This window comes from Pseudomonas sp. RW3S2, from assembly GCF_014268955.1.
Lineage (GTDB): Bacteria > Pseudomonadota > Gammaproteobacteria > Pseudomonadales > Pseudomonadaceae > Aquipseudomonas > Aquipseudomonas wayambapalatensis.
The window spans coordinates 512,234-557,225 of sequence record NZ_JABWRM010000002.1; the positions used below are offsets into that span (position 1 = coordinate 512,234).

45 protein-coding genes and 1 pseudogene (1 of these 46 only partly in view) are annotated in these 44,992 nt (G+C 62.0%); 28 read left to right on the forward strand and 18 right to left on the reverse strand.

Translation table 11 applies throughout. The features are described from left to right. Positions 1 to 99: the 3' end of a methyl-accepting chemotaxis protein gene (locus HU748_RS05085; RefSeq protein WP_186719497.1), read on the forward strand. Its footprint begins 2,046 nt before the window's first position; only the last 99 of its 2,145 coding nucleotides appear in the window; its start codon lies beyond the left edge, outside the window; it ends in the stop codon at positions 97 to 99. A 38-nt stretch (positions 100 to 137) separates the two neighbouring features. Here the strand turns inward: HU748_RS05085 and HU748_RS05090 are convergent, their stop codons facing one another. After that, complete coding sequence (locus tag HU748_RS05090; protein WP_186719498.1) at positions 138 to 2,033, reverse strand: S8 family serine peptidase; 1,896 nt, start codon at positions 2,031 to 2,033, stop codon at positions 138 to 140. 177 nt (positions 2,034 to 2,210) lie between these two features. Here HU748_RS05090 and HU748_RS05095 point away from each other — a divergent pair, with 177 nt between their 5' ends. Beyond that, positions 2,211 to 3,236, forward strand: a complete 1,026-nt coding sequence (locus HU748_RS05095; protein ID WP_186665417.1) for an ABC transporter substrate-binding protein — start codon at positions 2,211 to 2,213, stop codon at positions 3,234 to 3,236. Between the two features lie 149 nt (positions 3,237 to 3,385). Further along, positions 3,386 to 4,471: a TerC family protein gene (locus tag HU748_RS05100; protein WP_186664432.1), complete on the forward strand. Its 1,086-nt coding sequence runs from the start codon at positions 3,386 to 3,388 to the stop codon at positions 4,469 to 4,471. 23 nt (positions 4,472 to 4,494) lie between these two features. Here HU748_RS05100 and HU748_RS05105 read toward each other — a convergent pair whose 3' ends face one another. Further along, complete coding sequence (locus HU748_RS05105) at positions 4,495 to 5,724, reverse strand: acyl-CoA dehydrogenase (RefSeq protein ID WP_186719502.1); 1,230 nt, start codon at positions 5,722 to 5,724, stop codon at positions 4,495 to 4,497. A gap of 141 nt (positions 5,725 to 5,865) precedes the next feature. On the opposite strand from HU748_RS05105, the gene HU748_RS05110 reads away from it, so the two are divergent. The 4 genes from HU748_RS05110 to HU748_RS05125 all read left to right on the forward strand — a co-directional run bounded on the left by HU748_RS05110 (position 5,866) and on the right by HU748_RS05125 (position 9,991). Next, complete coding sequence (locus HU748_RS05110; RefSeq protein WP_186708326.1) at positions 5,866 to 6,804, forward strand: LysR family transcriptional regulator; 939 nt, start codon at positions 5,866 to 5,868, stop codon at positions 6,802 to 6,804. A gap of 94 nt (positions 6,805 to 6,898) precedes the next feature. Then, positions 6,899 to 7,942: a hypothetical protein gene (locus tag HU748_RS05115; protein ID WP_186719505.1), complete on the forward strand. Its 1,044-nt coding sequence runs from the start codon at positions 6,899 to 6,901 to the stop codon at positions 7,940 to 7,942. Positions 7,943 to 8,098: 156 nt separating this feature from the next. Further along, complete coding sequence (locus tag HU748_RS05120) at positions 8,099 to 9,253, forward strand: aminotransferase class V-fold PLP-dependent enzyme (protein ID WP_186719508.1); 1,155 nt, start codon at positions 8,099 to 8,101, stop codon at positions 9,251 to 9,253. 105 nt (positions 9,254 to 9,358) lie between these two features. Further along, positions 9,359 to 9,991: a LysE family translocator gene (locus tag HU748_RS05125; RefSeq protein ID WP_186664422.1), complete on the forward strand. Its 633-nt coding sequence runs from the start codon at positions 9,359 to 9,361 to the stop codon at positions 9,989 to 9,991. Positions 9,992 to 9,997: 6 nt separating this feature from the next. Here the strand turns inward: HU748_RS05125 and HU748_RS05130 are convergent, their stop codons facing one another. Genes HU748_RS05130 through HU748_RS05150 form a run of 5 tightly spaced genes read right to left on the reverse strand, consistent with a single transcriptional unit; the run spans position 9,998 to position 16,497 of the window. Next, positions 9,998 to 10,375 carry a response regulator gene (locus tag HU748_RS05130; protein ID WP_186708328.1) on the reverse strand — a complete coding sequence of 126 codons (378 nt, stop codon included), beginning with the start codon at positions 10,373 to 10,375 and terminating at the stop codon, positions 9,998 to 10,000. A 44-nt stretch (positions 10,376 to 10,419) separates the two neighbouring features. Beyond that, positions 10,420 to 11,646: a hybrid sensor histidine kinase/response regulator gene (locus tag HU748_RS05135; RefSeq protein WP_186664418.1), complete on the reverse strand. Its 1,227-nt coding sequence runs from the start codon at positions 11,644 to 11,646 to the stop codon at positions 10,420 to 10,422. Beyond that, complete coding sequence (locus tag HU748_RS05140) at positions 11,640 to 12,215, reverse strand: chemotaxis protein CheB (protein WP_186664416.1); 576 nt, start codon at positions 12,213 to 12,215, stop codon at positions 11,640 to 11,642. Before HU748_RS05140 ends, HU748_RS05135 begins: the two co-directional genes overlap by 7 nt. Next, positions 12,212 to 13,033 carry a protein-glutamate O-methyltransferase CheR gene (locus HU748_RS05145; protein WP_065862793.1) on the reverse strand — a complete coding sequence of 274 codons (822 nt, stop codon included), beginning with the start codon at positions 13,031 to 13,033 and terminating at the stop codon, positions 12,212 to 12,214. Before HU748_RS05145 ends, HU748_RS05140 begins: the two co-directional genes overlap by 4 nt. Continuing rightward, a complete protein-coding gene (locus tag HU748_RS05150; protein ID WP_186719512.1) occupies positions 13,030 to 16,497 on the reverse strand; it encodes a response regulator in 3,468 nt (1,155 codons plus the stop codon). Before HU748_RS05150 ends, HU748_RS05145 begins: the two co-directional genes overlap by 4 nt. A gap of 260 nt (positions 16,498 to 16,757) precedes the next feature. On the opposite strand from HU748_RS05150, the gene HU748_RS05155 reads away from it, so the two are divergent. Next, positions 16,758 to 17,108: a response regulator gene (locus HU748_RS05155; protein WP_186719515.1), complete on the forward strand. Its 351-nt coding sequence runs from the start codon at positions 16,758 to 16,760 to the stop codon at positions 17,106 to 17,108. A gap of 8 nt (positions 17,109 to 17,116) precedes the next feature. Here HU748_RS05155 and cobF read toward each other — a convergent pair whose 3' ends face one another. Together cobF and HU748_RS05165 are read right to left on the reverse strand one after the other, a co-directional pair. Then, positions 17,117 to 17,866 (reverse strand): precorrin-6A synthase (deacetylating), encoded by a 750-nt coding sequence (gene cobF, locus HU748_RS05160; protein ID WP_186664410.1) that lies wholly within the window; start codon positions 17,864 to 17,866, stop codon positions 17,117 to 17,119. A gap of 65 nt (positions 17,867 to 17,931) precedes the next feature. Beyond that, complete coding sequence (locus HU748_RS05165; RefSeq protein ID WP_186719517.1) at positions 17,932 to 19,221, reverse strand: OprD family porin; 1,290 nt, start codon at positions 19,219 to 19,221, stop codon at positions 17,932 to 17,934. 354 nt (positions 19,222 to 19,575) lie between these two features. On the opposite strand from HU748_RS05165, the gene HU748_RS05170 reads away from it, so the two are divergent. The 3 genes from HU748_RS05170 (at position 19,576) to HU748_RS05180 (ending at position 21,039) form a co-directional block, all read left to right on the forward strand. Further along, positions 19,576 to 19,944, forward strand: coding sequence for a histone-like nucleoid-structuring protein, MvaT/MvaU family (locus HU748_RS05170; RefSeq protein WP_186719519.1), 369 nt, complete (start codon positions 19,576 to 19,578; stop codon positions 19,942 to 19,944). Positions 19,945 to 20,170: 226 nt separating this feature from the next. Next, complete coding sequence (gene gloA / locus HU748_RS05175; RefSeq protein ID WP_186719521.1) at positions 20,171 to 20,698, forward strand: lactoylglutathione lyase; 528 nt, start codon at positions 20,171 to 20,173, stop codon at positions 20,696 to 20,698. 98 nt (positions 20,699 to 20,796) lie between these two features. After that, complete coding sequence (locus HU748_RS05180) at positions 20,797 to 21,039, forward strand: hypothetical protein (RefSeq protein ID WP_186719523.1); 243 nt, start codon at positions 20,797 to 20,799, stop codon at positions 21,037 to 21,039. Between the two features lie 41 nt (positions 21,040 to 21,080). Here the strand turns inward: HU748_RS05180 and HU748_RS05185 are convergent, their stop codons facing one another. Continuing rightward, entirely contained in the window at positions 21,081 to 21,902 is an 822-nt protein-coding gene (locus HU748_RS05185; RefSeq protein ID WP_186719526.1) for a shikimate 5-dehydrogenase, read from the reverse strand. A gap of 161 nt (positions 21,903 to 22,063) precedes the next feature. Here HU748_RS05185 and HU748_RS05190 point away from each other — a divergent pair, with 161 nt between their 5' ends. The 3 genes from HU748_RS05190 to pbpG all read left to right on the forward strand — a co-directional run bounded on the left by HU748_RS05190 (position 22,064) and on the right by pbpG (position 23,889). After that, positions 22,064 to 22,402, forward strand: coding sequence for a hypothetical protein (locus tag HU748_RS05190; protein WP_054891267.1), 339 nt, complete (start codon positions 22,064 to 22,066; stop codon positions 22,400 to 22,402). A gap of 105 nt (positions 22,403 to 22,507) precedes the next feature. Further along, entirely contained in the window at positions 22,508 to 22,690 is a 183-nt protein-coding gene (locus tag HU748_RS05195) for a hypothetical protein (RefSeq protein ID WP_054891266.1), read from the forward strand. A 272-nt stretch (positions 22,691 to 22,962) separates the two neighbouring features. Next, a complete protein-coding gene (pbpG, locus tag HU748_RS05200; protein ID WP_346655284.1) occupies positions 22,963 to 23,889 on the forward strand; it encodes a D-alanyl-D-alanine endopeptidase in 927 nt (308 codons plus the stop codon). Positions 23,890 to 23,936: 47 nt separating this feature from the next. Here pbpG and HU748_RS05205 read toward each other — a convergent pair whose 3' ends face one another. Then, positions 23,937 to 24,368, reverse strand: a complete 432-nt coding sequence (locus tag HU748_RS05205; RefSeq protein WP_186719528.1) for a hypothetical protein — start codon at positions 24,366 to 24,368, stop codon at positions 23,937 to 23,939. 359 nt (positions 24,369 to 24,727) lie between these two features. Between HU748_RS05205 and HU748_RS05210 the strand changes: the two genes are divergently transcribed. The 7 genes from HU748_RS05210 (at position 24,728) to HU748_RS05240 (ending at position 32,262) form a co-directional block, all read left to right on the forward strand. Further along, positions 24,728 to 25,357 carry a gamma-glutamyl-gamma-aminobutyrate hydrolase family protein gene (locus HU748_RS05210; protein ID WP_186719529.1) on the forward strand — a complete coding sequence of 210 codons (630 nt, stop codon included), beginning with the start codon at positions 24,728 to 24,730 and terminating at the stop codon, positions 25,355 to 25,357. A 126-nt stretch (positions 25,358 to 25,483) separates the two neighbouring features. Continuing rightward, positions 25,484 to 26,338 (forward strand): ABC transporter substrate-binding protein, encoded by an 855-nt coding sequence (locus HU748_RS05215; RefSeq protein ID WP_186719530.1) that lies wholly within the window; start codon positions 25,484 to 25,486, stop codon positions 26,336 to 26,338. 21 nt (positions 26,339 to 26,359) lie between these two features. Further along, positions 26,360 to 27,424 (forward strand): amino acid ABC transporter permease, encoded by a 1,065-nt coding sequence (locus HU748_RS05220; protein ID WP_202885224.1) that lies wholly within the window; start codon positions 26,360 to 26,362, stop codon positions 27,422 to 27,424. Between the two features lie 4 nt (positions 27,425 to 27,428). Continuing rightward, positions 27,429 to 28,172 (forward strand): amino acid ABC transporter ATP-binding protein, encoded by a 744-nt coding sequence (locus HU748_RS05225; RefSeq protein WP_186719531.1) that lies wholly within the window; start codon positions 27,429 to 27,431, stop codon positions 28,170 to 28,172. A gap of 138 nt (positions 28,173 to 28,310) precedes the next feature. Further along, the gene (locus tag HU748_RS05230) at positions 28,311 to 29,564 is read left to right on the forward strand and encodes an OprD family porin (protein WP_186719532.1); all 1,254 of its coding nucleotides are present in this window, start codon (positions 28,311 to 28,313) and stop codon (positions 29,562 to 29,564) included. A 451-nt stretch (positions 29,565 to 30,015) separates the two neighbouring features. Then, positions 30,016 to 31,389 carry a nucleotide 5'-monophosphate nucleosidase PpnN gene (gene ppnN, locus HU748_RS05235; protein WP_186664394.1) on the forward strand — a complete coding sequence of 458 codons (1,374 nt, stop codon included), beginning with the start codon at positions 30,016 to 30,018 and terminating at the stop codon, positions 31,387 to 31,389. A gap of 246 nt (positions 31,390 to 31,635) precedes the next feature. Then, on the forward strand, positions 31,636 to 32,262 hold the full coding sequence (locus tag HU748_RS05240; protein WP_186719533.1) for a TIGR04211 family SH3 domain-containing protein: 627 nt from the start codon (positions 31,636 to 31,638) through the stop codon (positions 32,260 to 32,262). Between the two features lie 5 nt (positions 32,263 to 32,267). Here the strand turns inward: HU748_RS05240 and HU748_RS05245 are convergent, their stop codons facing one another. Beyond that, positions 32,268 to 33,188, reverse strand: a complete 921-nt coding sequence (locus tag HU748_RS05245; protein ID WP_186719534.1) for a LysR family transcriptional regulator — start codon at positions 33,186 to 33,188, stop codon at positions 32,268 to 32,270. A 124-nt stretch (positions 33,189 to 33,312) separates the two neighbouring features. On the opposite strand from HU748_RS05245, the gene HU748_RS05250 reads away from it, so the two are divergent. Then, positions 33,313 to 34,047, forward strand: a complete 735-nt coding sequence (locus HU748_RS05250) for an SDR family oxidoreductase (protein ID WP_186719536.1) — start codon at positions 33,313 to 33,315, stop codon at positions 34,045 to 34,047. 18 nt (positions 34,048 to 34,065) lie between these two features. After that, positions 34,066 to 34,272 (forward strand): 4-oxalocrotonate tautomerase family protein, encoded by a 207-nt coding sequence (locus HU748_RS05255; protein WP_186664387.1) that lies wholly within the window; start codon positions 34,066 to 34,068, stop codon positions 34,270 to 34,272. 87 nt (positions 34,273 to 34,359) lie between these two features. Here HU748_RS05255 and HU748_RS05260 read toward each other — a convergent pair whose 3' ends face one another. Next, a complete protein-coding gene (locus HU748_RS05260; RefSeq protein ID WP_186719560.1) occupies positions 34,360 to 35,241 on the reverse strand; it encodes a LysR family transcriptional regulator in 882 nt (293 codons plus the stop codon). Between the two features lie 130 nt (positions 35,242 to 35,371). Here HU748_RS05260 and argC point away from each other — a divergent pair, with 130 nt between their 5' ends. Both argC and HU748_RS05270 read left to right on the forward strand, forming a co-directional pair. After that, positions 35,372 to 36,307 (forward strand): N-acetyl-gamma-glutamyl-phosphate reductase, encoded by a 936-nt coding sequence (argC, locus tag HU748_RS05265; RefSeq protein WP_186708346.1) that lies wholly within the window; start codon positions 35,372 to 35,374, stop codon positions 36,305 to 36,307. Positions 36,308 to 36,391: 84 nt separating this feature from the next. Further along, complete coding sequence (locus HU748_RS05270) at positions 36,392 to 37,078, forward strand: GNAT family N-acetyltransferase (RefSeq protein ID WP_186664383.1); 687 nt, start codon at positions 36,392 to 36,394, stop codon at positions 37,076 to 37,078. Positions 37,079 to 37,138: 60 nt separating this feature from the next. Here HU748_RS05270 and HU748_RS05275 read toward each other — a convergent pair whose 3' ends face one another. The 3 genes and pseudogenes from HU748_RS05275 to HU748_RS05285 all read right to left on the reverse strand — a co-directional run. Then, complete coding sequence (locus HU748_RS05275; RefSeq protein WP_186719538.1) at positions 37,139 to 38,458, reverse strand: LLM class flavin-dependent oxidoreductase; 1,320 nt, start codon at positions 38,456 to 38,458, stop codon at positions 37,139 to 37,141. Between the two features lie 9 nt (positions 38,459 to 38,467). Further along, positions 38,468 to 39,421: an aliphatic sulfonate ABC transporter substrate-binding protein gene (locus HU748_RS05280; RefSeq protein ID WP_186719539.1), complete on the reverse strand. Its 954-nt coding sequence runs from the start codon at positions 39,419 to 39,421 to the stop codon at positions 38,468 to 38,470. 75 nt (positions 39,422 to 39,496) lie between these two features. After that, positions 39,497 to 39,598 (reverse strand): annotated as a pseudogene (locus tag HU748_RS05285) (hypothetical protein); the annotation flags it as partial. A gap of 308 nt (positions 39,599 to 39,906) precedes the next feature. Between HU748_RS05285 and HU748_RS05290 the strand changes: the two are divergent. Further along, on the forward strand, positions 39,907 to 40,515 hold the full coding sequence (locus HU748_RS05290) for a cysteine dioxygenase (protein WP_186719540.1): 609 nt from the start codon (positions 39,907 to 39,909) through the stop codon (positions 40,513 to 40,515). Next, entirely contained in the window at positions 40,512 to 42,095 is a 1,584-nt protein-coding gene (locus tag HU748_RS05295) for a rhodanese-related sulfurtransferase (RefSeq protein ID WP_186719542.1), read from the forward strand. Before HU748_RS05290 ends, HU748_RS05295 begins: the two co-directional genes overlap by 4 nt. On the opposite strand, the gene HU748_RS05300 is transcribed toward HU748_RS05295, so the two are convergent. Then, positions 42,082 to 43,035 (reverse strand): LysR family transcriptional regulator, encoded by a 954-nt coding sequence (locus HU748_RS05300; protein WP_186719544.1) that lies wholly within the window; start codon positions 43,033 to 43,035, stop codon positions 42,082 to 42,084. The two genes, HU748_RS05295 and HU748_RS05300, sit on opposite strands and share 14 nt — an antisense overlap. Beyond that, positions 43,032 to 43,997: a GlxA family transcriptional regulator gene (locus HU748_RS05305; protein ID WP_186719545.1), complete on the reverse strand. Its 966-nt coding sequence runs from the start codon at positions 43,995 to 43,997 to the stop codon at positions 43,032 to 43,034. The genes HU748_RS05300 and HU748_RS05305 overlap by 4 nt, the downstream gene beginning before the upstream one ends. Positions 43,998 to 44,099: 102 nt before the next feature. Between HU748_RS05305 and HU748_RS05310 the strand changes: the two genes are divergently transcribed. Next, positions 44,100 to 44,885, forward strand: a complete 786-nt coding sequence (locus HU748_RS05310) for an SDR family oxidoreductase (RefSeq protein WP_186664376.1) — start codon at positions 44,100 to 44,102, stop codon at positions 44,883 to 44,885. The last annotated feature ends 107 nt before the right edge of the window (positions 44,886 to 44,992 follow it).

Here is a 44,992-nt window from a genome sequence, read left to right on the forward strand (position 1 = left end):
TCGCTGTCAGGTCAGGCCAACGAATCGGCGCGGGTGAGCCAGTCGCTCAATAGCCTTGCCAACCAGCAGCAGGGGCTTATGGACCAGTTCCGGGTCTGAACAGAAAGCCTGCGGCGCAATTGCCGCCGCAGGCGCGCTCAGCCTTCGTTTTTCTGGGGCGAGTAGAACCGGCCGCCATCAAGAATCCTGTCAAGCCGCCTCAACGCGGCGTACACGTTTGGCCGAACGCCCATCGGCGGCTGGGATTCATGGGGGAACATCGCGTCGGTGTAGCCTGTCTGCATCAGCAACATATGCATCTCGTAGGCGTTCAGGTAGAGATGGTGCTGTTCCATGGCGTAGGACTGGATCAGCGTCAGCGCGCCACCTATCATCGCTGTCGCAGACGAGGTGCCGCCATAGATGTTGGTGTAGTCCCTGTCATTGCCGTCCTTGTCCTGCAAGAACCCAGTGGGTGACAAACCAAGTGTCACCACCGAGTCTCCCCAGGCGTTGAGCATGCGATAGGGGTAGTTGTAGTTGGATTTTCTGTGGGGATGGCCAGACCATGACTCACACGCCCCTACTACGATGGCACCAATGTCTTTCGTGGCATCGAAGTAACGCCATCGCGACAGGTTCACCCCAGTCCCTGCCACTGCCCCGATATCGCTGTTGTCCTGGTTGAACCCATTACCCGCTGCACATACGACCACAGCCCCACGGTCAACCAATCGTTCGATTACGCTCGACCACATCGCGGAGTGCAACGTCGGCAGGTACGCCTCCGGCCTTTTAGCATCGTGGACCTGACGGACTATGGTGACCACATCGCCGGGCATGACCCGGATCAGCAGTTGATCGAGCGTGCGCCTTCCTGCCTCGGAGTTGTAGAAGAACACTTCCGACTGATGGCTGATGCCTGTAACCCCGGTACCGTTGGCAGAGGCGATTATCACCCCTGCCGATGAGCTGCCGTGATCAGGGCTACCGTTTGGCTCCAGGACAATGACCTTGATAGCGCTGTTGCCGCGCAGCTCTTCATGATTTGGGTAAAGGCCACCATCAACCAGATGCACGCGTGCCCCTCGCCCCTTGACCTCCTTTTCCCAGGCCTTGCGGATGTTAAGACCCTTGATCAACGCATCCGGCTCGTCAAGGTAGCGCTGAAGCGCTTCGAAATCGGGGGTGGGCTGCGACTCGTTATATGCCTTGTTACCGTAGTGAACGGCGACCCCGGTCAGCACCGTCGCCAAGGCACCAGCGAGAAGCAATGGCCCTGCGGCCGACTGTTCGCCCACGGGGGGCAGGTGCACATGCTCCACATAGTCCAGTTGCGCCACATGTTTGCCGAGCACGATGAACGTGTCGTTGTTCATGCTGGCGGGCTGTTCGATCTGCCAATAATCGCGCAATGCCTGCAAGCTTTCGATATCGCGTTGCTCGGGCTCAAGGTACTGGCGCCATTGCAAAAGATGCTCCAGCCCCGGCCAGCGCCGCATCAGCAGGGAGTTCGAATCCGCTTGCATGTCTGCGGCGAAGCGCTCGGCACCACCCTCGGCAAACTTCACCAGCAAAGGGCCGACCGCAGGTTTGAAGTTGATAGGGTCGTGTTGCTGCAGCATGTCGTCGACCAGCTCGAACGACTGCGGCATCTTGCGCGCCGCCGGATCAGACGTGGCGTCGCGCCTGCTGCGGCCCGAGCCAAGAAAGGTACGCGTCGATTCCCCGGGCTGAATGTCGAACTCCAGTGGCGCAAATGTACGCGTAGCGCCACCCGCCTTTTGAATCCAGGTCACGGTAGGCGTGATGGCGAAACGACCGTAAGGCGCATCGACCTTGAACGTAATGGGGCAGCCATAGTCGGTCAACTCACCACTGGAGGCATGTGAAGGTGCCGTCTCGGTCTGCAGCAAGCTGACGCTATTCCCGTCTTTCCTGTGCAACTGGTAGGTGATGCGCTTGATGTTCTCAAGATCACTTCCGGTACAGCGAACGAGCAGTAGCCCATCGAAGCGGTAGCTGCGGTAATGGACAAATTTCAGGTCAGTCATCACAAGCCCTCGGGGCAAGAAAGTAGAAGTGGGGGCCGGCAAGCAACCATCCGCCGGTGGGACGATGATTGGGCAGGTCAGGGTTTGCTTGCAGAGGGAAGCAGCATCGCGAGCCCGGCCCTACCATGCCCTGGTCTACACTGCCCAGTTGGCAAGCCCACAAACGAAGAGGTCATGATGAAAAAGATTCCCACGCTGCTGGCCGGGCTGCTGCTCGCGCTGGGCCTGGCCAGTACCGACAGCGCAGCACGCGCCGAGTCAGCCAAGCCTATCCAGTTCGGCGCCATCGGCTGGGAAAGCGGCGCCCTGACCACCGAAATCCTGCGCCTGATCGTCGAGAAGGGTTACGGATACCCCACTGACACCCTCCCCGGCAGTACCGTCAGCATGGAAGTGGCACTGGCGAAAAACGACCTGCAAGTGATCGCCGAAGAATGGGCCGGCCGCAGCCCCGCTTGGGTCGACGCCGAGAAAAAAGGCCTGGTGTTCGCCTTGGGCGATACCGTGAAGAACGCCGTGGAAGGCTGGTATGTGCCGGCATACGTGATCAAGGGCGACCCGGCGCGCAACCTGAAGCCGCTGGCGCCAGAACTCAAGAGCGTCGCCGACCTCAAGCGCTACCCGCAGGTATTCAAAGACCCCGAGGCGCCGACCAAAGGCCGCTTCCTCAACAGCCCCAGCGGCTGGACGTCGGAAATCGTCAACACCCAGAAGCTCAAGGCTTACGCACTAGAGGGGCTATACACCAATTTTCGCACCGGCTCCGGCGCCGCCCTCGATGCCGAGGTCAGCTCGGCGATTCGGCGCGGCCAGCCCGTGCTGTTCTATTACTGGAGCCCCACGCCCCTGATGGGCCGCTTCGACCTCGTACGCCTGGAAGAGCCGCCTTACGATGCCCAGGCCTGGGCCACCTTGACCGACCCGGCCAACCCCGCCCCACGCGGCAGCAGTTCGCTGCCCGCCAAACTGTCGATTGGCGTATCGCGGGCTTTCAAGACGCAGTACCCGGACCTGGTGGCCCTGTTCGAAAAAGTCGACTTGCCAATCGACACCCTCAATCAGGCCTTGGCCATCATGAGCGAGAAACGCCAGGACCCGCGGGAGGCGGCCAAGGTATTTCTGCGCGAGCATCCGCAGGTCTGGGAAGCCTGGATGCCGTCCGAAGTGGCGCGCAAAGTCGTCGACGCGCTCGGGAAACCCTAATCAGGCAAAGAAATGTAACACCCCTCCCCTTGGCCCCGGCACTCCATGGACTAGGCTTACACCCATGTGATGCCGGGCCCCTCTGACGGTTTGCGCCGCCATGTCGGAATCACTGTTGCCATGCAACGTCGACAATCAAGGAGGGGCTCATGACAGCTCTGCAGACATTCCTCACAACACCCCTGCTCGGCACCAGCACTTGGTTATGGCTGGTCTTCGTCACCATCGTCATCGCCCTGCTGGTCCTCGACCTGGGCGTGCTGCACCGCCAGGAACGTGAAATCGAAATGCGTGAAAGCCTGCTGCTGTACTCGGGCTATTTCAGCGTGGGCGTGCTGTTCGGGGTATGGGTGTGGTACGAGCTCGGCGCCCAGTCGGCACTGGAGTTCTACACGGGCTTCCTAGTCGAGCAGTCGCTGTCGATGGACAACGTGTTCGTCATGGCGATGATCTTCAGCTTCTTCGCCATCCCTCGCCGTTACCAGCACCGCGTGCTGTTCTGGGGCATCCTAGGCGTGGTAGTCCTGCGTGCGATCATGATTGGCGTGGGCGCTGCGCTGGTACAGAACTTCGCCTGGGTGCTCTACCTGTTCGGTGCGTTCCTGCTGTTCACCGGGGTGAAGATGGCGCTTTCCAGAGAAGACAGCCGTCCGGATCTGGCCAACAACCCGGTGCTGCGCTTCGTGCGCAGGCACATGCGGGTCACTGACCAGATCCATGGCAAGCACTTCTTCGTCCGTCTCACGCCACCCGGCCAGAGCAAGGCGTTGCGTTACGCCACTCCACTGTTTCTCGCCCTGGTGCTGATCGAACTGGCCGACCTGGTGTTTGCCGTCGACAGCGTGCCGGCGATCTTCGCCATCACCCAGGATCCGTTCATCGTCTACACCTCGAACATCTTCGCCATCCTTGGCCTGCGCTCGCTGTACTTCGCCCTGTCAGCGTTGATGCACCGCTTCGTCTACCTCAAGTACGCCCTGGCGATGGTGCTGATCTTCATCGGTTGCAAGATCTTCTACCACGGGTTGGTGGGCAAGGTGCCGGCGCTGCTGTCGCTGGGCGTGACATTCGGGTTGCTGCTGGGCGGCGTGGTGCTGTCGCTGTTCAAGACCCGAGCCAGCGAAAGGCAAGAACCTGCCTTGGCCCAAGAGAGCCCGAGCAAGGCCGAAGCGCCCCCTGGCGACGCCGCGCCAGGATCATCCACGGCCCCTGCCACGAACCACACCGGCCCTTGACGGCAAGTACATGCCCAGCGGGCTTACTGCCCGCTGCGCAGCATCTCCCTGGGCACATACTTGCCGATCTCGTACTTGCCGATCGCCGCCCGGTGCACTTCATCGGGCCCGTCGGCCAGGCGCAAGGTGCGCTGCATGGCATACATGTAGGCCAGCGGGAAGTCGCCGCTCACACCCGCACCACCATGAATCTGGATCGCCCGGTCGATCACCTTGAGCGCGACATTCGGCGCCACCACCTTGATCTGGGCAATCTCGCTACGCGCCACCTTGTTGCCGGCGGTGTCCATCATGTACGCCGCCTTGAGGGTCAGCAGGCGCGCCATATCGATTTCCATCCGCGAGTCGGCGATCTTGTCGACATTGCCGCCCAGCCGGGCCAGCGGGCGACCGAACGCGGTGCGGCTTACCGCACGCTTGCACATCAGCTCCAGGGCACGTTCAGCCATGCCGATCGACCGCATGCAATGGTGGATACGGCCTGGCCCCAGGCGCCCCTGGGCAATCTCGAAACCACGCCCTTCGCCGAGGATGACGTTGTCGTAAGGCACGCGCACGTTGTCGAACAGCACCTCGGCATGACCATGGGGCGCGTCGTCGTAACCGAACACCGGCAGCGGGCGAACGATCTTCACCCCGGGAGCATCGGTGGGCACCAGCACCATCGAGTGCTGCTGGTGGCGCGGGCCATCGGGGTTCGACAGCCCCATGAAGATCATCACCTTGCAGCGCGGGTCGCAGGCGCCGGAGGTCCACCACTTGCGCCCGTTGATCACCCACTCGTCACCATCACGCACGGCGGTGGCAGCCATGTTGGTGGCATCGGACGAGGCCACGTCAGGTTCGGTCATGGCAAACGCCGAGCGGATTTCGCCGCGCAGCAGTGGTTCCAGCCACTGCTGTTTCTGCGCCTCGCTGCCATAACGCACCAGGACCTCCATGTTGCCGGTATCCGGCGCCGAGCAGTTGAACGGCTCCGGCCCCAGCAGCGAACGGCCCATGATCTCGGCCAACGGTGCGTATTCCAGGTTGGTCAGCCCCGCGCCGTACTCGGACTCGGGCAAGAACAGGTTCCACAGCCCTTCGGCCCGGGCCTTGGCCTTGAGCTCTTCCATGATCGCAGTGGGCTGCCAGCGATCACCTTCGGCAACCTGACGCTCGAACACGGCTTCGGCGGGATAGACATGGGTGTCCATGAACGCGGTGACGCGCTCGCGCAGAGCCTGGACCTTGGGCGTATAGGCGAAATCCATCTGGGCTACCTTTGCGGAATGAAGAACATGCACAGAGCCTAGAGCAGCCCAGGTCAATCCACCTAGTCTATTTTCCGCGTGTATTAACATTCATAACCGATATATGATCGACGAATAACATCAACAACGCGTGGCGCCCCTATGAACCTCAGCAAGGTCGATCTCAACCTGTTCATCGTCTTCGACGCCATCTACACCGAAGCCAACCTGACCCGTGCCGGGCAGATCGTCGGCATCACTCAACCTGCCGTTTCCAACGCCCTGTCGCGCCTGCGCGAAACCTTCAACGACCCACTGTTCGTGCGCACCGCCCAAGGCATGGTGCCGACACCGATGGCGCAGAACATCATCGGGCCGGTGCGTAACGCCCTGGCCCTGCTGCGCACTTCGGTGCAGGAAAGCCGAATCTTCAATCCGCAGCAGGCCAGCAAGACCTTCCGCATCAGCATGACCGACCTCACCGAGGCGGTGGTCCTGCCTCTGCTGTTCCAGCGCTTGCGCCGCCTGGCGCCGGGTGTGGTGATCGAGAGCTTCCTGTGCAAGCGCCGCGAGACCACCAAGGAGCTGGCCGCAGGCCGCCTGGACTTCGCCGTCGATGCTCCGCTGAACACCGACCCCCAGGTGCGCCACGTCAAGCTGATGCAGGATCGCTATGTCTGCGCCCTGCGCCAGGGCCACCCGCTGGGCGAGGCCAAGCTGACGCTCGATAGCTACCTGGGCATGACCCATATCCATATTTCCAGTCGTCGCAACGGCCTGGGCTACGTCGATCTGGCGCTGGGCAAGATGGGCGTGCAGCGCAAGATCGCGCTGCGCTCGCAACACTACCTGATGGCCTCGCAGGTGCTGCAGCAGACCGACATGGTGATGACCGTACCCGAGCGCTTCGCACGCCGCCATCAGTTGCGCTACCTGACGCTGCCGGTAGAAGTCCCGCCACTGGAAACGCACTTGTACTGGCATGAAAGCACTGATCAGGACCCGGCCAACCGCTGGATGCGCGAACAGATCATCGAGCTGTGCCAGCAGGTGGTGGCACAGGATGAGCGGGAGATTGCCGCGCAGGCCGCTGTCGACTGAAGCCCAGGCGGCGCAGTCGATGATGGCACACTGGACGAACTGTGCCATCACCTCTAGCATCTGCACCGCCCTCACCCAACGCTCAAGGACGATAATGCTCGCCACCGCAGCACGCTCCATCACTCTGGTTGCCGCCTGCACACTGCTCGGCGCCTGCAGCTTCAACGGCACCTACCAGGACAGCAGCCGCACTGACGCGTCGAAACTGCGCTACGTCGCCAACACCTCCAACTCGACGCTGGATGTCTACCGAGGTCCCCGGTGCGAGGGCAGCACCACCGGCCTGCTCAACAATTTCCTGGCCAGAGACACTCGACGCCGCGCCGACATGCGCGTGCCGCCCACCGCCGACACCCGTGGCTACCTGGAGATCCGCCTGGAGCCCGACCAGCCACTCTATCTATTTGCCAACACCTTGAGCACCGGTGGCGCGCCTTGCTCGATCGGGGTCACCTTCACCCCCGCCGCCGGTTCCGAATACGAAGTGAGCGTCGATCGCAGCGACGGTTACTGCATGCTTCAACTCACCCGCCTGCAACGCATCGACGGCAAGGATGTTCGCATCCCCTACCCACTGAGCGATGAGCCCCTGGCAAGCTGTAGCGGCACCTCCCCGCTGTTCCCGCTACCGCCCACTCCACTGCCCGCCTCCGTGCAACGCAGCGCAATGATCGAAGGCCTTATCAATGACAGCCTGACCTCGTCCGGCGCAGTGATCGACATACTGCAAGCCAGCAACCTGCAGCAACCTCCGGCCGATCGGCAGATCGCCGAACGTCGCCAGGCCTTGGGCAATGCCACGCTGCCCGATGCCTACTGGGACCAGTACCGCGCCAATCTGCAGCATTTCGAGCAAGCCCTTGGCCAGGTCAAGGCCCTCACCCAGGCCAGATTCCGCGACAATAACCGCCAATACCTCAACAGCGTGCAGGATCAGCAGTTGCAGATCTGGGCGGGCCTGGAACCGGGAAATCGCTACAACGGCCGCGAGGTACGCATGCGCGACATGGGCCGTTACTACGTGCGGGTCTACCGCCAGGTCACCGCTGAAACGAAGCTCGAACACCTGCGGGCCATGGCGCAGCTTGACCGGCAATATGGCGTTTGCGAACGCTTCGAAGGATGCTGGAGGCTTTGATGCAAGGCCGGCCAGAATAGTTTTCTCCTGACCGGCCTTGCGACGAAAAATATTTCCATCAACCGCTGAAAAAGGCGAAAACAAGGAAAACTCATTCCCCCGCGGTTCCCCTAGCATGCTGACATTCCTCAGCCTCTGCCCGCACGGACCCGCCTGATGCACAACTTGCCGCTGTACCTCGACTACGCCGCCACCACCCCGGTCGATGACCGGGTCATCGAAAGCATGCTTGCCTGCATGGGCCGCCAGGCTCATTTCGGCAATCCTGCGTCCAGCGGTCACGCCTATGGCCAGGCCGCCCGCGAGCTGGTGGAACAGGCCCGCCGCCAGGTCGCCGAGCAGGTCGGCGCGGCGACCGAATCGCTGGTATGGACCTCCGGTGCCACCGAGTCGAACAACCTCGCCCTCAAGGGCATCGCCCAGGGCGCCGGCCAGCCAGGCCACTTGATCACCAGCCAGTTGGAACACAAGGCCGTGCTCGACACTGTCGCCGAACTGGAGCGTCAGGGCTGGGCGGTCACAAGGCTGGTGCCGGATGCACAGGGGCTGATACAGCCAGAGGTCGTCCAGGCCGCCCTGCGTGGCGACACTCGTCTGGTGTCGTTGATGGCGGTCAACAACGAGCTGGGCACCATCACCGACTTCACCCGGATCGGCGAATGCGTCCGCGAACACGGCGCACTGCTGCATGTGGATGCCGCCCAGGCCGTGGGCAAGGTCAACATCGATCTGGCGCGACAAGCCGTCGACCTGATGTCATTTTCCGCACACAAGGTCTACGGCCCCAAGGGCATTGGCGCGCTGTACGTCGGCAGCAGTGCTCGCCCCTGCCTGCATGCGCAGATGCATGGGGGCGGCCACGAAGGCGGGCTGCGCTCCGGCACGCTGCCGGGGCATCAGATCGTCGGCATGGGGAGTGCCTTCGCCCTGGCCGGTTCCCTGGCCGCAAGCGAGCACCAACGGATCCAGGCACTGTCGCAACGCCTGCGTGGCGGCCTGCTGGCCTTGCCGGGTGTGAGCCTCAACGGGTGCGCCGAGCAACGTATCCCGCACACCTTGAACCTGTGCATCGAGGCCAAGGGCTTCAGCAGTGCGGCACTGGCGAGCGAACTGGCCATCTCCACGACCTCGGCGTGCAACTCGGCCAGCAACGCCGCGTCCCATGTGCTGCTGGCCCTGGGGCTGAGCGAGCAGCAGGCACGCAGCAGCGTACGCATCAGCCTGGGGCGCTACAGCACCGAAGCTGATGTGGACAAGGCGCTCGAAGTATTTGGACGGGTCATTGCAGCGGGCGCCGTGGCGCTCTGGTAGCGACGCCTTCTGTCAGGTACGGACAGTGCAGAAATACCCATTGCCATGGCATCCGGCGCCGATTGCTGGCATCTTGACGCTTTCCCCTGCGAAGGACCGCGCTCCATGGCACTGCACCTCTGGCTGACGTTTTCACTGGCCTACCTGATCACCTCGCTCACCCCTGGCCCCAACGTCCTGCTGACCGTACGCAACGCCCTGCGTTACGGCCCGTCCGGCATGGGCATGACGCTGCTGGGCAACCTCAGTGCGCAGTTGCTGCTGATCAGCGGTGTGGCGATGGGTGTCGGTGCGCTGTTGATCTCGCTGCCAGCGGCATTTCTGGCGTTGAAGCTGGTGGGCGCCGGGTATCTGATCTACCTTGGCCTGCGGCAACTGCTGTCACGGGACAAGCCCAAGCTGCCTGCAGGCGAAATCACACCGGTCGCCCCTCGAGCGAAATGGCGGATCGGCGTCGAGGCCTTTCTGGTGTCGGCGAGCAATCCCAAGACCCTGGTGTTCTTCTGCGCCTTCCTGCCGCAATTCCTCGAACCTGGCCGGCCGATCTTCGGCCAGTTCGCGGCAATGTTCATCAGTATCGCGGCCATCGTCGGGCTGGTGCATTCGTTCTACTGCTTCACCGCCTACCGCTTCGGTCAACGCCTGAAGGCGTCGCGCCTGGCAGCCTGGTTCAAACGCGCCACGGGCGCGCTGTTCATCGGGCTGGGTGTGCGGTTGCTCAACACCAAGGCGGTATAAGCCCCATTATCTGAGCAATGCCTGGATCTGTTGATGCAGGGTGTCGAGGTCGAACGGTTTGGCCAGGATCGGCGCCTTGCGCGCGATCGGGCTGCCCGACTCGAGGATCTCTGCGGGATAGCCGCTGATGAAGATCACCTTGAGATCCGGTCGCAGCTTGACCGCGGGTTCGGCGATCTCCACCCCGGAAATCCCGCCTGGCAGGCGAAAGTCCGTGACCATCAGGTCCAGGTGCGGCTTGCTCGCCAGAATCGCGAACGCCTGCTCACCGTCTTCGGCGACCAACACGTGGTAGCCCTCGCCTGCCAGGTAGTCGCGCAGGATCATCCGAATGACCGGTTCGTCCTCGACCACCAGCACCACATCTTGTGCATCTTCGCTCATCACAACGCCTTGAATTTCAAATAGTTGGCCATCTGACCACCAGGTCACACAGAGGTTGCCTGTGCCTGGTCACTTTGTTGATCGGCCGTCGCCAGCGGCAGCAGGATGCTGAAGGTCGCACCTTGCCCCTCTTCGCTCTCGACCTGGATTCGTCCACCGTGGGCCTGCACGATCTGCTCGGAGATATACAATCCCAGCCCCAGCCCACCACTGGCCTGATGCGCCGCAACTCGCTCGAACTGCTGGAAGATCCGCTGCTGGTTGGCGGTACTGATGCCAATGCCGTGATCCTGAACCTGCACACAGGCCATGCCGCTTTGCTCGAACACCCGCACCTGGACCGGGCGTCGCTCACCATAGCGCAAGGCATTGGACAGCAGGTTGGCCAGCACCTGCTCGATACGGAACTCGTCCCACTCCCCCTGCAGCACCTCGCAGCGTTGCAGTTCGATGTGGGTATCCAGCGCCGTTGCCTGGGCCGCGAAGTTCTCCACCAGGCCGCGCGCCAACTGCGACAGATCGAACGGCCGCGGGCGGATCGACAGCTTGCCGGTGCGGATGCGCGACACATCGAGCATGTCCTCGATCAGCCGGATCAAGCTGTTGATCTGCCGTTCGTCGCGCTCGACCATCGCCTTCAGGTGGGTTTCGCTGAACGCCGCGAGGTTGCCACGCGACAAATGCATCTTGCGCAGTTGGGTCTCCAGGATCAGGCCATTGAGCGGCGTGCGTACCTCGTGGGAGACGATCGACATGAAGTCATCGCGCATGCGCACCGCACGCTCCAGTTCGCTGCGCGCCACCTGCAGCTGGGCCAGCAGTTGCTCCTGCTCCTGCCGGCTGCGCTCGAGCGCTTCCAACTGACGACCGAGCACCTGGCGCTGACGATAAAGGTCGACGAACACCGACACCTTGCTCTTGACCGCCTGGGTGTCCAACGGCTTGTGCAGGAAGTCCACCGCGCCGCTCTCGTAGCCCTTGAAGGCGTAGTTCATCTCGCGGCCAGCAGCGCTGACGAAGACGATCGGAATGTTCTTGGTCTTCTCCATGCCGCGCATCAGCTCGGCCAGCTCGAAGCCATTCATGCCCGGCATCTGCACATCGAGGATGGCCAGGGCGAACTCGTGCTCGAGCAGCAGCGACAAGGCCTGCTCGGCCGACTGGGCGCGGTGCACCTCACGGTCCTCACCCTGGATCAGGGCATCGAGGGCCAGCAGGTTTTCCGGCAGATCGTCGACGATCAGCAGTTTGGCGATGATGTGGCTTAGCATGCGCTGGGTTCCAGGGTGGCGAGCAACTGTCCGATACCGCTCAGAGAAAGAATATGGTCGGGGCAATGCAGGGCCAGTGCGGCCTCGGGCATCAGCGCAACCTGTGCGTCGCGGGGGTCCTGGACCACGGTCCGGCCTCCGCACTTCTTGATGTAGGCTAGGCCCTCGGCGCCATCTTCGTTGGCACCGGTGAGCAGCACGCCGAGCAGCCCTTCGCAATAGGCATCGGCAGCCGAGGCGAAGAGGAAGTCGATCGCCGGGCGTGAAAAGTGTACCGGTGCCTCCTGGCTCAGCGACAAACTCAGGTCGCGCTCCACCGACAAGTGATAACCGGGCGCTGCAACATAGATCTGCCCGGCCTCTATCCGTTCCTTGTCACGAGCCTCGCGCACCGGGCGATTCACCCGGCGCTGCAGCACTTCGGCCAGTTGGCTGTGGCGATCATCCGGCAGGTGCAGCACACACAGCACCGGCTGGGCAAAACCTTGAGGCAAGGCGCCAAGCACTTCGAACAAGGCCGCGACGCCGCCGGCCGAGGCGCCGATGACCACTGCGCGCACGCCGTTCATGTCTTGCGGTAGATCCGCTCGGGCCTTACCAAAGGCTCGAAGCGGTCACTATAGGCCGAGAAATCCACCGACTCCTTGCTGCCCAGGAACAGGAAGCCGCGATGGCACAGCGACTCGTGGAACAGCCCCAGGGCGCGGTCCTGCAAGTCCTTGTTGAAATAGATCAGCACATTGCGGCATGACACCAACTGGGTTTCGGAAAACACGCTGTCGGTGGCCAGGCTATGGTCGGCGAAGGTCACGTTGTCGCGCAGGCTGCTGTCCATGATCGCGTTGCCGTAGGCGGCGGTGTAGTACTCGGAAAAGTCGCGCCGCCCTCCGGCCTTGCGGTAGTTCTCCTCGTACTCACGCAGGCTCTGCATCGAATAGATGCCCTGCTTGGCCTTCTCCAGGGAACTTGGGTTGATGTCGGTAGCGTAGATGATGGTGCGCTCCAGCAACCCTTCCTCACGTAGCAGGATGGCCATGGAGTACACCTCCTCCCCCGTGCTGCAACCGGCGATCCAGATCTTCAGTGATGGCCAGGTGCGCAGCAGCGGCACCACCTCCTCGCGCAGGGCGAGGAAGTGGCCTGGGTCGCGGAACATCTCGCTGACCGGGATCGTCAGGTATTGCAGCAACTGCATGAACATGCCTGGGTCGTGCAGTACTCGCTCCTGCAGCGCAGTCACGGTACGGCAGTCGAACTGACGCAGGGCATGGAGGATCCGGCGCTTGATCGAAGCGCCTGAGTAATCACGGAAGTCGTAGCTGTACTTGAGGTAGATCGCCTCGATCAGCAGCCGGATCTCGATATCGGTGTTGCGTTCGCTAGTCAAATTCGCTCCAGTTGCGGCAGCCAGACGCGGATCAGGGAGAACAGGCGGTCCAGGTCGATCGGCTTTGCCAGGTAATCGTTGGCGCCCGCCTGCAGGCAACGCTGCTGGTCATCCTTCATGGCCTTGGCCGTCACGGCGATGATCGGCAGCTTGCGCCAGCGTGCCTGCTGACGGATCAGGCGGGTCGCTTCATAGCCGTCCATTTCCGGCATCATCACGTCCATCAGCACCAGGTCGATATCCTCGTGCTGTTCGAGGCGCTCCAGCGCTTCGCGGCCGTTGCGCCCGATCTCGACGATGGCGCCCTTGTGCTCCAGGGCACTGGTCAGGGCGAAGATGTTACGCACATCGTCGTCCACCAGCAGGATCTTGCGCCCCTCGAACACCTTGTCGCGGCTGCGCGCCGTCTTCAGCATGCGTTGGCGCTCGTGGGACAGTTGCGATTCGACCTTGTGCAGGAACAGCGTCACCTCGTCCAGCAGGCGCTCCGGCGAACGCGCGCCCTTGATGATGATCGAGCGCGAGTACTTGAGCAGGTCGGCCTCTTCCTCGCGGGTCAGGTTACGCCCGGTATAGACGATCACTGGCGGGAAGCTGCGGATGTCTTCGGCGGTCATGCGCTTGAGCAACTCGTTGCCGAGCATGTCGGGCAGCTTGAGGTCGATGATCATGCAGTCGTAGATGTTCTCGCGCAGCAGTTCCAGAGCCTCCTGGGCCAGGGCCACCGCGGTGATCTCGATGTCGTCGTCGCCAATCAGCCGGGCGATGCTCTCGCGCTGCAGGTCGTCGTCCTCCACCAGCAGGATGTGCTTGAGCTTCTGGGTCAGCTTGGCTTCCAGGCGACCGAACACCTCCTTGAGCTCCTCGCGGCTGGCCGGCTTGACCGCGTAGCCTACCGCGCCCATGTGCATGGCGGCCTCGACGCGGTCTTCCACCGAGATGATGTGCACGGGTATGTGCCGGGTGTTGGCCTGTTCCTTGAGGCGCTGCAGCACGGTAAGCCCGGAATGGTCAGGCAGACGCATGTCCAGCAGCACGGCATCAGGCACGTACTGTGCCGCCAGGGCGAAACCTTCATCGGCGCCATGGGCGACCAGGCAGTTATAGTCCAGTTCGTGGGCCAGGTCGTAGAGGATCCGGGCGAAGTTCGGCTCGTCCTCGATCACCAGAATGCAGCGATTGGCGAACGGCGCCTGCTCGCGGTCGTCGGCAAATGCAGGAATCGGCAGCGGTTGCTGGGGTGCAGCCAGCGCGCGTGGTGCCGGCGGCAACTGATCGAGGGTCGGGCGCAGGCTATGGACCTCTTCCTGGTTATCGACCGATTCGTAGCGTTCGGGAATGATCAGGCTGAACACGCTGCCCTGACCGGGACTGCTGTCGACACTGATCTGGCCACCGAGCAAGTGCGCCAGGTCGCGTGAGATCGACAGGCCCAAACCGGTGCCGCCATAGCGGCGGTTGCTGGTGCCGTCGACCTGATGGAAGGCACCGAAGATTGCCTGTTGCTGGTCGGCGGCGATACCGATACCGCTGTCACGCACGGCAAAGACGATGCCGATGCCGACCTGATGACTGATGTTCAGGCTCACCTGGCCACGCTCGGTGAACTTGATGGCGTTGGACAGCAGGTTCTTGAGTATCTGCTCCAGACGCTGTCGGTCGGTAAACAGGGTCGCCGGCACCTGCGACTCCAGCTTCACCTCGAAACTCAGGCCCTTGTCATCGGCCAGCGGCTGGAACATGCCGCGCAGTCCTTCGACCAGGCGCACCACCTGGGTGGTCTCCGGACGTACTTCGAGCTTGCCAGCCTCGACCTTGGCGATATCGAGGATATCGTTGATCAGGTTGAGCAGGTCGTTACCGGCCGAATAGATCGATTCAGCGAACTTGACCTGTTCCTGGCTGAGGTTGCCCTCACCGTTCTCGGCCAGCAACTTGGCCAGGATCAGCGAACTGTTGAGCGGCGTGCGCAGCTCATGGGACATATTGGCGAGGAATTCGGACTTGTACTTGCTGGAACGCTGCAAGTCCTCGGCACGTGCCTGCAGTTCCATTTGCGCAGCATTGAGCTCGCTGTTCTTGCGGTCCAGGGCCACGGTGCGCTCGGCCAGTTGCTCGTTGGTCTGCTCGAGCTCGGCCTGCTGGGTCTCCAGGTGAGCCTGGGACTCCTTGAGCACCCGCGACTGCTCTTCGAGCTCCTCGTTGGCAGTCTTGAGCTCCTCTTGCTGGACCTGCAGTTCTTCATTCAACTGCTGGGTCTCGGCAAGCACTTCCTGCAGGCGCTGGCGATACCGCGCGCTCTCCAGGGAGATGCCGAGGTTGTCGGAGATCCGTTCCAGCAACTCGACATCCCGCTCCTGCAACGGTCGCAGGAAGCCCAGCTCGAGTACGCCATTGACCTGGTTGTTGTCGCTGGCCGGCGCCAGCATAGCGCTGCGCGGCAGCCCGCTGCCCAGGCCGGAGCTCAACCGGTAGTAATCCTGCGGCAGGTCATCCAGGCGCAGCACGCGACGCTCGCGCACCACCTGGGCCAGCAGGCCATCGTGCTCGGCCATCACCTGATCGCGCCCTTGCTGTTCGGCATCGAGCCCGTAGCTGGCCACGCGCACCAGGCGGCCATGGGAATCGCGGATGTAGAGTGCACCGACCACACTGCCAAGGTAGCCGGCAAAAAAGCGCAGGATATTGTCGCCCAGCATGGTCAGCGTCAGTTGCCCTAGGACCTCCTGCGACAACTGGGTCTGTCCGTTGCGTAACCAGGCCTGGTGTTCAAGACGCTCGGCCGAACGCTGCTGGGCCTGCAAATTGCTGACGTAGCTTTCCGACAGCGCCAACAGGTCACGCCGCCCCAGGTAGGCCAGCAGCGCACTGAGGCCGACGATGAACAGCACGAATGCGCTGATCGCGGTGACGGTGACCGTGCTGACCGTCTCGTTGCGCGCCATGCGCAGCTGCTGCTCGGTGGCAACGAAGTCGTCGAATTCCTTGCGGATTTCGTCAGTGATGCGCTTGCCACGACCACTGCCGATCACGCCGCGAAAATCGCCCTGGTCGCGGCGCGCCTTGATCAGTTCGCTACCGAACTCGTTCCAGGCACGCTGAAGCGCCACCAGGCGGTCGATACGTTCGACCTGCGGTGGGTTGTCCAGGACCATGCCACGCAGGCTGTCCAAACTGCTGAAGATTCTCGGCTTGGCCACCTCGTAGGGGTCGAGGAAGCGCTCGTCGCCGGTGATCAGGAAGCCGCGCATGCCGGTTTCCATATCGATCGACAGCTTGACCGTTTCGTTGGCATTGCCGATCACCCGATCGGTGTGCTCGACCCATTGCATGGCCGAGAGCAAATAGTTGATCACCGCGACAAAGGCGACGGCGCCCAGCAGGCCGACACCCAACGGGAGGCCGACGTTACGGCTCAGCAGCTTGCGAAAGCTGCGTTGATCCATGGAGGCTGCTTGAATCATCTGATAACGCCCGAGCGAAATAAGTCCATTGAACAGTGTGTGGCCACTACATTCAGTCATTGTTGTATGCCGCTGCCACCCCCGTACCTGGTACGAGTCTAACCAGCTTTGCCTGATCTGGCAGGGCATTTAGCCAGTATTTGAAGGTATCCGCGGCCAATCGTTCCATCCAATTGCAGGGGCCGCTATCCTGAGGGAACTTCTGCCCGTGCGGCAGGCACAGAGTAAAGACATTTCCCTTACGCGACAGGATTCAAACCATGCACCTTCTGGTAGTCGAAGACGACGACATCGTTCGTATGCTGATGGTCGAAGTGCTCGACGAGTTGGGCTACACCACCATCGAGGCGCAGGACGCCACCGAAGCCTTGAGGATTCTTGAAGATACCGCGCAGCCCCTGGCGCTGCTGATGACCGATGTCGGCCTCCCCGACATGCGCGGCGACGAGCTGGCGGCCAAAGCCCGGGAAATCCGGCCCCTGCTGCCGGTGCTGTTCGCCAGCGGCTACGCCGAGAACGTCAGTGTGTCCGAGGGCATGCATCTGATCGGCAAGCCATTCAGCATCGACCAACTGCGTGACAAGGTCGTGGGGATCCTCGGGGTGCCCTGACCTCGGCCTCACCCTTCCCGGCGCAACAGGTAGGTATCCATGATCCAGCCCTTGCGCCGCCGCGCGTCCTCGCGCACTTGCACGATATGTGTCTTGACCTCCGCCAGCTTGCCCGCCACCAGAATCTCGTCTGCCGTTCCCAGATAAGCCCCCCAGTAGATCGTCAGGCCCGGGTCATCCAGCGCGGTGAACGCGCACTGTCCGTCGAGCATCACCACCACGTTGTCGATCACCGCCTGCTCGGCCAGGCGCCGCCCCGGCAGTACGGTCAGCGGCTCACCAATGCGGTTCAGCGCGATCCGGTGCCGCGCGGCCAAGGCCTGGACACTGCTGATCCCGGGGATGACTTCAAGCTGCAGCGCCACCCCGCGTTCGCGCACCCGGTCAAGAATGCGCAAGGTGCTGTCATACAGGCCCGGCTCGCCCCACAGCAGAAAGGCACCGACATCGTCTTCCCCCAGTTCATCCTCGAACATCCGGGCATACAGGGCTGCGCGCGCACGGTGCCAGTCCTGCACCGCGCCGACATAGTCCTGGGCCTGCCCATCCCGGCGCGGATCCTCCACCTGCACCAGGCGATACTTTCCCTCGGGAACATAGCGCTCAAGAATGAGTTTGCGCAGCCGCAACAGCTCATCCTTGTCGCCGCCCTTGTCGAGCACGAAGAACACCGTTGCACGGCGCAACGCATCGACGGCCTCGAAAGTGACCTGACGGGGGTCGCCCGGGCCTATACCGATCAACAGAAGTTGCTTCATGGCACTGCCTCGCTGCCCTTGCCGCCGATCATTGTTCATCGCCCGGCGGCTTTTGGCAAAGTGCCTCAGAACACCGAGAAGTTGTAACTGACGATGACCCGGGTCTCGTCCATGTCGCGCGCCCATCGTTCATAGTTGCTGCGATACGTGGAGTTACGCAGACGCACGCTGAGGTCTTTGAAGGTGCCGCCCTGGACTTGGTACTTGAGTTCGCTGTCACGCTCCCATTCCTTGCCTTGGGCGCTGCTGCCGGGCACCTGGATATGGTCACCGTTGATATAGCGAGTGAAGAAGCTCAAACCGGGAATACCCAGTGCCTTGAAATCATAGTCATAGCGTAATTGCCAGGAGCGCTCACCGGCCGCAGCGAAATCGTTGACCTGGGCATGGTTGACCAGATACGGGTTGCTGCCATCCAGGTAAGGCATGGCACTGTCGCCATACATGCGTTGCCAGCCGGCACTGACCTTGTGCCCGCCCAGGCTGTAGCCGAGCATGCCGCTGAACGCGCGGTGTTCGATCTCGCCGGCACGGGCGTTGCCGGTATCGTCGCTCTTGATCAAGCGCACATCCGCCGAAACCGCGCCCACCGCCAAGGGCTGCGTGGCGACCAACCCGAGGAAATGCTGGCGATAGATGTTCTCCAGCTTCGACACTTGGTACTGGGCGCTGAGGCGATCATTGACGCGGTAGTCGACGCCCGCCAGATCGAAGTGGTCGGCCTCAATATCGCAGGCGTAACGCTTGTTCTTGCAGTGCACGCGAATATCCTGGCGGTCGCTGAAGTCTCGTGCGGTGTACTTGTCCAGGCGGGCCACGGTGAACTTCAGGTCGCGCACTTCTTCGGAGGTCAGCATCGCACCATGGAACAGGGTGGGCAGCAGGCGACCATCGTTGTACTTGAGCAGCGGCATGTCCGGCATCATCGCACCATAGCGCAGCACCGTCCTGGACACCTTCACCTTTGCCGCCACACCCAGCTTGGCGTACTGATCGGCAGAATGGCGTGGGTCGTGCCCGCTGGAGGGTAGCAGCCCACTGTTGCTGTCGGCGGGGCTGGAATCGAGTTTTAAACCGAGCATGCCCAGCGCATCGACACCGAACCCGACCGTGCCGTCGGTATAGCCCGAACGGGCATCGAGGATAAAGCCCTGCGCCCATTCCTCGCGCTTGGAAGCCCCCTGGCTGGAACTGCTGTGGCCGTCACGAAAGTCCCGATTGAAATAGACATTGCGCGCCTCGAGCTTGGCGTGACTGTCTTCGAAAAAACCACCGGCCTGTGCACCGGCTGCCGCGCACAACAAGGACAGGCCGGCAACACTGCGGCCAGGGGCGAGAGGAAAGGGAGAGAACATGCAGGGGAACATCCAGAAAAGACGAGAAACATGCTGATGCACTATCGGGCACCCGTGCCACGACGTACTCGACATTAAATGAAGACTACGGGCCATTTTCCCTCGGGTGCTCTACCTCGGGCCATTGGACCATGGTATGAGCGTTGTCGCAGACACCCGGAAAACACACTGAGTTTGCGGTGCGCGGTGCGCTGAAAGTTCCTTACTTGCCGCTAAAAGTTTGAGGTTTACCGAACACCGGGCCACGTCTACACTCTTGTTCAGCGAACAGTTTCACCCATCCGCGTGGCCGGCGTTTATTACTGTTGCATGTTCGTCACGCCATGCCACGGCTGACTGACAGGAGTGATGAAAGTGTCCAGACTTGCAGAGTTTCGTGCGGCCGAAAAAGCACTTCAGGAGCAAATCGCGCAACTGGAGACAATGAAAAAGGACGCGAGCCTTAAACGCGAGATCGAGTTCGAGCAGAAATTGCTCGGGCTGATGAAAAGCTACGACAAGGGCTTGCGCGACATTATCGCGATCCTCGACCCCAAGGGCCAGAAAGCCAGCGCGAGAACCTCGGCCAGCCCTGCCAAGCAACAACGCCGCCCGCGCGTGGTGAAGGTCTACGAGAACCCGCACACCGGCGAGCTGATCGAGACCAAGGGTGGCAACCACCGTGGCTTGAAAGCGTGGAAGCAACAGTACGGCGCGGCCACGGTGGAATCCTGGGTACGCTGATGAAACATCCACGCCTGCTTCACAGTTTTTTCACATCGCCTGGGTGAGTATCGAACCAGCTAAAGGACTAGCGACCCCATCACGCGCCCGCACATGCGGGCCTCTAATTCCAGCGCCCTGCCTCGTGCAGGGCGCTTTCATTTGCGCAATCGCTTCACTGCCGTATCATGGCCGTCCTGTTTTCACCGTCGGCGCTGTCTGCGCCGGCCTTGTCTCTGGAGCCCCCATGAGCCTGAACGATCTGCAAACCCTGCCTGGCGTCACTGCCCAACCAGACACCGCCACCGCCCAATTCGTCTTCAACCACACCATGCTGCGGGTCAAGGATATCGAGAAGTCGCTGGACTTCTACACCCGCGTCCTGGGCTTTCGCCTGGTAGACAAGCGCGATTTCCCCGAGGCGGCCTTCAGCCTGTACTTCCTGGCCCTGGTCGACCCGGCACAGATTCCTGCCGATGACGCCGCACGTCACCAGTGGATGAAATCGATTCCGGGTGTGCTGGAGCTGACCCACAACCACGGCACCGAGCACGATGCCGAGTTCGCCTACCACAACGGCAACACCGATCCGCGCGGCTTTGGCCACATCTGCATCTCGGTGCCGGACGTACGCGTGGCCTGTGCACGCTTCGAAGCGCTGGGCGTGCCTTTCCAGAAGCGCCTGCAGGATGGCCGCATGAACCACCTGGCGTTCGTCAAGGACCCGGATGGCTACTGGGTCGAAGTCATCCAGCCGACCGAACTGAAGGGCTGACCGACGCAGGTTACGCTCGTCGGGGCCGGGAACTTCCGGCCCCTCGCTGTGGTACATAGAGGTGAGCGCTTCCAAACCAGCACAGCGAGGTAAGGACGATGCAAACCCTTCACTGTGAGTACCGCAAGCACACCATCACCGCCAGTGTGATGCCCCATCCCGACTCTCCCCTGCCCTATGCCGCCGGCTGTCTGATCACCGATCCCGAAGGCCATACCAGCAGGCGCCTGTCGATGCCGATGAAGTTCTTCTCGGACCTGGAAAACGCCCAGCACGTTTCTCTCGCGCACGGCCGTGCCTTGGTGGACGAGCGACTGGACAACGGGCAAAAGGTTTTCTGAGGTACTCAAGCCATCACGGGGATCCCCGTGATGGCACCCGTTCAGGCGTCGCGCGCGTAAGCGACCGCTTTCTCCACCTGCGCCAACGTCGGCCTGATGCCGGTGTACAGCACGAACTGCTCCAGCGCCTGCAGCGCGATCACATCGAGTCCGGTGATCACCGGCTTGCCCAGCTCCTTGGCGAGAAGAATCAGCGGGGTCATGGCCGGCATGGCCACCACGTCGAACACCCGTTGCGCAGCCTCGACCGCCTCACGAGAGAAGGCAAGCGCCTGCGCCTGTGGGCCGCCAGCCATGCCGATGGGGGTAACGTTGACCAGCATCGGTGGGCACAGGTCGCCCAGCTCGCGCTGCCAGCGATACCCACAGGTGTCCGCCAACTGCCGCCCGGCCTGCTCGTTGCGGGCAATGATGAGACCCTCGCTGAAACCTGCGTCGCGCAGTGCACTGGCCACCGCCTTGGCCATGCCGCCGCTACCGCGCAGGGCAAAGGCCGTGGCCGGATCGACCTCGTGCGACTCCAGCAGTTGGCGCACCGCCAGGTAATCTGTGTTGTAGGCTTTCAGGTGACCGTCGGTGTTGACCAGCGTATTCACTGACTCGATAGCCGCCGCGGAGGGATCGATCTCGTCCACCAGGGCCATGCACGCCTCTTTGTAGGGCATGGACACTCCGCAGCCGCGGATACCCAAGGCGCGGATGCCATTCACTGCCGCAGGCAGGTCCTTGGTGGTCATGGCCTTGTAGTAGTAGTCCAGCCCCAACTGCTGGTAGAGGTGGTTGTGGAAACGCACACCGAAAGTGCCTGGGCGTCCGGCCAGGGAAATGCACAGTGTCGTGTCCCTGCTGGGTGCAATCGCCATATCTGCTCCTGTCGCTGATGACTGAATCGTTTCTGCGAGCGTACCAGACCTGACCGTCAGTCGCCCCTTACACAACCTTTACCTTGCGCCTGTGCTCTCTTTACCAATTTCGCGGTCTTATTGATAAGCCCCAAATGTGGGGTCATCGCGAGGATTCATTCATGAACCGTCTCATCCCCGGAATCGCCCTGCTGGTCGGCGCACTGGCCGTCAGCGGGCAGGCAGCCGCCCATGGCGGCGGTTGGGGCCCAGGCCCTGTACTCGGTGCAGCCGTGGTCGGTGCCGTGGTCGGGGCAGCAGTATCCGGCGGCCATGACCGTACCGTCTATGTCGAACGCCAGCCGGCCTATTATCCGCCGCCTCCGGTCTATGTGCAGGCGCCACCGCCGCCGGTGTATTACCAGCCCTATGTCGTAGAGCGCTATGTACCCGCGCCGCCGCCGGTGTATCGCCGCTACTACGGCCCGCCGCCGGTGTACTACGGCCCGCCGCGCTGGTGACCTGCCCTTGTCGTTGAAAAAAGTAATGACCACTATCGAGCAAGTTGATTTCAAACAGCGTCGGCTGCTGCGTAAGGTAGGGCCATGTTTCACAGGAGGTCCAACATGGCCACTATCCACATCATGTCTGTCGTCGGCAGTGCTGTCCCTGCTCCCTTGCGCGCTCAAGGCCTGCTGGCGTGCTGGTACCTGATGCGCAACGGCGAGCCCGTCAGCGGCCCTCTGGATTCCCGCGCCAAGGCCCAGGCCATGGCCGAACAGCTGCAGGCCGGCACCCTTACCGCCTGACCAGCGTTTTTGTTGACCGTTTCATGTGTTGTGCGTTGCTCCTTACGCTTCTTTCTGCCCGCCTTTGGCGGGCTTTTTTTCGCCTATGCGAAAGCGCGGGGAGCATTTGTCGCAACAGGCGGGAAAAACCGATACAGCATGAAGGTTTTTTCATTTCGACGCTGGGCCTGGACGAGCAATCGACAGCCGCTGAGCCATACTCCACAATGCAGCGGTTTTCGGGGGAAACCCTTGCACAGCCAACGACATACCAACTATTAGTGAGCCTCAACGTGAAAACTTCCCTGTCCATCCTCAGCCTGCTGCTGGCGCTCACAGGAACCGCGATCCTTCCGTCGACCGCTGCTGCACAATCCCCGGCCCAGGCACAACGCGACCCGTCCAAACTGCACCTGGCTTCCGGCAGCGCCTTGCTGATCGACCTGAATACCAACAAAGAGCTGTACTCCAGCCACGCCGACCGCGTGGTGCCCATCGCTTCGGTCACCAAGCTGATGACCGCCATGGTGGTGCTAGACGCCAAGCTGCCGATGGACGAGATGCTCACTATGACCATCGCCAACAACCCTGACCTCAAGGGTGTCTTTTCGCGCGTACGCCCCGGCAGCGAACTGAACCGTCGCGAAACCCTGCTGATTACCCTGATGTCATCGGAAAACCGCGCGGCCAATACCCTGGCCAACCATTATCCCGGCGGCTATGGCGCGTTCATCAAGGCGATGAACGCCAAGGCTCGTAGCCTGGGCATGAGCCATACTCGCTACGTCGAGCCAACCGGCCTGTCGACGCAAAACGTGTCCACCGCCCATGACCTGGCCAAGCTGCTGATCGCCTCGCGCAACTACCCGCTGCTCAGCGAGCTCTCGACCACCCGCGAGAAGACCGTAGCCTTCCGCAAACCCAACTACACCCTGGGCTTTCGCAACACCGATCATCTGGTGAACAAGAGCAACTGGGACATCAAGCTGACCAAGACCGGCTTCACCAACGAGGCGGGGCACTGCTTGGTACTGCTGACCAAGATGGACAACCGCCCGGTGGCGATGGTGATTCTCGACGCCTACGGCAAGTACACCCACTTCGCCGATGCCGGGCGCCTGCGCCAATGGCTGGAAACCGGCTCGGCCAAGGCGGCGCCGGCGGTGGCGATGCAGTACAAGTCAGACCGCCAGAACCGCTCGCGCGTGGCGTCCGAGTAAGTCACCAGGTTCAGGGCGGCCCGTTGCGGGTCCGCCTGCCCTCACCCTCAGGCAATGGTGCTGATCAAGTTGCCGGAGCTACTGCTGTTCAGCTTGCTCAAGGCCTGCAGCAACTGCGCGGTCGCCTGCTGGATCTGACCGCTGATGGTCGCGATCTGCGCCTGGACACCCGCCACCGCAGCCAGCTTGGCCTTCTCGTCCATCGGTTGCGCCTGAACCTCGGACAGCCGCTTCTGGGCGTCGGCCAGCTGCTTCTGCATTTGCTTGATCAGCTCACGCAACTGGCGGATGTGTGACGGCTCGCTGCTGCTGTCGCTGCTCTTGGCCTTGTCGGCCTTGTCAGACGGTGCCGGCATGGCGACCTGGGCGCCGCCAGCCGAGCTGCTGCTCTTTTCAGTGTCGCTGGCCTGGGCGGCCGTCTGCAGCGCAGACGACTGCACATTCGCGCCGGTGAGGTTGACACTTGTGATCCCTACCATTTTCCTTCTCCGCAAGGATTCTGACGTAACCGCTGTATCGGCCGCCAAGCACCAAGCTTGAGTCTCGGCCTTCGAGCAGCAGGCGGCCCGCGAGTCCAACGCTCCGGATAGTTGCTCCTGATGACGACCAGGCAGCATGCCCTTCCAGAAATGGTTCGATGCCAATCGGTGAGCTCGCGAAGCTCAGCCCGGTTGGAGGAGTCTGCTTGGCAGCCTCGGCCAGGTACTCCCCTACATTCGATCGCAAAGGCCCCACCACTGCGCTCCCTCAGCGTGGGCGGCAGCGTTAAAAACCCTCTTTACATATAAGTTATAGATGTTATTCTTCAGCTGCACCTGGCAGTCCCCGCAGCGTCTCAATGCGAAACAATGAAGAAGCGATGATGCCTAGAAATCTCCCAGCGACCCGTACAACCACTGTCGAACGGGTTTCCCCCCAGATCCTGGTGATGGAATCTCTCACTCCCTCCTGCGCGAGTGACTGGTTTCTAAAGCCTCCTGGCACGCTCGGGGCAAATGCTTTAGACGGCGCGGATGAATTGCTCATCCTCGGTGGAGGGGACGCGACCCCTGAGTGTTACGACCAAATACCCGAGGCCGATGACCTGTACGGGATCAACATCAAGGCAGAAAAGTTCGAACTGCCTGCCATCGATGAAGCGATCCGGCAAGGTAAACCCACTTTAGGTATCTACCGAGGCATGCCGCTCATACACATCGCTAGGGGGGGCAGCCTGACCCAGCGCGTGGGTGAGGATGCTATTCACAGTGGAACCGTAGACAACGCGGTTATGGCCCCACACTCGATAGATCTCATGCCTGGATCCATTCCCTACAAAATCTACGCGCGGCGAAAACTTCAAGTTCGCTCCGGGCGCCACCAAGCTATAAATATCATTGGCCAAGGCCTGAATATATTGGCTCAAGCAGAAGATGGTCTGATCGTAGCTATTGAAGAAAATGATGCCAACGGGATCGTCGAAGTGTAGTGGCACCCAGAAGACCCCGCCGGATCCATAAGACTTAAGCCTTGCAATTGAAGATTTCACCCACGCAGCACGCAGCCAGCAACAAGAGCAACCAGAAACTATCGACAACAACAATAAGAGGCACACATGTCAACAAAAATCAAGTTAAGCCTTTGGGCCGTTGCAATGAGCGTTGCTGTCTCTGCTTTTGCAGACGGTGATGCACCCCACTATGGAAATTGCACACCCACGGGCCAGCACGGATCGTTGCAATTGCAGACGCTGGAGCCCGGCACACTCACCGTAGCAACGGTGTTACCGAACCCTGGATGGTATAACGGCCAGTCACCTTCAAGTACCAAAGATGGCTTTGAGTATTGTATGGCGGCTGAGATAGCTCATCGCGCAGGCCTTCAAAAACTTCGACTGATCAATCTGGCATGGGATCAATACATCTCAGGCACCGCCAAGGGGTATGACCTCGCTATCGCTTCCACGACCATCACCGAGCCTCGGAAGAAAGTTTTTAACTTCAGCCGCCCCTACTACAGTTCGAATCTGGCCGTGGCCGTGAAAGCCAGCAGCAACTTGGAAACCACCGAACAACTCAAAACAAAGCGCATTGGAGTATTACAAGGTAACATGGGCTCTGAGTGGGTCGCTCGCACATTGAAGCCCTCTCCTCCTGCAAAAGTATACCAAACCCAACCAGACTTGATCACCGCCCTCCTCGCTGGCCAGATCGACGCCATCATCACAGACACCACGGTAGTTCTGTCGGCGACACATGGTTCGCGCGGTGCAGTAAAAGTAATTGGTCAGTTCCAACTCGACCAAGGCTACGGTGTCGTTACACCAAAGGGCTCGGCAAATACCGAAGCGATTGACAGCGCGGTGGGCGCCATGAATGAAGACGGAACCCTGACCCGTCTGTCGGCACTGTATCTGAAACCGTTGTTTGGCGTTGACCCGAACAGCATCCCTCTTTGGCAACTACCTTAAGACTCTGTTTGAGGAACTCACATGACTACGTTGAGCCCTGCTCCACGTAGCATGGGCTATGCGGTTGTCGCTGTGGCAACCGCTGTCCTGCTGCTGTTGATTGTCGGCACCTTGGGTGGTGCGATTCATCGAGGTATAACAAGTGAACAACTGAGTCTCTTTAGCCTGTCGGTGCTTGTTGCGGGCTTTGGACTTAGCGCCATTGCGCTGGTCGTCGCGTGTCGCGCGATCAGGGAATCGATCAACGCTAAGGCACTGGGGCGCAAAAATGATGTGCTGTCAGCACGCGCCTGCGCGGAGACATCCCGCCAATCATCGTTTGTAACCTATGGGCTTTCACTCGCCGTGCTCATCCTGTTCTTGCTCGTTGAGCTGCTGTTGATGAACGATGGAAGCTTGCAACGCACGTTCCTTGACATTGAACCGATGAAGGAAAGCTTCGAGGATGTTGCCAAGGCATTTTGGGTCAACATCAAGCTGGCGTTGATTTCCCAAGTCTTCGTGCTCATCTTCGGTTTACTGCTGGCCGTAGCCCGGATGGTACCTGGCGCAGCAGGTGCCCCCCTTCGTTTCCTGGCGGTGGGCTACATCGACTTGATGCGGGCAGTGCCGGCGATCATCGTCCTCTACCTTATTGGCTTTGGCCTGCCGCTCACCAACATCCCTGTGATCTCGGGGCTGTCTCCTGAGTGGTTTGCGATTATCGCACTGTCGTTGACGTATAGCGCATACGTTGCGGAAATCTACCGTTCAGGTATTGCGTCCATTCACCCCTCGCAATGGTCTGCCAGTCGCTCGCTCGGCTTCAGTTACTTCCAAACCCTGCGGTTCTTCATTCTTCCGCAAGCGATCAGGCTGGTAGTGCCCCCCCTGCTGAGCGCCTTTATCGCCCTGCAAAAAGATACGTCTCTCGTCAACGTCATCGGCACCATGGACGCTTTTAACCAGGCTAAGTTCTACGCGTCTTCAAGCTTCAACTTATCCTCTGTGACCGTCGTAGCAATCCTGTTTATCGCCATCACCATCCCGCAGACACGTTATGTGGATTGGACACTGGCCAAAAGTGCAAAACGGATGAGAGGGTAAGTTCATGGCATTCATTGAAATTGAAGACCTTCGCAAGAGCTACAATCAATTCGAAGTATTGAAAGGCATTAATCTCAACATTGAAAAACACCAAGTCGTCACCCTGATTGGTGCTTCGGGCTCAGGTAAGTCCACCCTCCTCCGCTGCTTGAACGCTCTTGAGCCAATCAGCAGCGGAAAGGTAAAAATCGAGGGCGATGTGGTATCGGGGCCAGGCGTAGACCTCAATAAACTACGTCGTAAAGTGGGCATGGTGTTCCAGTCCTACAACCTTTTCCCAAACTTGACTGTCGAAGAGAACATCGCCGTAGGGCCAATCAAGCTTTTAGGAGAGAAAAAGGCCGACTCGATAGCACGAGCACGTCAATTGCTGGAGCGGGTGAACTTGGGACATCGTGCCAGCTACTACCCGGATCAGCTATCGGGGGGCCAACAGCAGCGGGTTGCCATTGTCAGAGCCATCGCGATGCGACCCAAGGCGCTGCTCCTGGACGAAATCACGTCGGCATTGGATCCCGAGCTAGTCGCGGAGGTGCTCAACATCGTACGTGAGCTCGCCCACGATGGCATGACCATGATTCTCACGACTCATGAAATGCAGTTTGCCAAAGAAGTCTCGAACTTGGTCGTATTTTTGGAACAGGGCAAAATTCTTGAGGCAGGCCCCCCCAGCCAAATCTTCGAGAATCCACAGCAAGAACGCACACGCGAATTCCTGAAACCGATTATCGAAGCCGGTCGACTTTAACGGTCACCTAAGCTCCTGACGAGTCGCTGGGCGAACCACTCGCCCAGTCGCGAACTGCGCACCGCCCTTAATTATGTTCACACCCTAAATAGGGTTTTGCCCCCCTGCACCTGTCGAAAACAAAAATAAGGATCCATCATGCCAGCACATAATCGTAAACGCATAGTTCTAACGTTGCCACTCGCATTCAGCTTGACCGCTCACGCAAACGACCAAGCGAGTGCCAACGGCTTTGTTCAGGACGCCAAAGCCTCGATCCTTCTGCGCAACGCCTATTACAACCGAGACTACAAGGACAACATTCACGACAATAGAGTCTGGGGACAAGGCTTTATTGGTAAGTATGAATCAGGTTTTACCCAGGGCACCGTCGGCGTAGGTGTCGATGCATACGGCCTGTTCGGCGTACGTCTTGATGGCGGTAAAGGGTCGAACATGCCATCATTTTTCGTCACTGACAGTCAAGGTCACCCCGTTGATGAGCTGTCAGAGGCAGGGGGTGCGGTGAAGTTTCGCGTGTCGAACACCGTGCTGCGACACGGCACCCAGTTCCCACTGATACCGGTATTGTCCTACAGCGATAATCGACTGCTTCCACAAGCCTTCACCGGCACTCTCCTCACCAGCAAGGAAATCGATGGCCTTGAATTGAACGCGGGTCATTTTACCGCTGACAGTAGCCGGGGCTCCGCTGCTCAAGACTCGAACCGACTGAAGTCCACAGACTTTTTTGGCGGCAGCTACAAAGTTAACGAGTTACTGAGCGTGTCGCTGTACCACTCTGACGTCGAAGACCAGTACAAAAAATGGTATGCCAATACCAACCTGGTAATGCCCCTGGCTAAAGAGCAGTCGCTCGCATTTGACTTCAATATTTATCGGACCAAGTACGCGGATGGGGCGACCTCCGCCATTGCCATGGGCGGCGATGGCAACAATAACCGTAATACCCTTTGGAGCCTTGCTGCCACCTACAACATTGGTGCTCATGCATTCACCCTTTCTCACCAGCGCAACACGGGCGATACTGGCTACGCTTACGACTTCGGGGACGGCGGAGCGATCTGGGTAGCGAACTCACTTTACTCAGATTTCAACCTCAATGATGAACGCTCTTGGATGGCTTCGTACGATTACAACTTTGCAGCGGTCGGTTTGCCAGGCCTAAGCTATAAGTTCGCGTACGCCCGCGGTTCCAACATCGTTGCCGGGGACACTTCAGACGGTGTTGAACGAGAGATTTTCAACCAGCTCAAATATGTTGTGCAGAGTGGCTCTGCTAAAGACCTCGCGTTGCGTGTCCGCTCGTCTATCTATCGTGCAGACAACCAGGTCGGTCCCGACATGAACGAGGTTCGGGTATTTGTTGAGTACCCTATCAAGCTCTTCTAACCGATCGCGTTGCCTCTGGAGGAATGGAGCCCGTCGCGCTCCATTCCTCCATGAGATCGACTGCATCCACTGTCAACTTGGCGAGCACATTGCTGGCTTACCCTGAGCGCCTTCCTTTGCAGCTTCCAAAACGCCAAGCCTGATGCTCGGAGTGTGCTTGAAGGCTGCGCTGCTACGTTGGAAATTTCTGCGAGCATACGCGGCTCCACCATGACCGCTTGCACACAAGCGCGCCGGGGCTCGAGGTTAGTTGAGCTCACCATGTTTGAACGCCTGGAGTCACGCCAAGGACAGCACGATTTAGCCCGTGCGCACGCCCATTGCCGGGGGCCAGCGCGCTACCGCTGGTGGGGCGAGCATCGATTCTTTCCGTCACCCCCTCGTTGCCGCGTGCAATTGTCGGTATGGTGTTGTCAAAGAAGGATGTTTTACCCGCACAGGAAAGACTTAGATGCCCCAACGCAATGTCATCAACGCCTCCGTCAGCCCCAAAGGCAGCCTGGAGACGCTGTCGCAACGTGAAGTCCAGCAACTGAGCGAAGTCGGTACCGGCAGTCTCTACACCCTGTTCCGCCAGTGCGCCCTGGCTATCCTCAACACCGGCGCCCATGTCGACAATGCCAAGACCATCCTTGAGGCCTACAAGGACTTCGAGGTCCGTATCCACCAGCAAGATCGCGGCGTGCGCCTGGAACTGCTCAACGCCCCGGCCGACGCCTTCGTCGATGGCGAGATGATCGCCAGCACCCGCGAAATGCTGTTCAGCGCCCTGCGCGACATCGTCTACACCGAAAGCGAACTGGCCAGCCAGCGCATCGACCTGGAAAGCTCCCAGGGCATCACCGACTACGTATTCCACCTGCTGCGCAACGCCCGCACCCTGCGTCCGGGCGTGGAGCCGAAGATGGTGGTGTGCTGGGGCGGTCACTCGATCAGCAGCGAGGAATACCAGTACACCAAGAAAGTCGGCCATGAACTGGGCCTGCGCAAGCTGGACGTCTGCACCGGTTGCGGCCCGGGCGTCATGAAGGGCCCGATGAAAGGCGCGACCATCGCCCACGCCAAGCAGCGCATGCACGGCAGCCGCTACCTGGGCCTGACCGAGCCGGGCATCATCGCTGCCGAAGCGCCGAATCCCATCGTCAACGAGCTGGTGATCCTGCCGGATATCGAGAAACGTCTGGAGGCCTTTGTCCGCGTCGGCCACGGCATCATCATCTTCCCCGGAGGCGCTGGGACGGCCGAGGAATTCCTGTACCTGCTCGGCATCCTCATGCACCCGGACAACCAGGAACTGCCCTTCCCGGTCATTCTCACCGGCCCGCGCAGCGCCGAGCCGTTCCTGCAGCAACTGCATGCCTTCGTCGGCGCCACCCTCGGCGAAGCGGCGCAGCGCCATTACCAGATCATCATCGACAATCCGGCCGAAGTCGCCCGGCACATGGTCGAAGGGCTCAAGACGGTCAAGCAGTTCCGCCGCGAGCGCAACGACGCCTTCCACTTCAACTGGCTGCTGAAGATCGACGGTGGCTTCCAGCACCCGTTCGACCCGACCCACCAGAACATGGCCGATCTCGCCCTGCGCCGCGACCTGCCGCCCCATGAGCTGGCCGCCAATCTGCGTCGGGCGTTTTCCGGCATCGTCGCCGGCAACGTCAAGGACAAGGGCATTCGCCTGATCGAGGAACACGGCCCATACCAGATCCGCGGCGATCAGGCGATCCTCGACCCGTTGGGCAGATTGCTGCAGGCCTTCGTCGACCAGCACCGGATGAAACTGCCCGGCGGTGCGGCTTATGTGCCGTGCTACCAGGTCGTGACCTGAGCCGGGCAGCAGCTCCAGTGCCAACCTGTTGGTGGATCGATCGCAGCGGTAAACCGCCGCTGCGATTGATCCACCCACGCGCCATTCGCTGATCAAGCCCCTTACCCGCAACATCTTGCAGACGATTCCCACCTAAAGCAGTGAACCTGCCTACAAAAAAACGGTCTTTCGCTGACGGTCAATCCACCGACCGCTTCACGGCCCAGTCACCGGGCCTCCAACCGTACTGTTTCAGCGAAGACCACCATGCCCGAATTCCGCCACGCCACCCTCGCCCTCGCCGCCCTGCTCGCCACTGCCCCGTCCGTCTACGCCGAAGAGCCCTCCAGCGACGCACGCTGGGTCAGCGACAGCCTGAGCACCTACGTGCGCAGCGGCCCGACCGATGGTCACCGGATCGTCGGCACGCTCAAGTCCGGACAGAAAGTGTCGCTGATCGGCACCCAGGGCAACTACAGCCAGGTTCGCGGCCAGAGCGGCGATCTGGTGTGGATCCTCACCAGCGACCTGCAGACTGTGCCCGGCCAGAGCGAACGCCTGCCGCAACTCGATGCTCAGGTCGCGGAACTGTCCGGCCAGCTCAAGACCATCGACGACAGCTGGAAGACTCGCGTCCAGGGCATGCAGGAAACCCTGGACTCGCGCAAAGCACTGATCGATGAACTGGAATCGCGCACCAAGGCCCTCAACGAACAGCTCGAGCAGTCGCAATCGAGCCTGCGCGACACCCAGGCGCGCCTGGGCGACGAAAACAAGCAGGTGATGATGCGTTACATGGTCTACGGCGGCAGCATCGCCGGTGCTGGCTTGCTGGCCGGCCTGATCCTGCCGGCGCTGACCCGCGGGCGTAAACGCAACGACCGCTGGTTCTGACGCAATCAGGTGGCGGGTAATTGCCCACCCGCCACCAGGAAGTCGATGAACAGCCGCACCCGCAGCGGCATGTGCCGCGCCTGCGGGTAGATCAACGTGAATGGCCGCGCCGTACCACCGAAGGCCGGTAGCACTTCGACCAGCTCACCGCTGTCCAGGGCCTCCTGCACGGTGAAGCGGTACGCCTGCATCAGGCCGGCACCATGTCGCGCGAGGGTGGCGGTGGCGAGAAAGTCGCCCAGGCAGGTGATCGAGCCGCCGACCTCGATCTCCACCAGGCCACCGTCACGGCGAAAGGTCCAGGGCGCACTGCGTCCGCTGCTGGGTATCTCGAACAGGATGCACTCATGCCGCGCCAGGTCTTCCGGCACCTGCGGATGACCTGCTCGCGCCAGGTAGCCCGGGGTCCCCACCACCACCAGCTCGGCGTTTTCCAGGCGCCGTGCCACCAGCCGCGAATCGGCAGGCTCACGTCCGCGGATGGCCAGGTCGAACTGCTCCTCGGCGAAATCGACATTGCGATTGCTGACATGCACGTCCACCTGCACTTGCGGATAGCGCTCGCGAAAACGCGGCAGCCATGGCAACAGACGGTGATGGGCGTAAGGCGTCGGCGCACTGACCCGCAGGCGCCCACGCGGCTCGATCTGGCCACCCGAAACTTCGCGCTCGGCCTCCACCAGTTGCCCCAGTGCCAGACGGCACTGTTGGTAGTACGCCTGGCCGGCATCGGACAGGCGCATCTGCCGCGTAGTACGCACGAATAACCGTACACCCAGGCGTTCTTCCAGGCGTGCCACCGAGCGACTGACCGCTGCCGGCGTGACCCCGGCCTCGGTGGCAGCGGCAGTGAAGCTGCCGGTATCGGCAGCCAGGCAGAACAGCTCGAGGCTGCCCAGTTGAAGATCATCGAAATGGCGGGTCATGACAGCTCGATTAATTACATGAAGTATCGATTGAAATGCCATCCGCCTTATTTTTCAACTCCAGATGAGGTCTTAGAGTGGCTCCACCAACGAGCCAACCGGCTCGCTTAACTGGAGCCCCACCATGAGCACTGCAAGAACCATCGTTATCACCGGCGCATCCAGCGGCTTGGGCTTCGCCCTCGCCAAGGCCTTTATCGAACGTGGCGACAATGTGGTCGGCAACGCCCGCACCCAGGCCCGCCTCGATCAGGCCGCCACCGAGCTGGGCGACCCGGCCGCCTTCGTCGGCGTGGCTGGCGACATCGCTGACGCCAGCACCGCACAGCGGCTGTTCGATACAGCGCTGGAAGTGTTCGGCCGCGTCGATATCCTGGTCAACAATGCCGGGATCTTCATTCCCAAACCGTTCACCGACTACACCGAGCAGGACATCGACGCGCTGTTTTCCACCAACCTAAAGGGCTTCGTCTACCCCTCCCAGGCCGCGGCAAAGATCATGAGCGCCCAAGGCCATGGCCATATCGTCGCGATCACCGCCTCGGTCGCCATGCAGCCTAACGTGCGAGTGCCCGCAGCACTGCCGATCCTCGTCAAGGGTGGCTTGAACCAGGCGGTCAAGGGCCTGGCGCTGGAACTGGCCGGTAGCGGCGTGCAGGTCAATGCCGTGGCTCCGGGGATCATCGAGACACCCCTGCACAACAACGACGTCGCAGGCCTGGGTGTCTTGTCGCCGAGTGGGCGCACCGGCAAGCCGCAGGACATCGTCGATGCCGTGCTATACCTGACCGACGCACGCTTCGTCAGCGGCGTCGTACTTCCGGTAGACGGCGGTGGCACCGCCGGTACCTGGCACTGAAAACCCGAGGAGCCTGCCATGCCATACGTTCATATCCGTGTGACCGACGAAGGGGTCACTGCCGAGCACAAACGCCTGTTGATCGAAGGCACCACCGAACTGCTGGAACGGGTGCTGAACAAGCCACCGGCCAGTACCTTCGTGGTGATCGAGGAAGTGCCCACCGACAACTGGGGAGTGGGTGGCGAGACAGTGACGGTGGTGCGCAAGCGCGAGCGGGGCTAACCCGCATCACCGCAGTGTTCTTTTGGCGGGCAAGCCCGCCCAAAGATCACTGTGGTACATGCCTGTGACCACACCCGACACAGACCGTCATTGCCGCAAGCGCTCCAGCGCCTCCAGCACATGCCCCGTGGCCCGCTCCACTTGCCCTTGGCGGCAGGCGATCCCCAGCGCCCGCCATAACCCCGGTCGCAACGGGCGTCGAGCGATGCGCCGGTCCAGTTCAGGCGCCTCCCCCTCATGCGGCAGCAATGTCGCGCCATAACCCGCAGCCACCAGGCTCTTGATTGCATCGTTGTAGTTCAACTCGATGCGCGCCTCAGGGTACAGCCCGGCTGCCGCGAACCAATCGCTGGTCACCCGCGAAAGCTGCGTGGTGCTGTCGTTGAGAATCAGTGCACGCTGCCCGAGCCAGGCGGGTGTCACCCGCGCCGGCGGCTGCCAGTCGGCAGGCAGGTAGGCCATGATCGGGTCGCGTCGCCACGGGGTAAGCTTGACCCCCTTCACTGCCACCTGCGGCAGCGCCACCAGGCCGATATCCAGGCTACCGTCACGCACGCGCGCCAGTGATGCCTGCGACGTGAGCACCTGAACCTGCACATCGATACCCGGATGCTCACTGCGAAGGGCCGCCAACGCACTGGGCAATAGGTGGGCAATGGCGCCAGTGGAGGCGCCCAGGCGCACCCGCCCGGTCAATCCGGCCACCTGACGCTGCACTTCATCCAGCGCCTGGTCGGCATCGGCCAGCAGCCGACGGGCACGCGTCAGCAGGGTTTCGCCGACCACCGTGGGCCGTACCTGCCCGCGGGTTCGGGTAAGCAGCGCTGCTCCCACCCTCGTTTCAAGCTCGGCGACGTGCAGGCTAATGGTCGGTGGTGCCAGGTTCAACTGGCGAGCGGCCTCGGCGAAGGAGCCAAGGTCGGCGATCACCACCAGTGTGCGCAGGCGATCGAGGCTGATTTCTCGCAGGATGCTGCTCCTTGTACGGTTGAATGTCCTGATTCAGTTAAACTGAACATCGTCATCATGATATTCAAATTTTCTTTAGATCAAACAACCGCGAGGATACACCTACTTCCTTCCTGAGCGGATCTCCACCATGCACCAGCCCCTGATATTCATCGACGGCGACCAAGGCACCACCGGCCTGCAGATCCATGCCCGCCTGCACGGTCGCGGCGACCTTCGCCTGCTGACCCTGCCTGAGGCCGAGCGCAAGGACCCGCAGCGCCGCCGCGAGGCCATCAACAGCGCCGATATTGCCCTGCTCTGCCTGCCCGACGCCGCCGCACGCGAGGCCGTGGCGACAATTCACAATCCGGCGGTGCGAGTGATCGACGCCAGCTCTGCGCACCGTACCAGCCCTGGATGGGTCTATGGCTTGCCGGAGCTGGACGAGCAGCAGGCCGAGCGCATCGCCCAGGCCACACGGGTCAGCAACCCCGGTTGCTACCCGACCGGTGCCATCGCCCTGCTGCGGCCGCTGGTGCGCGCCGGCCTGCTGCCTGCGGACTATCCGTTGAGCGTACATGCCATTTCCGGCTACTCCGGTGGCGGTCGCGCTGCGGTCGAGCGCCATGAGCAGTCAGGCGGCGATCCTGCTCCGGCCCTCCAGCTCTATGGTCTGGAGTTGGCGCACAAGCATGTCCCGGAGATCCAGGCCCACGCTGGCCTGAGCGCACGCCCAATGTTTCTGCCAGGCTACGGCGACTATCGCCAGGGGATCGTGTTGAGCATCCCGCTGCAGCTGCGTTTGTTGTCGCCAGGCGTCACCGCCGAGCACTTGCAGGCCTGTCTCGAACAGCACTATCAGGGCGCACGCCATGTCCAGGTAATGCCCCTGCACCAGCAAGGGCCTGCGACCCCCTTGGACCCGCAGGCCCTGAACGACAGCAACGACCTGCGCCTGGCACTGTATGCCAATCCCGAGCACGGGCAGGTCCTGCTGACGGCCGTGTTCGACAACCTGGGCAAGGGCGCTTCGGGCGCTGCAGTGCAGAACCTCGACTTGATGCTGGCCGCGTTGCGCCAGTGAGGCCAAGCCGGTAAAAGCGGTTAGACTGTGCACCCCGCGTCATTCAGGCGCGGGGTCAGTTCAACCGCCGGAGCCTGTCCCCCGATGTTCATCCTGAGCCGCCTCGACGGCGTGCCGCCCGAATCCTTCCAGAACCAGATCCGCCAGCTGGTGATCGAACATGTCGGCGCGCTGAGCAGCGTCGCCATCACCGCGGACAACCCGCTGTATCCGCTGTACCAGTACGGTGTCGGCCTCGAAGTCCACCAATACCTGCAGGCCCTGGACGGCACCCGTGGCCTGGCCGTGGAGCTGGTCCTGGCGCTGGACGCCGAGGCCCCGGACCAACTGCTGGGCTTCGCCCTCGCCCTGCCGGCCCAGGATGATCAGCACGCGTGTGTTCTGGCGTTTCTCGCCGTATCCCCTGACCACCGTCGTGAAGGCATCGCCCGTGGGTTGCTGACAGACCTGCGGGCGCGCTACAGCTGCGTGGAGATGAGCGCTTTTGCTCATGCCGTACCCTGGTTCGAGGCCATGGGCCTGCAGGTCGTGAGCGCCACCGGGCCACAAGTGCTGATGAGCAGCACCGGCAAGGCCAGCGGCGCGCTGGTCGGACGCCTGGACATTGCGCCCATCTACCAGACCCTGGAAGTGCGTCAGATACACGCCTATCTGCTCAAGCAGCATGGCGAAGCGGCAATGATCGACGCCGAGCGCCAGCGCGATGAGCACCTTGACGAACTGACGCTGCAGGCCCAGGCCTGCGTGGCGACGCGCAAGCGCGTGCATTGAGCCGAAACGGGTTGCCGCTTCCGGAAATGGCCAGTGAGGCCATCGCCGAAGCGGCCAGGTTCAACCAGCGAAGCGCGGTATGGCTAGCCCCAGGCTCTCCCTCAGGGTCGTCCCTTCGTATGCCGTTCGGTAGACACCTCGCTCCTGCAGTAACGGCACCACCTCCTGGGTAAAGCGTCGGAACTGCCCCGGATGCCCGATGTAGATATTGAACCCGTCCAGCGCCCGGGCTTCGAACCAGTCGGCCATCTTCGCCGCCACCGTCTGCGCCGACCCCACGAAGGCGCCTGGGCGTAGCTGGCGGCCGAACTCCACTGCCTGGCGCAGGCTGAAACCCTTGTCCCGCGCCTGGTTGGCGATGCGCTTGGCATTGGTGAAGAAACTGCTGCGGGCAAACTCGAGGCTCTGCTGCGGAAACGGCGCATCGAGGTCGTACTGGCTGAAATCGTGCCAACCGAAGTTACGCCCGAACTCCTTCAGCGCCAGCTCGAAGCTGTGATCGGCCTGATGATAGTGACGCTCGATCTCGCGGGCATGCTCGTCGGTATCACCTACATAGATTTCGGCCCCCGGCAGCACCAGCACCTGCTCAGGATCACGCCCCAGGCGTGCGGCGCGATCCTTCACGTCCCGGTAGAACGCCTGGCCCTGCTCGACGCTTGCAGCGTGGGTGAAGATCACGTCCGCCGTCGCCGCCCCCAGGTCACGCCCCTGCTCGGAATCCCCGGCCTGGAAGATCACCGGCTGGCCCTGGGGCGAGCGCTGGATATTCAGCGGGCCAACCACCGAGAAATGCTCACCCTTGTGATTGAGGCTGTGCAGCTTGGCGGGGTCGAGGAAGCGCCCGCTCTGGCGATCCCGTGGGAAGGCATCGTCTTCATAGGAATGCCAGAGCTTCTGCACCACCTCGACATGCTCGTGGGCACGACTGTAGCGGGTGTCGTAGTCGTAATGCTCATCCAGCCCATAGTTGCCGGCGGTGCCGGCATCGCCACTGGTGACCACGTTCCAACCGGCACGCCCCTTGCTGATCAGGTCCAGCGAGGCCAGGCGCCGAGCGACGTTGAACGGCGCGTTGTAGGAGGTGGTCAGTGTGCCGACCAGGCCGATATGACGGGTGCTGACAGCCACAGCCGAGAGCAGGGTCAGAGGTTCGAGGCGATTGAGGTAATGGGACGGCGAACCTGGCGTGATGAACTGACTGTCGACGATGAAGATCAGGTCGAACAGCGCAGCTTCTGCCTGGCGGGCAATATCGATGTACCAGTCGATATTGACGCTGGCGTCGGCAGGCAGCGCCGGGTCCAGCCACAGGTTGTGTCGGCCAGGGCCACCACAGCCCATGGTCAGGGCACCCAGTTTGATCTGTCGCTTGCTCATGCCGGGGCCTCAGTGCTGGGTGACGGTGCTGTCCTGCAGCGCCGCCGAGAACGAAGTGTCGAACAGACTCGCGGCCGGATAGCCCTTGATCAGGCCAATGCCGGCAAAGAAGTCCACGGTCTTCTGCGCATCGGTGATCACCTGCGCGTTGAGCGGTGCCAGGTCGGTGCGCGCGCGGGCGAACCAGGCGCGGGCGATGTCGCCGTCGGCACGGGTACGCTTGGCCCAGGCGTCGGCGTACGCTTCGGTGTGCGCCGGGTCGCTCAGGGTCCATTGACGCGCCTTCTTCAGGCGCTGGAGGAAGTCGGCGATCTGCGCCCGCTTGTCCTGCACCGCCTTGGCATTGGCGACCACGAAACTCTGCGCCGGGATGATCCCTTCGGCCGTGGCCAGCACCCGTGCGCCCTGGCGCTCCTGCTGGGTGACATAAGGCTCCCAGGTCGCGATCACATCGACTGAGCCGCCATCCAGCGCATGGGAGGCGTCCAGGGCGCTGAGGTAGCGCAGCTCCAATGCGTCGCGGGGTACGCCAGCCTTGTCGAGGGCGCTGAACAGCAGTTGCTGGCTCCAGGAACCTTTCCAGATCGCTGCGCGCTTGCCCTTGAGGTCGGCCAGGCTATGAATGTCAGAATCCTTGCGCGCGAGGATCGCCACGCCTTCGAGGTTCTGCCGCGACACCGCCACCACCTTGATCGGCGCCCCGAGTGCACCAAGAAACAACGGCGGTGCATCCCCCAACAGGCCGAGGTCGAGGCTGCCGACATTGAGCGCCTCGGCCACAGGGGAGCCGGCGGTGAACTGCTTCCACTCCAGGGTATAGGGCAAATCGTCAAGCACGCCGGCCGCTTCCATCACGGCACGGGCGTTGTAGCTCTGGTCGCCGACCACCAGGGTCTGCGCGACAGCCGCAAGGCTGATCGAGGTGGCCAGCACACCGGCGGCCAGTTGTTTGAGATAACGCACGTTCGTCTCCAGATGCCGCATCGGGCAAGTCAGGGCGATCCGCGCGTGCGGTCTCGTCGCGTGTAACAGTGAATGTCAGGCGTTGCGCGCTGCCACCTTGGCGCGGGTCAACGGAATCAGTTCGCGGCCATAGTCCTCGGCGTCGGCCAGCGGGTCGAAGCCGCGAATGAGAAAGCTGGTCTCCGATGACAGGCGATGGCCGATCATGCCGATGAATTGAACGCTCATTGCAGGTGTCCCATGGTCAGTTAGGTTTTTATAGCGTTTGAATCTAAGTGCCGACTGATTTATACGCTAACCACTTGATCACACCCTGTGAAATTCGTTTTAGGCATAACCTAATGCATTAAAATGCAGATTTCGCAGATCATGCCACGCCACTTTTAAATACTGGTTTTGCATATTAGCTTATGAGTAATTTGAATTTTGAGAATATTCATGCAGTTGCTAGGGTTTACCCATGATCGTCAGCCCGAGCCTGAACCATGAGCCAGACACCGCGCCTGGAGCGCCTGCGCCACTTCATTGGCGAACTCTCCGACCTGTTGGACCGCCACCCCGACGAAGCCACTCTGCTCGACCAGGGCCACACCCTGCTGCACAGCCTGGTCGCCCATGACGACTGGTTGCCCGAAGCCCTTGCCCAGCCGGACCCGACCCGCTACCAGCAATACCTGCTGCATTGCGATTCGCGCCAGCGCTTCTCGGTGGTCAGCTTCGTCTGGGGCCCAGGCCAGAGCACGCCGATCCATGACCACCGTGTCTGGGGTTTGATCGGTATGTTGCGCGGTGCCGAATACGCCCAAGGCTTCACCCGCGACGCCCATGGCGCCCTGGTGGCGCAGGGCGAGCGGCTGCGGATCGACCCTGGCCACGTGGAAGCGGTGTCACCGCGCATCGGCGATATCCATCAGGTCAGCAACGCCTTCGACGACCGGGTCTCGATCAGCATCCATGTCTACGGCGCCAACATCGGTGCGGTCAGCCGCGCCGTATACCTGCCCGACGGTAGCGAGAAGCCGTTCATCTCCGGTTATTCCAACACCAGCCTGCCCAACATCTGGGACCTGTCCAAAGAGAACCCTGCCCCATGACCCGCCTCAGCACTCGCAGTTTCCATGACCTTCGCACCGCCCTGCTGGCCCAGGAAGAAGTCGCCCTGATCGACCTGCGCGAGGAAGACCCCTTCGCCCAGGCGCATCCGCTGTTCGCGGCCAACATCCCGCTTTCGAAGCTGGAACTGGAAATCTTCGCCCGCGTGCCACGCCGAGACACCGCCATCACCGTCTATGACGATGGCGAGGGACTGTCGGCCATCGCTGTCGAGCGTCTGCAGGCACTGGGCTATAGCGATGTGGCAGTGCTCGAAGGTGGGCTTGGCGGCTGGCGCGATGCCGGTGGCGAGCTGTTTCGCGACGTCAACGTACCCAGCAAAGCGTTCGGCGAGCTGGTGGAGAGTGTGCGCCACACCCCCTCGCTGGCCGCCGAAGAGGTCCAGGCCCTGCTCGACAGCCAGGCCGACGTGGTGGTGCTCGACGCCCGGCGCTTCGATGAATACCAGACCATGAGCATTCCCGGAGGCATCAGCGTGCCTGGCGCCGAACTGGTGCTGCGCGTCGCCGAACTGGCACCCGATCCAGCGACGCGGGTGATCGTCAACTGCGCAGGGCGCACCCGCAGCATCATCGGCACACAGTCGCTGGTCAACGCCGGCATCCCCAACCCGGTGGCGGCGCTGCGCAACGGCACTATCGGCTGGACACTGGCCGGTCAACAACTGGCCCACGGCCAGGCGCAGCGCTTCGCCGAGGTCGGCGACAGCACCCGCAGCAGCGCTGCCGAGCGCGCCCGCGCCGTCGCCGACCGGGCCGGAGTGCGACGCCTGGACCGCCAGGGCCTGGCCACCTGGCAGGCAGAGACTGCGCGCACCACCTATCTGTTCGACGTGCGCACACCCCAGGAATACGCTGCCGGTCACCTGCCCGACAGCCGCTCAACGCCCGGTGGCCAGTTGGTGCAGGAAACCGATCATAACGCCAGCGTACGCGGCGCCCGCATCGTGCTGGTCGATGACGACGGCGTGCGTGCCAACATGAGCGCTTCGTGGCTCGCGCAGATGGGCTGGGAAGTGGCGGTGCTCGACGGCTTGAGCCAGGCCGACTTCAGCGAAACCGGCGAATGGCAGGCACCCCGCCCGGCACTTGCGCGTAATACCGAGATCGACGTCGAGCAATTGCAGGCCTGGCTGGCCGAGGAAGGCACCGTCTTGCTGGACTTCACCGCCAGCGCCAACTACGTCAAGCGCCACATCCCAGGTGCTTATTGGGCGATCCGCGCGCAGTTGCCCGAGGCCCTGGAGCGCCTGCCCAAGGCCGAGCGCTACGTGCTGACCTGCGGCAGCAGCCTGCTGGCAAGCTTTGCCGCCACCGACCTGCAAGCCCTGACGCGCACACCTGTCTACCTGCTGACAGGCGGCACGGCGAGCTGGATCGCCGCCGGCAAGCCACTGGAAACAGGTGAGACGCGCCTGGCGGTGGAGCGTACCGACCGCTACCGCCGACCATACGAAGGGACCGACAACCCGCGTGAAGCCATGCAAGGCTACCTCGACTGGGAGTTCGGCCTGATCGCGCAACTGGAGCGTGATGGCACCCACGGCTTCAAGGTGCTGTGACCCGAAGCGCTGTGGCTGCAGGCCTATCCGCTCCTGCGAGGTACGCCTGCAGCTTCAGCGTCAGAAACCCATGCAGCCGCCGCACCGCCGGGCTCAGCGACTGCCGGTGCGCGCACACCAGTTGCAGCGGCGCCGCCTGCCCTGCATGGTCCGTCAGCAACTCCACCAGCCTTCCGGCGCGAATGTCCTCGATCACATCCAGGCGCGACTTGTAAACCACACCGAGCCCTGCCACCGCCCAGCGTCGCACGATATCGGCATCGTCGCTGCAGCGGTCGCCACTGACCAGTACCGTGGTCATTGCGCCTGCATTCTCGAAACTCCAGCGTTCGTGGATCTGCTCACCCATTACATAACGCAGGCAGTTGTGCCCGGCCAGCGCCTGCGGAGTCTGCGGCGCGCCATGGCGGGCGATATAGGACGGTGCTGCACAGAGCGTACGCCGGTTATCGGCGGCCAGCGGCAAGGCCACCAGGCTGGAGTCCCCCAGCAGCCCGTAGCGGATGCTGGCATCCAGTTGCTCGCCAAATAGATCGGCCACCTGGTCGCTGACCCGCAGGCGCATGTCGAGTCGTGGATATTCGGCCTGAAACTCCGTCAGCCAGGGCAACAGCAGGTTGCGCCCCAGGTCCGACGGCATCGACAACCGCAGTGGCCCCGCCAGTTCGGCGCGTGCTTGCTCCAGCGCCATCTCGCCGTCGACCAGCGCGTCCAGGGCCTGACGCGCGTGAGGCAGATAACGCTCGCCATCGTCCGACAGGCGCAGACGGCGTGTCGAGCGCACCAACAGGCGAATCCCCAGGCTGTGCTCCAGACGCTGCAGCGCGGCGCTGGCCAGAGCCGGCGAGATGTCCAACTGCCGCGCTGCCGCCGAAAGCCCACCGGCCTCGACAGTGGTGACGAACACCTGAAGGTCGTCCATGCGCACCCGCTTCTTCATGCGACGACTCCGTCACGTTCCACGCGCCGCGCATCACGACGTATCGCCTGGGGCGGAATACCGAACCCGCGTACAAAAGCCTCGCGCAAATGCCGACGGTCGCGAAATCCTGTCTCGCGCGCCACCACATCCAGGCTGTGGCGACTCTGCTCAATCATCAGCCGCGCCGCCTCCAGGCGCAGGCCCTCGATGGCTCGCGCCGGCGATTGCCCGGTTTCGGCAGTGAACACCCGGCTGAACTGGCGCGGGCTCAGGTGCGCAACCTCGGCCAGTTCCTCGACGCTCAGCGGCCGCCGCAGGTGCTGGCGAGCGTACTCGAGCACGCTCTGCATGCGGTCGGTGCGCGGTGCCAGGTCGAGCAGCTGCGAATGTTGCGACTGGCCTCCCGAGCGACGCTGGTGCATCACCAGCCGATGCGCAACGGCTCGTGCGAGCTCATGGCCGTGATCCTGCTCGAGCATGCCCAGGGCCATGTCGATACAGGCGGTCATGCCGGCGGACGTCCAGATGTTGCCATCGGCAATGAAGATGCGGTCGTCCTCTACCTGGATCGCCGGGTGCATCTGCCGCAGCTCCCGGGCGTAGACCCAATGCGTGGTCGCCCGACGCCCGTCGAGCAGGCCGGCTGCCGCCAAGGTGAAGGCCCCCGTACAGATCCCGGCGGTACGCCGCGCCTGCTCGCCCAGCCGACGCACCAGGTCCACGCTGGCCGCATCGGCAGGTGAGGCGATCGGCGACAATGTGCCCGCCACCAGCCAGGTGTCGGCATGCCCCGGGGTATCGACCGCCTGGGTCTGCAACTGCATACCCAGCGACGACACCAGCACACCGCCGGCCACGCTGTAGTTGCCCAAGGCGTAGAGGCGCTTGCCCGTCAGCACATTGGCGAACTCGAACACCGACTGCGACGCCAGCGCCATGACTTGGAACCTTTCACACAACAGATAGCCGACCCGATGCATGACGCACCTCGCTTGATGTCCTGAAACCGTACTATATGCGTCATTTGCGCCACAAGCAAAACCGCGCATCATCGCTGCAACCCCACCCACGGAGCAGCAACCATGACTCGTACAGCCCTCATCACTGGCGCCTCTACCGGCATTGGCGCACTCTACGCCGAACACCTGGCCCGCCGTGGCCACGACCTGATCCTGGTCGCCCGCAACCGCGAACGCCTCAATCAACTGGCCTCGCGCCTGAGCAGCCAGACCGGACGCAGCGTCGAAGTGCTGCCGGCAGACCTGGCCGACAGCCAGGATCTGGCGCGCATCGAAACCCGCCTGCGCGAAGATGCCAGCATCGGCCTGCTGGTCAACAACGCGGGTATCGGCACCCACACCGCGCTGCTGGAAAGCGACGTCGAGCAGATGACCCGCATGATCACCCTGAACATCACCGCCCTAACCCGCCTGACCTATGCTGCGGTGCCTGGCTTCGTCGAGCGCGGCGAGGGTGCGCTGATCAACATCTCCTCAGTGGTCAGCCTGCTGCCGGAACTGCTCAATGGCGTGTATGGCGGCAGCAAGGCCTACGTCACCGCCTTCACCCAGAGCCTGCACAAGGAGCTGGCCGACAAAGGCGTGCAGGTCCAGGCCGTGCTGCCCGGCGCCACCGCCACCGATTTCTGGAGCATCGGCGGCCTGCCGGTGGAGCACCTGGATCCGGCGATCGTCATGACTGCGCAGGACCTAGTGGAAGCGGCACTGGCCGACTTCGACGCCAAGCGCCTGATCTCGATTCCGTCGCTGCACGAGTTCGAACGCTTTGAGGCGTTCGAGGCCAGCCGTCAGGCGTTGAACGGGCACCTGTCGAATCAACAACTGGCGCCGCGTTATCGTCAGGGTTGATCGGGCTGTGCGATTGCGTGAGGGCTGACAGGTGTTCGCCGAAAGCTTTTTAGCGCCTGTAAGATCGAGCGCCGCCCGCGCGGCGCTTCGCGGGCAAGTCGGAGCGC

Excerpts from the sequence above, each read along its gene's own strand:
- HU748_RS05090 (WP_186719498.1), bottom strand. The coding sequence starts at position 2,033 with ATGACTGACCTGAAATTTGTCCATTACCGCAGCTACCGCTTCGATGGG.
- HU748_RS05095 (WP_186665417.1), top strand. The coding sequence starts at position 2,211 with ATGAAAAAGATTCCCACGCTGCTGGCCGGGCTGCTGCTCGCGCTGGGC.
- HU748_RS05100 (WP_186664432.1), top strand. The coding sequence starts at position 3,386 with ATGACAGCTCTGCAGACATTCCTCACAACACCCCTGCTCGGCACCAGC.
- HU748_RS05105 (WP_186719502.1), bottom strand. The coding sequence starts at position 5,724 with ATGGATTTCGCCTATACGCCCAAGGTCCAGGCTCTGCGCGAGCGCGTC.
- HU748_RS05110 (WP_186708326.1), top strand. The coding sequence starts at position 5,866 with ATGAACCTCAGCAAGGTCGATCTCAACCTGTTCATCGTCTTCGACGCC.
- HU748_RS05115 (WP_186719505.1), top strand. The coding sequence starts at position 6,899 with ATGCTCGCCACCGCAGCACGCTCCATCACTCTGGTTGCCGCCTGCACA.
- HU748_RS05120 (WP_186719508.1), top strand. The coding sequence starts at position 8,099 with ATGCACAACTTGCCGCTGTACCTCGACTACGCCGCCACCACCCCGGTC.
- HU748_RS05125 (WP_186664422.1), top strand. The coding sequence starts at position 9,359 with ATGGCACTGCACCTCTGGCTGACGTTTTCACTGGCCTACCTGATCACC.
- HU748_RS05130 (WP_186708328.1), bottom strand. The coding sequence starts at position 10,375 with ATGAGCGAAGATGCACAAGATGTGGTGCTGGTGGTCGAGGACGAACCG.
- HU748_RS05135 (WP_186664418.1), bottom strand. The coding sequence starts at position 11,646 with ATGCTAAGCCACATCATCGCCAAACTGCTGATCGTCGACGATCTGCCG.
- HU748_RS05140 (WP_186664416.1), bottom strand. The coding sequence starts at position 12,215 with ATGAACGGCGTGCGCGCAGTGGTCATCGGCGCCTCGGCCGGCGGCGTC.
- HU748_RS05150 (WP_186719512.1), bottom strand. The coding sequence starts at position 16,497 with ATGATTCAAGCAGCCTCCATGGATCAACGCAGCTTTCGCAAGCTGCTG.
- HU748_RS05155 (WP_186719515.1), top strand. The coding sequence starts at position 16,758 with ATGCACCTTCTGGTAGTCGAAGACGACGACATCGTTCGTATGCTGATG.
- cobF (WP_186664410.1), bottom strand. The coding sequence starts at position 17,866 with ATGAAGCAACTTCTGTTGATCGGTATAGGCCCGGGCGACCCCCGTCAG.
- HU748_RS05165 (WP_186719517.1), bottom strand. The coding sequence starts at position 19,221 with ATGTTCTCTCCCTTTCCTCTCGCCCCTGGCCGCAGTGTTGCCGGCCTG.
- gloA (WP_186719521.1), top strand. The coding sequence starts at position 20,171 with ATGAGCCTGAACGATCTGCAAACCCTGCCTGGCGTCACTGCCCAACCA.
- HU748_RS05180 (WP_186719523.1), top strand. The coding sequence starts at position 20,797 with ATGCAAACCCTTCACTGTGAGTACCGCAAGCACACCATCACCGCCAGT.
- HU748_RS05185 (WP_186719526.1), bottom strand. The coding sequence starts at position 21,902 with ATGGCGATTGCACCCAGCAGGGACACGACACTGTGCATTTCCCTGGCC.
- HU748_RS05190 (WP_054891267.1), top strand. The coding sequence starts at position 22,064 with ATGAACCGTCTCATCCCCGGAATCGCCCTGCTGGTCGGCGCACTGGCC.
- HU748_RS05195 (WP_054891266.1), top strand. The coding sequence starts at position 22,508 with ATGGCCACTATCCACATCATGTCTGTCGTCGGCAGTGCTGTCCCTGCT.
- HU748_RS05205 (WP_186719528.1), bottom strand. The coding sequence starts at position 24,368 with ATGGTAGGGATCACAAGTGTCAACCTCACCGGCGCGAATGTGCAGTCG.
- HU748_RS05210 (WP_186719529.1), top strand. The coding sequence starts at position 24,728 with ATGCGAAACAATGAAGAAGCGATGATGCCTAGAAATCTCCCAGCGACC.
- HU748_RS05215 (WP_186719530.1), top strand. The coding sequence starts at position 25,484 with ATGTCAACAAAAATCAAGTTAAGCCTTTGGGCCGTTGCAATGAGCGTT.
- HU748_RS05220 (WP_202885224.1), top strand. The coding sequence starts at position 26,360 with ATGACTACGTTGAGCCCTGCTCCACGTAGCATGGGCTATGCGGTTGTC.
- HU748_RS05225 (WP_186719531.1), top strand. The coding sequence starts at position 27,429 with ATGGCATTCATTGAAATTGAAGACCTTCGCAAGAGCTACAATCAATTC.
- HU748_RS05230 (WP_186719532.1), top strand. The coding sequence starts at position 28,311 with ATGCCAGCACATAATCGTAAACGCATAGTTCTAACGTTGCCACTCGCA.
- ppnN (WP_186664394.1), top strand. The coding sequence starts at position 30,016 with ATGCCCCAACGCAATGTCATCAACGCCTCCGTCAGCCCCAAAGGCAGC.
- HU748_RS05240 (WP_186719533.1), top strand. The coding sequence starts at position 31,636 with ATGCCCGAATTCCGCCACGCCACCCTCGCCCTCGCCGCCCTGCTCGCC.
- HU748_RS05245 (WP_186719534.1), bottom strand. The coding sequence starts at position 33,188 with ATGACCCGCCATTTCGATGATCTTCAACTGGGCAGCCTCGAGCTGTTC.
- HU748_RS05250 (WP_186719536.1), top strand. The coding sequence starts at position 33,313 with ATGAGCACTGCAAGAACCATCGTTATCACCGGCGCATCCAGCGGCTTG.
- HU748_RS05255 (WP_186664387.1), top strand. The coding sequence starts at position 34,066 with ATGCCATACGTTCATATCCGTGTGACCGACGAAGGGGTCACTGCCGAG.
- argC (WP_186708346.1), top strand. The coding sequence starts at position 35,372 with ATGCACCAGCCCCTGATATTCATCGACGGCGACCAAGGCACCACCGGC.
- HU748_RS05270 (WP_186664383.1), top strand. The coding sequence starts at position 36,392 with ATGTTCATCCTGAGCCGCCTCGACGGCGTGCCGCCCGAATCCTTCCAG.
- HU748_RS05275 (WP_186719538.1), bottom strand. The coding sequence starts at position 38,458 with ATGAGCAAGCGACAGATCAAACTGGGTGCCCTGACCATGGGCTGTGGT.
- HU748_RS05290 (WP_186719540.1), top strand. The coding sequence starts at position 39,907 with ATGAGCCAGACACCGCGCCTGGAGCGCCTGCGCCACTTCATTGGCGAA.
- HU748_RS05295 (WP_186719542.1), top strand. The coding sequence starts at position 40,512 with ATGACCCGCCTCAGCACTCGCAGTTTCCATGACCTTCGCACCGCCCTG.
- HU748_RS05300 (WP_186719544.1), bottom strand. The coding sequence starts at position 43,035 with ATGAAGAAGCGGGTGCGCATGGACGACCTTCAGGTGTTCGTCACCACT.
- HU748_RS05305 (WP_186719545.1), bottom strand. The coding sequence starts at position 43,997 with ATGCATCGGGTCGGCTATCTGTTGTGTGAAAGGTTCCAAGTCATGGCG.
- HU748_RS05310 (WP_186664376.1), top strand. The coding sequence starts at position 44,100 with ATGACTCGTACAGCCCTCATCACTGGCGCCTCTACCGGCATTGGCGCA.